This window comes from Pseudomonas sp. LARHCG127, from assembly GCF_052871455.1.
Genome location: NZ_JBIXJT010000005.1, coordinates 230686 through 287448, shown reverse-complemented (window position 1 = coordinate 287448; position 56763 = coordinate 230686). Strand labels below are relative to the sequence as shown.

The 56763-nt window shown below is 62.7% G+C and carries 52 protein-coding genes and 1 pseudogene (1 of these 53 only partly in view); 22 read left to right on the top strand and 31 right to left on the bottom strand.

All coding sequences use genetic code 11. From position 1 onward, the window contains the following. Positions 1-225 precede the first annotated feature (225 nt). The 8 genes from moaA to ACIPQ1_RS11365 all read right to left on the bottom strand — a co-directional run bounded on the left by moaA (position 226) and on the right by ACIPQ1_RS11365 (position 11694). Entirely contained in the window at positions 226-1218 is a 993-nt protein-coding gene (moaA, locus tag ACIPQ1_RS11400) for a GTP 3',8-cyclase MoaA (protein ID WP_250965387.1), read from the bottom strand. 25 nt (positions 1219-1243) lie between these two features. Next, positions 1244-2197, bottom strand: coding sequence for a peptidylprolyl isomerase (locus ACIPQ1_RS11395; RefSeq protein WP_446534119.1), 954 nt, complete (start codon positions 2195-2197; stop codon positions 1244-1246). Positions 2198-2207: 10 nt separating this feature from the next. Next, positions 2208-2888: a respiratory nitrate reductase subunit gamma gene (gene narI / locus ACIPQ1_RS11390; protein WP_446534118.1), complete on the bottom strand. Its 681-nt coding sequence runs from the start codon at positions 2886-2888 to the stop codon at positions 2208-2210. Beyond that, complete coding sequence (gene narJ, locus ACIPQ1_RS11385; RefSeq protein ID WP_186705786.1) at positions 2881-3636, bottom strand: nitrate reductase molybdenum cofactor assembly chaperone; 756 nt, start codon at positions 3634-3636, stop codon at positions 2881-2883. The genes narI and narJ overlap by 8 nt, the downstream gene beginning before the upstream one ends. 2 nt (positions 3637-3638) lie before the next feature. After that, positions 3639-5177: a nitrate reductase subunit beta gene (narH, locus tag ACIPQ1_RS11380; protein ID WP_045155823.1), complete on the bottom strand. Its 1539-nt coding sequence runs from the start codon at positions 5175-5177 to the stop codon at positions 3639-3641. Between the two features lies 1 nt (position 5178). Next, positions 5179-8952, bottom strand: coding sequence for a nitrate reductase subunit alpha (locus ACIPQ1_RS11375; RefSeq protein WP_446534117.1), 3774 nt, complete (start codon positions 8950-8952; stop codon positions 5179-5181). Positions 8953-9017: 65 nt separating this feature from the next. Beyond that, complete coding sequence (locus ACIPQ1_RS11370) at positions 9018-10415, bottom strand: NarK family nitrate/nitrite MFS transporter (protein WP_411384530.1); 1398 nt, start codon at positions 10413-10415, stop codon at positions 9018-9020. Continuing rightward, on the bottom strand, positions 10393-11694 hold the full coding sequence (locus ACIPQ1_RS11365; RefSeq protein WP_186705782.1) for an MFS transporter: 1302 nt from the start codon (positions 11692-11694) through the stop codon (positions 10393-10395). Before ACIPQ1_RS11365 ends, ACIPQ1_RS11370 begins: the two co-directional genes overlap by 23 nt. 308 nt (positions 11695-12002) lie before the next feature. On the opposite strand from ACIPQ1_RS11365, the gene ACIPQ1_RS11360 reads away from it, so the two are divergent. The 3 genes from ACIPQ1_RS11360 (at position 12003) to ACIPQ1_RS11350 (ending at position 15395) form a co-directional block, all read left to right on the top strand. Continuing rightward, on the top strand, positions 12003-13802 hold the full coding sequence (locus ACIPQ1_RS11360; RefSeq protein WP_250965381.1) for a HAMP domain-containing protein: 1800 nt from the start codon (positions 12003-12005) through the stop codon (positions 13800-13802). Further along, positions 13799-14446, top strand: coding sequence for a two-component system response regulator NarL (narL, locus tag ACIPQ1_RS11355; protein WP_060742094.1), 648 nt, complete (start codon positions 13799-13801; stop codon positions 14444-14446). The genes ACIPQ1_RS11360 and narL overlap by 4 nt, the downstream gene beginning before the upstream one ends. A 271-nt stretch (positions 14447-14717) precedes the next feature. After that, positions 14718-15395: a Crp/Fnr family transcriptional regulator gene (locus tag ACIPQ1_RS11350; RefSeq protein ID WP_186705779.1), complete on the top strand. Its 678-nt coding sequence runs from the start codon at positions 14718-14720 to the stop codon at positions 15393-15395. Positions 15396-15815: 420 nt separating this feature from the next. On the opposite strand, the gene ACIPQ1_RS11345 is transcribed toward ACIPQ1_RS11350, so the two are convergent. The 8 genes from ACIPQ1_RS11345 to norR all read right to left on the bottom strand — a co-directional run bounded on the left by ACIPQ1_RS11345 (position 15816) and on the right by norR (position 23007). Then, a complete protein-coding gene (locus tag ACIPQ1_RS11345; RefSeq protein WP_186705778.1) occupies positions 15816-16181 on the bottom strand; it encodes a putative zinc-binding protein in 366 nt (121 codons plus the stop codon). Continuing rightward, entirely contained in the window at positions 16181-16651 is a 471-nt protein-coding gene (ubiT, locus tag ACIPQ1_RS11340) for a ubiquinone anaerobic biosynthesis accessory factor UbiT (RefSeq protein ID WP_092347921.1), read from the bottom strand. The genes ACIPQ1_RS11345 and ubiT overlap by 1 nt, the downstream gene beginning before the upstream one ends. Next, positions 16645-17535, bottom strand: coding sequence for a U32 family peptidase (locus tag ACIPQ1_RS11335; RefSeq protein ID WP_446534116.1), 891 nt, complete (start codon positions 17533-17535; stop codon positions 16645-16647). Before ACIPQ1_RS11335 ends, ubiT begins: the two co-directional genes overlap by 7 nt. Positions 17536-17546: 11 nt before the next feature. Further along, positions 17547-18542: a ubiquinone anaerobic biosynthesis protein UbiU gene (ubiU, locus tag ACIPQ1_RS11330; protein ID WP_053119545.1), complete on the bottom strand. Its 996-nt coding sequence runs from the start codon at positions 18540-18542 to the stop codon at positions 17547-17549. A gap of 82 nt (positions 18543-18624) precedes the next feature. After that, entirely contained in the window at positions 18625-19860 is a 1236-nt protein-coding gene (locus tag ACIPQ1_RS11325) for a molybdopterin molybdotransferase MoeA (protein WP_446534115.1), read from the bottom strand. Then, on the bottom strand, positions 19857-20411 hold the full coding sequence (moaB, locus tag ACIPQ1_RS11320; protein ID WP_411387444.1) for a molybdenum cofactor biosynthesis protein B: 555 nt from the start codon (positions 20409-20411) through the stop codon (positions 19857-19859). Before moaB ends, ACIPQ1_RS11325 begins: the two co-directional genes overlap by 4 nt. 209 nt (positions 20412-20620) lie before the next feature. Next, entirely contained in the window at positions 20621-21268 is a 648-nt protein-coding gene (gene pdxH, locus ACIPQ1_RS11315) for a pyridoxamine 5'-phosphate oxidase (protein ID WP_411387443.1), read from the bottom strand. Between the two features lie 206 nt (positions 21269-21474). Then, on the bottom strand, positions 21475-23007 hold the full coding sequence (gene norR, locus ACIPQ1_RS11310; protein WP_411387442.1) for a nitric oxide reductase transcriptional regulator NorR: 1533 nt from the start codon (positions 23005-23007) through the stop codon (positions 21475-21477). 160 nt (positions 23008-23167) lie between these two features. On the opposite strand from norR, the gene ytfE reads away from it, so the two are divergent. After that, a complete protein-coding gene (gene ytfE / locus ACIPQ1_RS11305) occupies positions 23168-23842 on the top strand; it encodes an iron-sulfur cluster repair protein YtfE (RefSeq protein ID WP_411387441.1) in 675 nt (224 codons plus the stop codon). A gap of 178 nt (positions 23843-24020) precedes the next feature. Here the strand turns inward: ytfE and ACIPQ1_RS11300 are convergent, their stop codons facing one another. Both ACIPQ1_RS11300 and ACIPQ1_RS11295 read right to left on the bottom strand, forming a co-directional pair. Then, the gene (locus ACIPQ1_RS11300; RefSeq protein WP_411387503.1) at positions 24021-24458 is read right to left on the bottom strand and encodes a hypothetical protein; all 438 of its coding nucleotides are present in this window, start codon (positions 24456-24458) and stop codon (positions 24021-24023) included. A 25-nt stretch (positions 24459-24483) separates the two neighbouring features. Then, the gene (locus ACIPQ1_RS11295; RefSeq protein WP_446534114.1) at positions 24484-25674 is read right to left on the bottom strand and encodes an NnrS family protein; all 1191 of its coding nucleotides are present in this window, start codon (positions 25672-25674) and stop codon (positions 24484-24486) included. A 663-nt stretch (positions 25675-26337) separates the two neighbouring features. On the opposite strand from ACIPQ1_RS11295, the gene ACIPQ1_RS11290 reads away from it, so the two are divergent. Together ACIPQ1_RS11290 and ACIPQ1_RS11285 are read left to right on the top strand one after the other, a co-directional pair. Next, on the top strand, positions 26338-27021 hold the full coding sequence (locus tag ACIPQ1_RS11290; RefSeq protein WP_186705769.1) for a Crp/Fnr family transcriptional regulator: 684 nt from the start codon (positions 26338-26340) through the stop codon (positions 27019-27021). Further along, complete coding sequence (locus tag ACIPQ1_RS11285; RefSeq protein WP_250965786.1) at positions 27018-27218, top strand: protein DnrP; 201 nt, start codon at positions 27018-27020, stop codon at positions 27216-27218. The genes ACIPQ1_RS11290 and ACIPQ1_RS11285 overlap by 4 nt, the downstream gene beginning before the upstream one ends. Positions 27219-27222: 4 nt before the next feature. Here the strand turns inward: ACIPQ1_RS11285 and ACIPQ1_RS11280 are convergent, their stop codons facing one another. The 6 genes from ACIPQ1_RS11280 to ACIPQ1_RS11255 all read right to left on the bottom strand — a co-directional run bounded on the left by ACIPQ1_RS11280 (position 27223) and on the right by ACIPQ1_RS11255 (position 33003). Then, complete coding sequence (locus tag ACIPQ1_RS11280; protein WP_446534113.1) at positions 27223-29061, bottom strand: VWA domain-containing protein; 1839 nt, start codon at positions 29059-29061, stop codon at positions 27223-27225. Positions 29062-29242: 181 nt separating this feature from the next. Further along, positions 29243-30670: a cbb3-type cytochrome c oxidase subunit I gene (locus ACIPQ1_RS11275; protein ID WP_186705766.1), complete on the bottom strand. Its 1428-nt coding sequence runs from the start codon at positions 30668-30670 to the stop codon at positions 29243-29245. 3 nt (positions 30671-30673) lie between these two features. Further along, entirely contained in the window at positions 30674-31114 is a 441-nt protein-coding gene (locus ACIPQ1_RS11270) for a c-type cytochrome (protein WP_003202495.1), read from the bottom strand. A gap of 328 nt (positions 31115-31442) precedes the next feature. Continuing rightward, positions 31443-31688, bottom strand: coding sequence for a cytochrome C oxidase subunit IV family protein (locus ACIPQ1_RS11265; RefSeq protein WP_250963158.1), 246 nt, complete (start codon positions 31686-31688; stop codon positions 31443-31445). Between the two features lie 12 nt (positions 31689-31700). Further along, entirely contained in the window at positions 31701-32285 is a 585-nt protein-coding gene (locus tag ACIPQ1_RS11260; RefSeq protein ID WP_250963159.1) for a cytochrome c oxidase subunit 3 family protein, read from the bottom strand. Next, positions 32269-33003, bottom strand: coding sequence for a CbbQ/NirQ/NorQ/GpvN family protein (locus ACIPQ1_RS11255; protein ID WP_411387502.1), 735 nt, complete (start codon positions 33001-33003; stop codon positions 32269-32271). The genes ACIPQ1_RS11260 and ACIPQ1_RS11255 overlap by 17 nt, the downstream gene beginning before the upstream one ends. A gap of 268 nt (positions 33004-33271) precedes the next feature. Here ACIPQ1_RS11255 and nirS point away from each other — a divergent pair, with 268 nt between their 5' ends. The 11 genes from nirS (at position 33272) to ACIPQ1_RS11200 (ending at position 42523) form a co-directional block, all read left to right on the top strand. Continuing rightward, a complete protein-coding gene (gene nirS / locus ACIPQ1_RS11250; protein WP_186704968.1) occupies positions 33272-34951 on the top strand; it encodes a nitrite reductase in 1680 nt (559 codons plus the stop codon). Positions 34952-34975: 24 nt separating this feature from the next. After that, positions 34976-35284: a c-type cytochrome gene (locus ACIPQ1_RS11245; RefSeq protein ID WP_250963162.1), complete on the top strand. Its 309-nt coding sequence runs from the start codon at positions 34976-34978 to the stop codon at positions 35282-35284. 179 nt (positions 35285-35463) lie between these two features. Then, positions 35464-35793, top strand: a complete 330-nt coding sequence (locus ACIPQ1_RS11240) for a c-type cytochrome (protein ID WP_446534112.1) — start codon at positions 35464-35466, stop codon at positions 35791-35793. Then, the gene (locus ACIPQ1_RS11235; RefSeq protein ID WP_411387434.1) at positions 35790-36968 is read left to right on the top strand and encodes a cytochrome D1 domain-containing protein; all 1179 of its coding nucleotides are present in this window, start codon (positions 35790-35792) and stop codon (positions 36966-36968) included. The genes ACIPQ1_RS11240 and ACIPQ1_RS11235 overlap by 4 nt, the downstream gene beginning before the upstream one ends. Positions 36969-36970: 2 nt before the next feature. Then, on the top strand, positions 36971-37429 hold the full coding sequence (locus ACIPQ1_RS11230) for an Lrp/AsnC family transcriptional regulator (RefSeq protein WP_411387433.1): 459 nt from the start codon (positions 36971-36973) through the stop codon (positions 37427-37429). Continuing rightward, the gene (ahbB, locus tag ACIPQ1_RS11225) at positions 37426-37938 is read left to right on the top strand and encodes a siroheme decarboxylase subunit beta (protein WP_250963166.1); all 513 of its coding nucleotides are present in this window, start codon (positions 37426-37428) and stop codon (positions 37936-37938) included. Before ACIPQ1_RS11230 ends, ahbB (ACIPQ1_RS11225) begins: the two co-directional genes overlap by 4 nt. Further along, entirely contained in the window at positions 37931-38374 is a 444-nt protein-coding gene (locus ACIPQ1_RS11220) for an Lrp/AsnC family transcriptional regulator (protein ID WP_250963167.1), read from the top strand. The genes ahbB (ACIPQ1_RS11225) and ACIPQ1_RS11220 overlap by 8 nt, the downstream gene beginning before the upstream one ends. Next, entirely contained in the window at positions 38349-38975 is a 627-nt protein-coding gene (gene ahbB, locus ACIPQ1_RS11215) for a siroheme decarboxylase subunit beta (RefSeq protein WP_446534111.1), read from the top strand. The genes ACIPQ1_RS11220 and ahbB (ACIPQ1_RS11215) overlap by 26 nt, the downstream gene beginning before the upstream one ends. Continuing rightward, complete coding sequence (nirJ, locus tag ACIPQ1_RS11210) at positions 38969-40147, top strand: heme d1 biosynthesis radical SAM protein NirJ (protein WP_446534110.1); 1179 nt, start codon at positions 38969-38971, stop codon at positions 40145-40147. Before ahbB (ACIPQ1_RS11215) ends, nirJ begins: the two co-directional genes overlap by 7 nt. A gap of 40 nt (positions 40148-40187) precedes the next feature. Then, complete coding sequence (gene cobA / locus ACIPQ1_RS11205) at positions 40188-41030, top strand: uroporphyrinogen-III C-methyltransferase (protein ID WP_446534109.1); 843 nt, start codon at positions 40188-40190, stop codon at positions 41028-41030. Next, the gene (locus tag ACIPQ1_RS11200) at positions 41027-42523 is read left to right on the top strand and encodes a cytochrome D1 domain-containing protein (RefSeq protein ID WP_446534108.1); all 1497 of its coding nucleotides are present in this window, start codon (positions 41027-41029) and stop codon (positions 42521-42523) included. Before cobA ends, ACIPQ1_RS11200 begins: the two co-directional genes overlap by 4 nt. Positions 42524-42744: 221 nt before the next feature. Here the strand turns inward: ACIPQ1_RS11200 and ACIPQ1_RS11195 are convergent, their stop codons facing one another. The 3 genes from ACIPQ1_RS11195 to ACIPQ1_RS11185 form a co-directional block, all read right to left on the bottom strand. After that, positions 42745-43929, bottom strand: a complete 1185-nt coding sequence (locus tag ACIPQ1_RS11195; RefSeq protein WP_411387428.1) for a porin — start codon at positions 43927-43929, stop codon at positions 42745-42747. Positions 43930-44344: 415 nt separating this feature from the next. Next, positions 44345-45619, bottom strand: a complete 1275-nt coding sequence (locus ACIPQ1_RS11190; protein ID WP_446534107.1) for a glucarate dehydratase family protein — start codon at positions 45617-45619, stop codon at positions 44345-44347. Continuing rightward, a complete protein-coding gene (locus tag ACIPQ1_RS11185) occupies positions 45616-46986 on the bottom strand; it encodes an MFS transporter (protein WP_411387427.1) in 1371 nt (456 codons plus the stop codon). Before ACIPQ1_RS11185 ends, ACIPQ1_RS11190 begins: the two co-directional genes overlap by 4 nt. Positions 46987-47093: 107 nt before the next feature. On the opposite strand from ACIPQ1_RS11185, the gene ACIPQ1_RS11180 reads away from it, so the two are divergent. Next, positions 47094-47990, top strand: a complete 897-nt coding sequence (locus ACIPQ1_RS11180) for a LysR substrate-binding domain-containing protein (protein WP_446534106.1) — start codon at positions 47094-47096, stop codon at positions 47988-47990. A gap of 101 nt (positions 47991-48091) precedes the next feature. Here the strand turns inward: ACIPQ1_RS11180 and ACIPQ1_RS11175 are convergent, their stop codons facing one another. Further along, entirely contained in the window at positions 48092-48454 is a 363-nt protein-coding gene (locus tag ACIPQ1_RS11175) for a DUF6124 family protein (protein WP_003202533.1), read from the bottom strand. 965 nt (positions 48455-49419) lie between these two features. On the opposite strand from ACIPQ1_RS11175, the gene ACIPQ1_RS11170 reads away from it, so the two are divergent. Further along, the gene (locus ACIPQ1_RS11170) at positions 49420-49851 is read left to right on the top strand and encodes a nuclear transport factor 2 family protein (protein ID WP_250963176.1); all 432 of its coding nucleotides are present in this window, start codon (positions 49420-49422) and stop codon (positions 49849-49851) included. Between the two features lie 191 nt (positions 49852-50042). Here the strand turns inward: ACIPQ1_RS11170 and ACIPQ1_RS11165 are convergent. Further along, positions 50043-50960 (bottom strand): annotated as a pseudogene (locus tag ACIPQ1_RS11165) (LysR substrate-binding domain-containing protein); the annotation flags it as partial. Positions 50961-51088: 128 nt separating this feature from the next. Between ACIPQ1_RS11165 and ACIPQ1_RS11160 the strand changes: the two are divergent. Both ACIPQ1_RS11160 and ACIPQ1_RS11155 read left to right on the top strand, forming a co-directional pair. Next, entirely contained in the window at positions 51089-51295 is a 207-nt protein-coding gene (locus ACIPQ1_RS11160) for a tautomerase family protein (RefSeq protein WP_003202537.1), read from the top strand. A 369-nt stretch (positions 51296-51664) separates the two neighbouring features. Continuing rightward, positions 51665-52399, top strand: a complete 735-nt coding sequence (locus tag ACIPQ1_RS11155) for an SDR family NAD(P)-dependent oxidoreductase (protein WP_186728586.1) — start codon at positions 51665-51667, stop codon at positions 52397-52399. Between the two features lie 67 nt (positions 52400-52466). Here ACIPQ1_RS11155 and ACIPQ1_RS11150 read toward each other — a convergent pair whose 3' ends face one another. Next, positions 52467-54614: a TonB-dependent siderophore receptor gene (locus ACIPQ1_RS11150; protein WP_446534105.1), complete on the bottom strand. Its 2148-nt coding sequence runs from the start codon at positions 54612-54614 to the stop codon at positions 52467-52469. Between the two features lie 253 nt (positions 54615-54867). Further along, positions 54868-56259, bottom strand: coding sequence for an aminotransferase-like domain-containing protein (locus ACIPQ1_RS11145; protein WP_446534104.1), 1392 nt, complete (start codon positions 56257-56259; stop codon positions 54868-54870). Between the two features lie 137 nt (positions 56260-56396). Here ACIPQ1_RS11145 and ACIPQ1_RS11140 point away from each other — a divergent pair, with 137 nt between their 5' ends. Continuing rightward, positions 56397-56763, top strand: the start of a protein-coding gene (locus ACIPQ1_RS11140; RefSeq protein ID WP_411387422.1) for an MFS transporter. Its footprint extends 800 nt past the window's final position; only the first 367 of its 1167 coding nucleotides appear in the window; the start codon lies at positions 56397-56399; the stop codon falls past the right edge of the window.

The window sequence follows — 56763 nt, the reverse complement described above, 5'->3', positions numbered from 1 at the left end:
TCAGTTGACATCAATGTTGGCTGGACCGCCGTCATCGCGAGCAAGCTCGCTCCCACATTGGTTTCGGAGTGACTGCAAATCCCCCTGTGGGAGCGGGCTTGCTCGCGAAGAGGCCAGCACATTCAACATCCATGCAAGCTGACCCACCGCCTTCGCGAGCAAGCCCGCTCCCACAGGAGTTTCGGGGTAACTGTGGGATTTCTATTCATAACAGCCCCCCTTCTGCTAACCACCGCTCATATTCATGAACCGCACGATCTGTACTTCCCCGCCAGGGCTGAAGTCATGCTGCAAGGGCTTGCCCTTGAGTGCCTGTTTGATCGACTGAATGATCGGCTGATCCTCCAGCGGATAACGCCGCAGCAAGCCCCGCAGGTCCAAGGAATCCTCTTGCCCGAGGCACAGCAGCAAGCGCCCTTCGACGGTCATGCGCACGCGATTGCAACTGGCGCAGAAGTTATGGGTGTTGGGCGAAATGAAACCGATGCGGGTCTGCGGATGATGCGCCAGGCGCACATAGCGCGCCGGTCCGCCGCTGCTCTCGGCGCTGTCGAGCAAACGATGATGACGGGCTATCTCGGCCCGCACCTCATCGCTGGAACAGAACGACTCGCCTCGGGAACGGCCCACCTCGCCCAAGGGCATTTCTTCGATGAAACTGATGTCGATGCGTTGATCGATGGCGTACTGCACCAACGCCGGGACTTCATCGAAGTTGCGCCCCTTCATCACCACGCAGTTGAGCTTGATCCGCTCGAACCCGGCGACCTTCGCCGCGTCGATACCGGCCAGCACCCGGTCCAGGTCACCGTTACGGGTGATCGCCCGAAAGCGCTCACCGTCCAGGCTGTCGAGGCTGATGTTCATGCGCTTGACCCCAGCGTCCACCAGGGGCTGGGCCAATCGTCCCAGCTGCGAGCCGTTGCTGGTCATCACCAGTTCCCGCAGGCCGGGCAATGCCGCGATGTCGCGACACAGCCCGACAATGCCCGGACGGATCAGCGGCTCGCCACCGGTCAGGCGGATTTTCTTTACCCCCAGGCCGACGAACAGCCGCGCCAGGCGCTGCAATTCCTCCAGGGTCAACACTTGCTGACGCGGCAGGAAGGTCATGTTTTTCGCCATGCAATACACACAACGAAAATCACAACGATCGGTCACCGACATCCGCAAATAATCGATCTGGCGCCCAAACCCGTCCTGCAACACCGCGTTCATGAAGATCTCCCGATTGAGCCCGTGCTCACTGCACCAGCGGCGAGTCGGCGCCCTGAAGGTGAATGCCGCGAATATCCGCCGCACCGATCAGGGTTTGCAGGTACTGCACCAGCGCCTTTTGCCAAACGCCCTGCTGCAACTGGGTACGAATCGCCGTCGCCACCGCCTCATACGGCAATGGTTGGCCATCGATGCGCTGGTCGATGCTGACCACATGCCAGCCATAACGGCTTTCCAGCGGTTTGCTGGCCAGGCCCGCCGGCAGGGTGAACAACTGGCGCTCCAGCTCCGGCACGGTCTGGCCCTTGCTGATCTGCCCCAAGGAGCCGCCCTGCTCCTTGGACGGACACGCCGAATACTTCAGTGCCAGCTCGGCGAAGCTGCCCGGGAACTGGTCCAACCGCTCCAGCAGCAGCTCGGCCTGGACATGGGCCAGGCTGCGGGCCTCGGCATCGTCCGGCGCACATTCGAGCAGGATGTGCCGCACCGCCAGCAACGGCGCGCTGTGGAAACGCGCGCGGTTGCTTTCGTAATAGCGCAGGCAGGTGGCCTCGTCGCACTGCGGCACCTGCACCTCGCGTTCCAGCAACAGCCGCGTCGCCGCTTCTTCTTCGTTCTCACCGGCACCGACCTGCAACGCCAAACCCAGTTCAGCAATGCGCTGCTGGAGCAATTCGCGAATCACCAGCGCCCGAGCGGACTGGTAGACCGCCTCTTCACGGCTTTCGGCCGGGTGATATTGAAGTTCCTGGGCCATCGCCTGCGGGGCGATCGACACCCCGTTGACGCTGATGATCGGCCACTCCTGCTCACTGCTGGCGATCAGCTGTGGCGCTTCATCCTCCGCCACCGGCCCCACCTGGGCCGGCTCGAACTGCACCGCCCCAACCGGCTCCACATCCACCACCGGCGGCACTTTTGCCGAGGAACCGCAACCACCGCCCCCGCTACCACCGCCACATCCGCATCCACTCGCCATGATCTTCTCCTCAGAACTTCTGCCGAACGATTTGATAACGACGCCCCAGGTACCAGACCGGCGCACTGACGATGTGGACCAGACGGGTGAACGGGAACAACACGAACAGGGTCAGGCCCAGCACCACGTGGAGCTTGTAGACCAGACCCACCGGCGCGATCGAGGTCGCGGCTTCAACCGGGCGCAACAGCACGGTGTTCTGGGCCCAGTCGGCCAGCATCACCATCACCGAGCCGTCCATATGGGCGGTGGATGCGACGATGGTCATCAGCCCCAACACCAGCTGCACCAGCAGTACCACCAGCACCAAGATGTCCGACACATTGGAGATGGCGCGCACCCGTGGGTCGGTCAGGCGCCGGTTGAGCAGCATCAGCAAACCGATCAAGCCAAGCACGCCGAAGAAACCGCCGGAAACCATCGCCAGCAACTGCTTGTTTTCGGTGCTCAGGAAGTGGTGATACACCGCCGAAGGCGTCAGCAGGCCGACGAAATGCCCGGCCAGCACGAACAGCACACCGATGTGAAACAGGTTGCTGGCCACGCGCATGCCGCGCTTGTTCAGCATCTGGCTCGAACCGGCCTTCCAGGTGTACTGGGACAGATCAAAGCGAGCCCAACTGCCGAGCAGGCAAATCGCCAAAGCGACATAGGGGTAGACCCCGAACAACAACAGATCCCATTTAGACATTGCCCACCTCCCCGGCAGGCGCTGCGGCCCGCCCTTCATGCTGAAAATCCACCCAGTGCAGCGGCACTGCACTTTCGTCCCGGGCCTTGCCCGGCGCGCTTGGCATCGAACTGCAGCGGTCCTGCTGCTCGGCCTTCATGAAATCCACGGCCTCTTCCTCCCAGACTTTGTCCAGGGCTTCGAGGGAGTCATCCCGATGCTCGGCCTTCACTTGTTCGAGCATCTCGGCCACGGCCGCCTGGGGTTCTGTCCCGGCGATCTGCAGCAGCGCCCGAAAGCAACTGGCGTAGGCGCTTTCACGCTCCTCCAGGCGCGCCGCGAGCAAGGCCAGCAGGTGCGCCACATCGGCCAGGCCCTCGCGGGCCTCCAAGTCTTCGCGGGTGGAGAGAAACTCCAGGTACAGCGGGATGTAGTCGGGCAGTTCCTTGACGCCGATGGCGAACCCGGCTTCTTCGTACTGGGCCATCATGTCGACCATGGCCTGGCCCCGGTCACGGGACTCGCCATGGACGTGTTCGAACAGTAGCAGCGACAGTGAACGACCGCGGCCGAACAGCGCACCGTAGTGCTCCTGGCCATCCATCAGGTCCTGGCCGCAGACCAGCTCCAGCAACTCGAACAACCCGGCACGCTGGGCGGGACTGATTTCCCGCGCCTGCACGATCGCCTGCTCCAGCTCGTCGCGACCGGCCACCAGGGTCTCGGTCGGGTAATCGAGCAGCAACGAAATCACCTTGAGAATGCGCATGCTCACTCCTCCCACAACTGTACGGTCTTGATCACGTCGCGGCGGTTGGCTTTCTTGCCACCGAACATGTTGGTGTCGGAGCTGCCGCTGCAACCGCTGCCAAAGCTGAAACCACAACCGGAGCGCTCGGCGAACGCGTCGCTCATGGCGTCTTCGCGGTGGGCACTCGGCACCACGAAACGGTCTTCGTAGTTGGCGATGGCCAGGTAGCGGTACATCTCTTCCACCTGGTTCACGCTCAGGCCGACGTCAGCCAGCACTTGCAGGTCCTGCACGCCGTCGACCTGCTCGGCCCGTTTGTAGGCGCGCATCGCCAGCAAGCGTTTCAGCGCATGCTTGACCGGTTTCTCGTCGCCAGCGGTGAGCATGTTGGCCAGGTAGCGCAGCGGGATCCGCAGGCTGTCGACGTCCGGGATCACCCCGTTCATGCCCACGGTGCCGGCGGCGGCCGCGTTCTGGATCGGCGACAGTGGCGGCACGTACCAGACCATCGGCAAGGTGCGGTATTCCGGGTGCAGCGGCAGTGCGAGTTTCCAGTCCACGGCCATTTTGTAGACCGGCGAACGTTGGGCCGAATCGATCACCGACTGCGGCACGCCATCGGCCAGGGCCTGGCGAATCACCGCCGGGTCGTTCGGGTCGAGGAAGATCTCCAGTTGCTTCTCGTACAGGTCCTGCTCGTTGGCGGTGCTCGCCACTTCGCTGATGCGGTCGGCGTCATACAGCAGCACACCGAGGTAGCGAATCCGGCCGACGCAGGTTTCGGCGCAAACGGTCGGCATCCCAGCTTCGATGCGCGGGTAGCAGAAGATGCATTTTTCCGACTTGCCGCTCTTCCAGTTGAAGTAGATCTTCTTGTACGGGCAGCCGCTGATGCACATGCGCCAGCCGCGGCATTTCTCCTGGTCGATGAGGACGATGCCGTCCTCCTCGCGCTTGTAGATCGCACCGCTCGGGCACGATGCCGCACACGCCGGGTTCAGGCAGTGCTCACACAGGCGCGGCAGGTACATCATGAAGGTGTTTTCGTACTCGCCGTAGATGTCCGCCTGGATCTTGTCGAAGTTCTTGTCCTTGCGCCGCTTGGCGAACTCGGTGCCGAGGATTTCCTCCCAGTTCGGGCCCCACTCGATCTTCTCCATGCGTTTGCCGGACACCACCGAGCGTGGGCGCGCGGTGGGTTGGTGCTCGCCCAGCGGTGCGGTGTGCAGGTGCTGGTAGTCGAAGTCGAACGGTTCGTAGTAATCGTCCAGGCTCGGCAGGTCCGGGTTGGCAAAGATGTTTGCCAACACGCGGAACTTGCCGCCGATGCGCGGGTTGATCGAGCCGTCGGCGTTGCGCACCCAGCCGCCCTTCCACTTGTCCTGGTTCTCCCATTCCTTGGGATAGCCGATGCCCGGCTTGGATTCGACGTTGTTGAACCAGGCGTATTCCATGCCTTCACGGCTGGTCCAGACGTTCTTGCAGGTAATCGAGCAAGTGTGGCAGCCGATGCATTTGTCCAGGTTCAGGACCATGCCGATTTGTGAGCGAATCTTCATCTCAGTTCTCCTCGATATCAGTCGGCAGTGGACGCGGCAAATCATCGCCACTGGAACCGTCGAGCCAATCGACCTTGACCATCTTGCGCACCACGACGAATTCGTCGCGGTTGCAACCGACCGTGCCGTAATAGTTGAAGCCGTAGGCCTGTTGGGCGTAGCCGCCGATCATGTGGGTAGGCTTGAGCACCACGCGGGTCACCGAGTTGTGGTGGCCGCCACGGGTCTTGGTGGTTTCCGAACCCGGCACGTTCACGATCCGTTCCTGGGCGTGATACATCATCACCATCCCTTCCTTGACCCGTTGGCTGACCACCGCCCGGGCGGTCAGCGCGCCGTTGGCGTTGAAGCATTCGATCCAGTCGTTGTCCTCGATCCCGGCGCGCTTGGCGTCGATCTCCGAGAGCCAGACAATCGGTCCGCCACGGCTCAAGGTGAGCATCAACAGGTTGTCGCTGTAGGTGCTGTGGATGCCCCACTTCTGGTGCGGGGTAATCCAGTTCAGGACGATCTCGGTCTCGCCATTGCTGCGCTTGCCCTTCACGCCTTCGATGGTGCGGGTGTTGACCGGCGGCCGATAACTCATCAGTTGCTCGCCGAACGCCTGCATCCACGGGTGATCCTGGTAGAACTGCTGGCGACCGGTGATGGTGCGCCATGGGATCGACTCATGGACGTTGGTGTAGCCGGCGTTGTAGCTCACGTGGTCGTCTTCCAGGCCGGACCAGGTCGGGCTGGAAATGATCTTGCGTGGCTGGGCCTGGATGTCGCGGAAGCGAATCGCCTCATGCTCCTTCGACACCGCCAGGTGGCTGTGGTCGATGCCGGTGAATTCCGACAGCGCCGCCCAGGCTTTCACCGCGACATGGCCGTTGGTTTCCGGGGCCAGGGACAGGATCACTTCGGCGGCGTCGATGGCGCTGTCGATTTTTGGCCGGCCTTGGCTGATGCCGGCGTCGACTTCCTTGTGGTTCAACTCACCGAGGAATTTCACTTCGGTGTCGGTGTTCCAGTTGATGCCCTTGCCGCCGTTGCCGAGTTTTTCCAGCATCGGGCCCAGGGAGGTGAACTGCTTGTAGATGTTCGGGTAGTCGCGCTCGACCACGTGCAGGTTTGGCGCATTCTTGCCCGGTTGCGGGGCCACGCCGGCGCTCTTCCAGTCGGTGCCGCCAAACGGCTGGGCCAGTTCGCCGACGCTGTCGTGCATCAACGGTACGGTGACCAGGTCTTTCTCGACGCCGAGGTGACCGACCGACATGGCCGAGAACGCCTTGGCGATGCCTTTGTAGATTTCCCAGTCCGAACGTGATTCCCAGGCCGGATCGATGGCTGCGGACAGCGGATGGATGAACGGGTGCATGTCCGAGGTGTTCATGTCGTCTTTTTCGTACCAGGTGGCGGTCGGCAAGACGATGTCGGAATACACGCAGGTCGAGGACATGCGGAAGTCCAGGGTGGTCACCAGGTCGAGCTTGCCAATGGCGCCCTCGTCGACCCATTCGGCTTCGGTGGGCTTGCACTCGGTGCTATGGCCGATGTCTTCGTTCATCACGCCGTTCTTGGTACCGAGCAGGTACTTGAGCATGTACTCGTGGCCCTTGCCCGAAGACCCGAGCAGGTTGGAACGCCAGATGAACATGTTGCGCGGGAAGTTCACCGGGCTGTCCGGTTGCTCGCAGGCAAAACGCAGTGAACCGTCCTGCAGCGACTTGACCACGTAGTCCTTCGGATCAAGGCCCGCCGCCGCGGCATCACGGCAGATGTGCAGCGGGTTGGTGTTGAGCTGTGGCGCGCTGGGCAACCAACCGGCGCGTTCGGCGCGGATGTTGTAGTCCAGGGCATGCTCGGGGAACTGCGACTTGTCCGCCAAGGGCGAGAGCACATCGTGCATGCTCATCTTCTCGTGGCGCCATTGCGAACTGTGGCCGTAGAAGAAGCTGGTGCCGTTCATCTGCCGTGGCGGACGGTTCCAGTCCAGGCCAAAGGCCAGGGGCAGCCAGCCGCATTGCGGACGGAGTTTTTCCTGGCCAACGTAGTGGGCCCAGCCGCCGCCGGTCTGGCCGACGCAACCGCAGAGCATGAGCATGTTGATCAGCCCGCGGTAGTTCATGTCCATGTGGTACCAGTGGTTCATCGCCGCCCCGACGATGATCATCGAGCGTCCACGGGTCTTGTCGGCGTTATCGGCGAACTCACGGGCGATCTGGATCGCCTTCTCGCGGCTCACACCGGTGATCTGCTCCTGCCAGGCCGGGGTGCCGGGCACCGAGGCGTCGTCATAGTCCTTGGCAACGTTGGCGCCGCCCAGGCCACGGTCGATCGCCAGGTTGGCCGCCGACAGGTCGAACACCGTGGCGACTTTCGCCACGCTGCCATCGGCCAGCACCACGCTGTGCACCGGCACCCGCCGGAACTGCACCGCGTCGCCGGCCACGTGCTGGAAGTACTCCTGGGCTTCGCCAGCGAAGTACGGGAACGCCACCTCGGCGACATCGCCGCCGATCAAGCTCAGCTTGAGGTCGATCTCACGTCCCTCACCGCCTTCACGGGGCAGGATGTTCCACTTGCCCTTCTCACCCCAGCGATAACCGATGGAGCCTTGTGGCGACACCAGTTCGCCGGCGGCATCCAGGGCGATAGTTTTCCATTCCGGGTTGTTGTCCTGGCCGAGGTTGTCGGTCAGGTCGCTGGCCCGCAGGAAACGGTCCGGCTGGTAACCGGCGCCCGGCGCTGCGCCGAGCATCGGCTTGAGCATCACCAGCACCGGCAGGTCGGTGTAGCGCTTGGCGTATTCGGTGAAATAGGCGCTCGGCTTGTCCAGGTGGAATTCTTTGAAGATCACATGGTTAAAGGCCTGGGCCAGCGCGGCGTCGGTGCCCTGCTTGGGGTTGAGCCACAGGTCGGTGAGCTTGGCGACTTCCGAATAGTCCGGGGTGATCGCCACGGTCTTGGTGCCCTTGTAGCGCACCTCGGTGAAGAAGTGCGCGTCGGGGGTACGGGTCTGCGGGACGTTGGAGCCCCAGGCAATGATGTAGTTGGAGTTGTACCAGTCGGCCGATTCCGGCACGTCGGTCTGCTCGCCCCAGACCATCGGCGAGGCCGGTGGCAAGTCGCAGTACCAGTCGTAGAAGCTCAGGCACACGCCACCGATCAGCGACAGGTAGCGCGAGCCGGCGGCGTAGCTGACCATCGACATCGCCGGGATCGGCGAGAAGCCCACCACCCGGTCCGGGCCGTGTTCCTTGACGGTGTAGACGTTGGCCGCGGCAATGATCTCGTTGACTTCCTCCCAGTTGGAACGAATGAAGCCGCCCATGCCGCGCTTGCTCTTGTACGAGTCGGCCTTGGCCTTGTTCTCGACGATGCTGGCCCACGCCTCCACCGGCGGCAAGGTCTGCCGGGCTTCGCGCCACAGCTTGAGCAATGGCTTGCGGATCTTCGGGTACTTGAGCCGATTGGCACTGTAGATGTACCAGCTGTAGCTCGCGCCACGAGGGCAACCGCGTGGCTCGTGGTTAGGTAAGTCGTTGCGAGTGCGCGGGTAGTCGGTCTGCTGGGTTTCCCAGGTGATCAGGCCGTTCTTGACGTAGATTTTCCACGAGCACGAACCGGTGCAGTTCACCCCATGGGTGGAACGCACGATCTTGTCGTACTGCCAGCGGGAACGGTAGACGTTTTCCCAGTCGCGGGACTCCTTGCGGGTCTCGCCATGGCCGTCTGAAAACTCGCCTTGCTTGCGGTTGAAGAACCGCAGTTGATCCAGTAAATGACTCACAATGTCTTCCTCTCAGGCTTGCTCCGCGGGGTCTGCGCCCCGCCCACGCAATAGTTGAATTCGTCTTAGCAGGGAGTCGCCGCGCCTTTGCGGGCGTACCACCACCAGGTCACCACGATGCAGCTCAGGTAGAAGCCGACGAACATGTAGAAGGCCATCTCCGGGCCGCCGGTCAGGGCCATCGAAGTGCCGAAGGATTTGGGGATGAAGAAGGCTCCGAAGGCGCCCATGGCCGAGCTGAAGCCCAGCACCGCGGCCGATTCCTTGCCGGCATTCTTCAGGGCCTGCTCGCGCTGCTCGGGCTTTTTGCCCAGGGCGGCTTTCTCATGCAGGGTGCGGAAGATCACCGGGATCATGCGGAAGGTCGAACCGTTGCCCACGCCGGTGGTGATGAACAGCAACATGAACATGCCCAGGAAGCCGTAGAAGCTGCCGCCCTCGCCGCCCTCAGGCAGAAAGTGCAAGACGCCGAACACCATCACGATCATCAACACGAAGTTCCACAGGGTGACTTTCGCACCGCCGAGCTTGTCCGCCAGCCAGCCGCCCAGCGGCCGTACCAAGGCGCCTACCAGCGGGCCAAGGAAGGCGAATTTCAGGGCGATGACTTCCGGGAATGAGGTCTTGATCAGCAGCGGGAACGCGGCGGAGAAACCGATGAAGGAGCCGAAGGTCGCCAAGTACAGCCAGCACATCAGCCAGTTGTGCTTGCGCTTGAAGATCACCGCCTGTTCGCTGAACGAAGCCCGGGCGCTGGACAGGTCGTTCATGCCGAACCAGGCAATCAGGGTCACAGCGAGGATGAACGGCACCCAGATGAAACCGGCGTTCTGCAACCACAGCGAGCTGCCATCGGCCAGCACTTGGGGTTGGCCGCCCATGAAGCCGAACACACCGAAGGAAATCACCAGCGGCACGCTGAACTGCATCACCGACACACCCAGGTTACCCAGCCCGGCGTTCAGGCCCAGGGCGGTGCCCTGTTGGGATTTCGGGTAGAAGAAGCTGATGTTGGACATGCTCGAGGCGAAGTTGCCGCCACCAAAACCGCAGAGCAACGCGATCAGCACGAACACGCTATAAGGCGTGGCCGAATCCTGCACGGCGAAGCCCATCCACAAGGCCGGTATCAGCAACGACGCGGTGCTCAGCGCGGTCCAGCGACGGCCACCGAAGATCGGCACCATGAACGAGTAGAAGATGCGCAAGGTCGCGCCAGACAGCCCCGGCAGCGCCGCCAGCCAGAACAGCTGGTCGGTGCTGAAGCTGAAGCCGATGGCGTTCAGGCGCACGATCACCGTGCTCCAGACCATCCACACGGCGAAGGCCAACAGCAGCGCAGGAATGGAGATCCACAGGTTGCGCCGGGCGGTCTGTTTGCCGCTGCGGCCCCAGAAGGCCGGGTCTTCCGGGCGCCAGTCATGAATGACCGGGCCCTTTTCAGGCGTTTGCAGAACGGACATGTTCTTCTCCTTGGGCAATGCTGGAAAACGGGGATTGGCTGGCCGGGGGTTGTTTACCCAGCAGCGGGCGCTTGCGCACTTCGCTCAGGTACATCCAGATCAACGAGACCCAGACCACGCCGTACAGCAACATGAAGCAGGACGAGCGCACACCGGTGAGGTCCACCAGGGCGCCAAACATGATCGGCAGCACGAAACCACCCAGGCCGCCGGCCAGGCCGACGATGCCGGACACCGCGCCCATGTTCTGCGGGTAGTCGTTGGCGATGTACTTGAAGACCGAGGCCTTGCCGAACGCGAAGGCGATGCCCATCACGAACAGCAGCACGGTGAACAGCGTGGCATTGAGGCCGATGTGAAAATCAACGATGCCGTTGACGGTTTGCACTTGCAGCTGGGTTTGCGGATAGGACAGCAGGAACAGGCAGATCCAACTCACCCACAGCACCCACCAGGTCACGCTCTGGGCGCCCCAACGGTCGGACATCCAGCCGCCGACGGCCCGCAGCACGCCACCGGGCAGGGAGAAACACGCCGCCAGCAGCGCCGCGCTTTGCAGGCTGAAGCCGTATTCCTGCACGTAGTACTTGGTCATCCACAACGCCAGGGCCACGTAGCCGCCGAACACGATCGAGTAGTACTGGCAGTAGCGCCACACCGCAGGATCTTTCAGTGACTTGAGTTGCTCACGCAGCGTGGCGCCGCCGGCACTGCGATGTTCTTTCTTCTCGGCGGTGAGAAACCAGAACAGCAGCGCGGTGATGAACAGGATCGCGCTGAACACCTTCGGCACCAGGTGCCAGGTGCCGAAGGCGATCAGCGCCGGGGCGAGAAACTTGGTCACCGCCGCACCGGCATTGCCGGCGCCGAACACGCCCATGGCAAAACCCTGGTTCTGCTTATCGAACCATTTGGCGACGTAGGCGATGCCCACCGAGAACGAGCCGCCGGCCAGGCCGACGAACAGGCCCAGCACCAGGAACTGCCAATAGGCCGTGGCGAGGGTGATCAGGTACAGCGGCAACACGCAGGCGAGCATCAGCAGGAAGAACACGATCCGTCCGCCAAAGCGGTCGGTCAGAAGCCCCAGGGGCAAACGTACCAGAGAACCGGTGAGTACCGGCGTCGCAGCCAACAGGCCAAATTGGGTTTCGTTGAGGGCCAGCAATTCCTTGATCGGAACGCCGAGCACGGCAAACATCATCCAGACCATGAAGCACACGGTGAAGGCCAGGGTACTCATCCCTAGTACCAGCCCTTGTTGCACTTGTGCTCGCATTACGAGGCACTCCGTCAGTTCGATGAGCGCAGCCTAGTGATACGAACCCTGCGAAAACTTGACCTGGGTCAACGTGCCCCGGGGCGGTACAGGCCTATGCTTGGCCCGTCTACCTCCAAGGAGGTAGTCCTGGATATCGATGAAACCCTTTGTTTATCAATATCTTGATGACGTTGGCCGAAGCTTTTATGGAAACGGAACGGCCGACAACTCTTTAGAGGTAGTGCGCCCAGGATCGGCTGCTACACCCCCAGGTCCAGGGCGCCCGCTATGCTCGCTTCAACGTTTTTCCCCGCAGGCCCGCGTCAATGATGCGTTGGCTGCGCAGTTCCCTGCCCGCTCGCGCCGGGCTGGCGGTGATCCTGATCGCCATCCTGGCCCTGGCCAGTTCCCTGAGCGCCGGCTTGATCGCCTGGTTCAGCCAGGGCGACGCTGCCGCCATCAACACCGCCGGTTCCGTGCGCATGGAAACCTACCACCTGAGCTGGAAACTGGCGGCTGGGGCCAACGACGACATCCCGGCGATCATCGCCAGCCTGCAACAACGCCTCGACAGCCCGGCCCTGCGCGCCGTGTTGGAAGACGGGCCGGAAACCTCCCTGCACAAGAGCTATCGCGACCTCATGCAGCGTTGGAACCAGACCTTGCGTCCGGCCATCGAACGTGGCGATTCAGCGTTTTTCCAAAGCAGCGCCAGCGCTTTCGTTGAGCAGCTGGACCAGTTCGTCACCCTGCTGCAACGCCAGAGCGAACACAAACAAGGCTGGCAGCAGGCGATCCAGGGCATCGCACTGTTCAGCACCATGATCATCCTGCTGATCGGCCTGTATGAGTTGCAGTACGGCGTGGTCACGCCCTTGCAGGAACTGGTGGACGCCACCCAGCGCTTTCGTCGTGGCGAATTCCAGGTGCGGGTCAACCATCAGTCCGAGGATGAACTGGGCCAGTTGGCGACCAGTTTCAACACCATGGCCGAGACCATCGAGCAGTCCCACCGCACCCTCGAAGCCCAGGTGCAACAAAAGACTTTGAACCTGCAACAGGCCAACGCCGCCCTCGAATTGCTCTATCAGAGCAGTCGCAGCCTGGCGACGCGCCAGGCCAATGCCGAAGGCCTGGATGAGTTGATCCGGCGCTTCCAGCAGCGCCTGCCCGGCCTGCGCCTGACGTTGTGCCTGCAAGGGCAATTGCAGGCCCCGGCCAAGCACCTGCTGGCCTTGCACGGCGCCGCCAGCCGCCAGGTTTGCGCCAGCAGCGATTGCGCCAGTTGCCACAAACACAACGCCGCGCGCCCACAGGCCTTCAGCATCAGCAACCAGGGCACCGAACTGGGTGAGCTCAAGGCGCATTTCGTCGATGGCCACGCGGCGCAACCCTGGGAAACCGCGTTGGTCCAGGCCCTGGCCAACCTGATCGGCACCTCGCTGTCCCTCAAGCGCCAGCGCGAACAGGACCATCGCCTGCTGCTGCTCGACGAGCGCACGATCATCGCCCGGGAGCTGCACGACTCCCTGGCCCAGGCCTTGTCGTACATGAAGCTGCAAGTCAGCCGCATGCAGACCCTGATGCGTCGCGGCGAACCGGTGCAGACCCTGGAGACTGTCACCGGCGAGCTGCGCGAGGGGCTGAACAACGCTTATCGGCAATTACGTGAGCTGCTCACCACCTTCCGCCTGCAGATCCGTGATGACGGCCTGGTCCAGGAACTCAAGGACACCGCCGAGGAATTCTCCAACCGCGGGGATTTCCAGGTGCACCTGTTCATCGACACCCTGGCCTTCGAGCTGTCGGCCAGCGAACAGATCCACATCCTGCAGATCACCCGCGAGGCCCTGTCCAACTGCCTGCGCCATGCCCATGCCGAAAACGCCTGGCTCGAACTGCGCCAGGAAGGCGAGACCGTGCGGTTGTCGATCGAAGACGATGGCCGTGGTTTCAGTGGCGAGGTCGACCAGCGCGAGCACCATGGCCTGAACATCATGAACGAACGGGCCCGCAGCCTGCACGGCCAACTGCAGATTCATTCACGTACACCCCAGGGCACCCGTATCCAGGTGCATTTCCAACCGGAATTCCTGGGTCACCCCACCGAAGGCCTCGCAACATGAACGCCCCCCTGCGCCACACCCTGCTCCTGGTCGACGATCACCCGATGATGCGTCGCGGGATCCGCCAGATGCTTGAGCTCGAAGACGATTTGCAGATCGTCGGCGAAGCCAGCCACGGCGAAGAAGCCCTGAGCCTGATCGAACCGCTCCAGCCCGACCTGGTGTTGCTGGACAACAACATGCCGCAGATGAACGGCATCGAGACCCTGCGCCGCCTGCGCGCCATGCACTACACCGGCAAGGTGCTGCTGTTCACCGTGTCCGATGCCGAGGACGACATCCGCGATGCCCTGCGCCTGGACGCCAACGGCTACTTGCTCAAGGACATGGAACCGGAGTTGCTGATCCAGTACATCCGCGACGCCCTCAACGGAGCCCTGGTGATCAGCCCCGGCCTGACCCGCGTCATGGCCCAGGCCCTGCGCTCGCCACCGCGCCAGGCCGACGTGGAGCTGACCGAACGCGAACGCCAGGTCCTCAAGACCATCGCCGGCGGCTACAGCAACAAGGTCATCGGCCACAAGCTGGGCATCACCGAGGGCACGGTCAAGGTCCATGTGAAGAACCTGCTGCACAAGCTCGGCTTGCGTTCGCGGGTGGAAGCGGCGGTGTGGGCGATGGAGCATTTGCGCGGGGCCGGCTGAGCCCCCTGGAACCCATGAATTAACACACAACCCGTGGCGAGGGAGCTTGCTCCCGCTGGGCTGCGCAGCAGCCCCTGGTTCAGCCGCTGAGGTGGATCAGGTCGATCGCATTCAGTCTTTTTGGGGTTGCTACGCAACCCAGCGGGAGCAAGCTCCCTCGCCACGGGATTTGCGCCAGCAATCAAATCCCATCCCTCTTCCGAGGTAGGCCTGCCGAGGCATAGGCCGACTGCGAGTTGGGCTCTACCATGACGGCACGCGGAGGTACGCCATGCTGACCCACCCTTCCATCGTTTTACTGTTGCGTCGTCATCACCTGTTCAGCCAATTGCCGGAGCGGGTATTCGAGGACGTCTGCAACCTGGCCGTGCTCAAGCGCCTGGCCTGCAACAGCACACTCATGCACCAGGGCGATCCGGCCAAACGATTTTTCTTGCTGGTCAGTGGCCAGATCAAGCTGTTCCGGGTCACCGGCGAGGGCCAGGAAAACCTGGTGGAGATCATCCAGCCCGGGCAGACCTTCGCCGAGGCCCTGCTGTTCAGCCAGGCCCGTTGCTATCCGGTCAGTGCGTCAGCGATCAAGGACAGCGTGCTGGTGAGTATCGAGGGCACGCATTATCGCAAGGCCCTGGAGGACCAGCCCAAGGTCTGCCTGGCGATCCTGGCGAGCATGAGTATTCATTTACACCAGCGGCTCAAGGATATCGATAACTTGACCTTGGCCAGTGCCAGTCGGCGGGTGATCAATTTCCTGTTGCAGGAGCGGGATCCAAGGGATGGCCAGGTGGTGTTGCAAGTGTCCAAGCGGCTGGTGGCTTCGAAGCTGGGGATCCAGCCGGAGACGTTTTCGCGGATTCTTCATCGGTTGGTGGATGGGGGGTTGATTGCCATGGAGCGGCGGCAGATTCGTATCTTGTCCGAAGGTGATTTGGAGGCTTATCAGCAGTAAGCTCGGTGTGTATATCCGTTTCTTCCGGTCGTACACCCATCAACATCTGTGGGAGCAAAGCTTGCTCGCGATAGCGGTGGTTCAGTCAGTGAAGAGGTTGGATGCGCCGGCCTCTTCGCGAGCAAGCTCGCTCCCACAGGGGTTCTGTGTTGGATATAAATTTTGTGCTCACTGAAGACCGAATGTGGGAGCGAGCTTGCTCGCGATAGCGGTGGTTCAGTCAATGAAGATGTTGGATGTGCCGGCCCCTTCGCGAGCAAGCTCGCTCCCACAGGGGTTCTGTGTTGGATATAAATTCTGGGGCCACTGAAGACCGAATGTGGGAGCGAGCTTGCTCGCGATAGCGGTGGTTCAGTCAGTGAAGAGGTTGGATGCGCCGGCCTCTTCGCGAGCAAGCTCGCTCCCACAGGGGATCCATCTCTAACCCACATCAATCAAGGCAATCACCCGAGAAAATACCAGTTCCATCTCGGGCTCACCGCAGTCCACCCCAAACCGCTTCCGCAACCCCAGCTGACTCAGAATCACATGCACATCCGCCAGCAATTCATGCTGCCGCAAACACGCCCGGACGCACTGCAACGAACAACCATCCAACGCAATGATCCGCCGCCCTGAGCGCGCCTTGTCAACCAGCGGCGCCACACCCCCGCCCACCCCGACAATGCAGGACATCTCAGCCAGCCCCGCACGATCCAGCCGCAGCGCAACGGTATTGGCCAGTTGCGCCACATTGGAACAACCGGAACACGAATACACCAAGGGAAGCGCGTTCGAAGCTTTCATCAGACCGCCGCCAACCCCTTCCCCGCCCGCTCCAGATTGCGCCAAAGCCACGGCGGCAACACCTCCGGATCAAGACTGTCGATCAAGTTCTTCAACGCCAGCCCCAACTCGGTGTCCCCCTCGATCACCAACCGACGACGAAAGAACAACGTATCCGGATCCTCCTGACGGCTGGCCAGCAACAGGAACTCACGCCAGTTGCCGCTGATGGTGACCTGGGCCTCGGCCCGTTCGGCGATGCGCAATCCATCCCGGGCCAGGGTCAGGTACCAACACAACTTCAGGTCAGGCACCCGCAGGCACAACCAGCGCCCACGCAGTACATCGAAACCACCGTCGCGCAACGGCTCGGCCAGGCAGCGATTGAGCGCCTGCTGCAACGCCAGTCGCTGCACCACGAACGGCACCTTGCCCACCAGCGGCAGCAAGCGATCAGCACCTTTGAGCACCCACTTCTTCGGACTCAACACAGGCCCGCCTCCTCTACCTTCAACATGCCGGCATGGCCGTGCCAATAACCATTGCATCCTTCCACGAACAACGGCGGTGCTTCGCCCTGGCGAACCTTGTCGAAAGCCGTGACCACCTCGGCCATGCCTTGGGCGCGCGGGCTCAGGCGCAGGACGTCGGCACCACAGGCCTGCAGCGCGGTGTAATCGGCCAGCAGGTTCGTGACCTCGCCGGACATCGTCTGGATACCGTTGAGGGTGAACAACTGTTGGCCTTCCTGGCTGCTCAACGCCAGGCCGTCGGGGTAGTTGATGCAGCAGAACTGGCAGTCGTCCTTGGGCCGGTTCTCGGCCCGGGCGGTAAAGCAGCGCGCCGAGTAAGCCAAGGGCAGATGACCATAGGAAAAAATCTCCACTTCAGGCACTTCGCGGCCCATGTCCCGCACTTGCTCCAGCACGTCGCCGATCAGCGCCGCCGAGCACTCCACGGGCGGCACCCAGCGGATCATGCCGCTGTCGAGCAATTGCCCCAGGGCGTGGCCGTTGTACAAGTTCAGCGCCGGGCCGCCAACGAAAGGCAGCTTGCGTTCGGCCATGAACTGCACCGCGCCCATGTCGTTGGCTTCCACCAACAATTGGCCGTTGTCACACAGGCGTCGCAGCGAAGAAAGCTCCGAGGCCGCTTCGATCAGCGTCAGGCTCGACAACACAATCTGTGCCTGGCTGCACGCCTGCAGCTCGCGCGCCAACCCCAGCCACTGATCCAGGGAGAACGCCCGGCGTTTCGAACACACGGTTTCCCCCAGGTAAATCACGTCCAGCGGCAATGCCGACATCTCGGCATAGAAATTCCCCAGTTGCGCTTTGTCCCAGTAAAACAGGACCGGTCCTAGGCTGAGTTTCATCTGGCCTCCCCTCATTGCCATGATCGATGGTAGGCACCCAGGGTGGTCTGGCTGCCTTCGGACAAACCGGCCAACACCTGGCGCCATTCTTCCCGCACGCGGAACCGTTGCGGCGCGGCCTGGTGGGCATCCAGTGCGGCGCGCCAGACCCGGGTCACTTGCTCGACGTAGGCCGGGCTGCGTTGGCGGCCTTCGATCTTCACCGCTTCGACGCCGATGGCCGTCAGTTCCGGCAGCAGGTCGAGGGTGTCGAGGCTGGTGGGTTCTTCCAGGGCGTGGAAACGCTTGCCGCCGACCAGGAAGCGGCCTTTGCACAGGGTCGGATAACCGGCCGGTTCTTCAGGGGTGTAGCGGTCGATCAGCACTTCGCTCAAGCGTGCGCTCAAGCCTTGGGCGTCTTCGCTCCAGCGTACGGCCTTGGCGGGCGAACAGACGCCGCACAGGTTCGGCGATTCGCCGGTGATGTAGGAAGACAAATGACAACGGCCCTCGGCCATGATGCACAGGCTGCCGAAACCGAAGACTTCGATCGGCACTGGGCTGCCCGCCGCCACCTGCCGCACCTGGGCCAGGGACAGCACCCGCGGCAGTACCGCACGGCGGATGTCGTAGCGCTGGGCGTAAAAAGCCAGGGCGGCTGCGTGTGTGGCCGAGCCTTGTACGGAAAGGTGCAGCGCCAACCGAGGATGGCGCTGGCTGGCGTAGCTGAGCACGCCGGGATCGGCGGCGATCAGGGCATCCACGCCGAAATCGGCGGCACGGTCCACGGCCCGTTGCCAGCGCTCCCAGCCCTTGGGTTGCGGGTAGGTATTGACCGCCACGTAGAGCTTGCGTTGGTGCTGGCGGATATGCGCGACGGCCGCGTCGAACTGCTTGTCGTCCATGTTCAGCCCGGCGAAATGCCGGGCATTGGTGTCATCGCGAAAGCCGACATAGACGGCATCGGCGCCTTGGCGCACCGCCGCTTTGAGGGCAGGCAGATTCCCTGCCGGGCAAACCAGTTGCATGGGGGCAACCTCGTGAGAAAACTAAGGGCGCCGCCAGTCTAGCCAGCCAGCCGGCGGCGACCTTGACGGCAATCAATTGCCGTCAATGCATCAGGCTCGCGAACGGCAGATACAGCACCCGGTCGTGCTTGTGCACCAGCGCCTCACGCTCGACCACTGCCAGGCCATCGGCCCAACAGGCCGCGGTCAGCATCGCTGAACTTTGCTGGGGATGCAGTTCGACACACAACTGGCCGTCGATGCCTGCAACCAATCGGGCTCGCAGGTATTGCCGGCGCCGGTTGCGCTTGAGCCAGTCGAACCCGGCCGGCACCTGCAACGGCACAGGTAACACGTCGCTCATGCCCTGGGCCCGGAACAGGAACGGCCGCACGACGATCAGCGCGGTAATCAACGCCGCCGACGGGTTGCCCGGCAGCCCGATCCAAGGCTTGCCTTCCACATCGCCAAAGGCCAGGGGCTTGCCCGGCTGGATCGCCAGGCGCCAGAGGTCAATGCTGCCCAAGGTTTCGATAGCGTGCTTGAGGTGATCCTCTTCACCCACCGAGACACCGCCCGAGGTGATCAGCACATCGCATTCGGCAGCGCCCAGGCGCAATGCCTGTCGACTGGCCAAGAGCTGGTCAGGCATGACCCCGAAGTCGTGCACCTCGATCCCCCAACCGCGCAACAGGGCGGCGAGGCTGTGGCGATTGCTGTTGTAGATCTGTCCTGGCGCCAGTGGCTCGCCCGGTTCGCGCAGCTCATCGCCGCTGCTGAGCAAGCCCACTTGCAGGGGGCGATAAACGTCCACCTGGCCGACGCCGGCACCGGCGAGCAACCCCAACTCCTGGGCGCGCAAGCGCGTGCCGGCTTCAAGCAGCCGGTCGCCTCGACGCAGTTCCTCGCCTTCCTTGCGAACATGGTCGCCGCCATTGACCGACGGCAACCAGACCCGCTCGCCATCGACGCGACAGCTTTCCTGCGGCACCACCGTGTCGGCACCCGGTGGCAGCGGCGCACCAGTAAAAATCCGCACGGCCTGCCCGGCCTGCAACGCTTCGCCCGGCTGGTCACCGGCGGCGATGCGCCCGGCCAACAGCAGGTAGCCGCCCTCCACCGGCAGGTCGGCAGCCCGCAGGGCATAACCGTCCATCGCGCTGTTATCCCAGGCCGGCAGGTTCATCGGGCAGATAATGTCAGCGGCCAGCACACGCGCCAGGGCCTGGTCCAGGCCGACCCGTTGCACGGGCGGTGGCGGCGGCGCCTGGTCGAGCAGATGCCGGATCGCTTCATCCACCGGCATCAGCACGCCGCTGTCGCACACCCGGCCGCTCACGAGCGCGTCTCGCACGCCGTCGGGGCGATGCCGCCCTGGGGCTTGAGGTGCGGGGTGAAATTGCACGGGCCGGTGCGGCTGTCCAATTGCCCGGCGAGGATCTGCTCCCAACCGGTCCGGCACGCCCCCGGCGAACCCGGCAAGCAGCACACCAGCACCCCATTGCTCATGCCCGCCAAGGCGCGCGATTGCAGGGTGGACATGCCGATCTCCGCCAGCGACACCTGGCGGAACAACTCGCCAAAACCGTCCACCTGTTTGTCCAGCAACGGTGCCACCGCCTGGGGCGTGTTGTCCCGCGGGGTGAAACCGGTGCCGCCGGTCATCAACACCACCTGGACCTTGGGGTCGGCGATCCATTGGGAGACCTGGGCGCGGATCTGGTAGATATCGTCCTTCACCAGCCCCCGGTCAACGAGCGCGTGCCCAGCGGTTTGCAGCAGATCCGCCAGGGTCTGGCCCGAGGTGTCGGTGTCAAAGGTGCGGGTGTCGCTGATGGTGAGGACCGCGATGTTCAGCGGTTGAAAGTGGCGTTGCGTCAGATGGGCCATGATCAGCCGTCCTGTCAGAAAAGATGGCCCAGCCTGAACCGCAATCGTTGCCGGGCCTATTCCTCCTTGGAGGTACCTCCCTTGCTGTAGGAGCTGTCGAGCGAAGCGAGGCTGCGATCTTTCCCGGGCCACTTGAGTTTCAAGCGAAAGATAAAAAGATCAAAAGATCGCAGCCTCGCTACGCTCGGCAGCTCCTACAAGGCACCTATTCAGGGTGCCAGGCGGCTGCGCTGCCAGGCGCCATCCTGCCGGCGGTAGTCGAGGCGATCGTGCAAACGGTCGGCGCGGCCCTGCCAGAACTCCAGCCGCTGCGGTTGCAGGCAATAGCCGCCCCAATGCCCAGGTCGCCGCACAGGTTGCTCGGCGAAGCGTTGTTCGGTCTGGGCCAGCAAGGTTTCCAGCGCGGCCCGATCCGGCAATGGACGGCTTTGTGGCGACGCCCAGGCGCCCAGGCGACTGCCTACGGAACGGGATTCGAAATAGGCGTCCGACAGCGCCGGATCAAGCTTGTGGACCGGTCCTTCGATGCGTACTTGCCGTTCCAGCCCCGGCCAGAAAAACGTCATGGCGGCCCAGGGATTGGCCGCCAGGTCCTGGCCCTTGAGGCTGTCGTAGTTGCCGAAAAACGAAAAGCCCTGGGCGTCGAAACCCTTGAGCAACAACACCCGGCAGTGAGGCCGGCCCTGGGCGTCCACCGTCGCCAGGGCCATGGCGTTGGCTTCCACGGGCGGACGTTCGGTATCGCGGGCCTGTTGCATCCAGAGCGCGAACAGGGCCAGGGGATCGTCTGATGCCTGGGCTTCGTCCAGGCCATCACGGGTGTACTGGCGGCGCATGTTGGCCAGGGAAAGAGGCATGAGGGGATCTCCACTGTGGGTTTGGGGCCAGTGTGGAGTCGACTGCGGTGGTTGGCCTTGATCGTTGTCAATGGCGGTTCTTGTGGTGAGTTGAAGGGCGCTATCGCGAGCAAGCTCGCTCCCACAGGTGATCTGCTGTGTTCACAAGATCCCTGTGGGAGCGAGCTTGCTCGCGATGAAGGTAACCCGTTCTGACAGGTAAATGACTACTTAAGCCCCAACCGCCGCGCCAGTTTATGCAGGTTACTCGGGTCAACCTCCAACAACCGAGCCGCCCCCGCCCAGTTCTGCCCGCAGCGTTCCAGAGCCTTGAGGATCGCCTGGCGCTGGCAACCGTCAACCGCCTCACTCAAGGGCTGCACGGGCGCCTCCAATGCTTGCAGGGCCTGTTCCGGCAGCGCCTGTGCAGAGGCGCTACTGGCGTTGACATCCAGGTCCAGCACCTGCGGTTCCAAGGTCATGATCAGGCTGCGACTGGCGCCACGACTCAGTTGCTTCAACGCCGCGCGGCTGATGACATGCTCCAGCTCGCGCACATTGCCAGGCCAGCTGTACGCCAGCAACGCCTGTTCGGCCGCCGGTGACAGGCGCAAGCCGCGCAAGCCCAGGCGCGTGCGGTTCAGTTCGAGGAAGTGCCCGGCCAGCATCAACACATCGTGGCCGCGCTCGCGCAGCGGCGGGATCGGCACCGGGTAGACCGAAAGCCGGTGGTACAGGTCGGCGCGAAACAGCCCATCGCGAATGCTGTCGGGCAAATGCCGGTTGGTGGCGGCGATGATCCGCACATCGACGTGCAGCGGCTTGTCCGCACCCAGGCGCTGGATCTCGCCGTTCTGCAAGGTGCGCAGCAACTTGGCCTGCACGCTCAACGGCAACTCACCGACCTCATCGAGAAACAGCGTGCCGCCATTGGCCGCATCGAAGCGTCCGGCGCGGTCGGTGGTCGCCCCGGAAAACGCGCCTTTGACGTGGCCGAACAACTCGCTTTCGGCCAGGGACTCGGGCAGCGCCGCGCAGTTGACCTGCACCAATGGCTTATGACCGCGCCGGGACAGGCGATGCAGCCGCCGGGCGAACAACTCCTTGCCCACGCCAGTCTCGCCCAGCAACAGCACCGGCAGTTCGGAATCGGCCAGCACATCCAGCTCGTTGAGCAATTGCTGCAAGCCTTCGCTGCGCCCAAGGATCTCGCCCTCCTCGGCTGGCAGGCGCAGGTCGGCCGGGTCGCTGCGCGATGCCCGCAGGCTACGGTTTTCCTGTTCGAGACGGGTGACGCGCACCGCCGCCTCGATCTGCAACGTACAACGCTTGAGTTCCTCCCGGGCGCGGCTGTCGAAGGTGCCGGCGTGCAGCGCATCCAGGGTGATAGCGCCCCAGAGCCGGCCTTCCACGTACAGGCTCACGCCCATGCAGTCATGCACCGGCAGCGGCTCGCCGACGTGGTGGTCGAGCAAGCCGTCATACGGATCGGGCAAACGGCTGTCCGGCTCGAACCAGGTGGGTTCGCGGGAGGCCATGATCGCCGCCAGGCGCGGATGCTGGGCGATCACGAAACGCCGGCCCAGCGCTTCGTGGACCAGGCCCACGGTAGCCACGGGCCTGAGGCTGTCGTCGTCCAGGCGCAGCAGCCCCACGGCACCACTGTTGAAGTACTCCCGCAGGGTCTGCACCAGGCGCTGCAATCGCACCGCATTGGGCAGCTCGACGATCAGGTCGGCGGCCAGGCTTTCACGCAGCATGGTAGTGATGACCCTCCAGGGTTCGTTTGACCCTTCACAGTCAGGGTGACAATCACCCTGTCAATAATTTAGTGCTTTGTTTTCAATCAGTTGAATCTGGCATGCCGGCTGCAAAGAAGCGCTCATCTGTCCCTCCCGGGATTCAACCCAAGGAAACATGATGAACCTCGATCTGCTGGAACAAAGCCTCGGCCAACTGGCCTGCGACATTCCCGGTGCGACCCGTACCTTCCATCATTACAACCTCGACTTCTGTTGCGGTGGGCAAAAATCCTTGCGCGAAGCGGCGCTGGGCAAAGGCTTGAACCCGTTGCTGATCGCCGACGCCCTCAGCACCCTGCAAGCGGCCGGGGAGCTGGGCCATGACTGGCGCAGCGAGCCCCAGGCATTGTTGATCGCCCATATCCTGGAACGCTACCACGCGCGTCATCGCGAACAACTGCCGGAACTGATCCGCCTGGCCCGGCGCGTCGAGACGGTCCATGGCGCCCGGGCCAGTTGCCCCAACGGCCTGGCCGATCACTTGCAGGACATGTATCAGGAACTCGAAGGCCACATGCTCAAGGAGGAACAGGTGCTGTTCCCGATGCTGCAACAAGGCCTGGGCGAACGCGCCTCGGCGCCGATCCAGGTACTGCGCTACGAACACGACCAGCACGGTGAGGCCCTGGAAACCATGCTGGCCCTGACCGACCAGATCACCCCGCCCGCCGACGCCTGCAACACCTGGCGCGCCCTGTACCGCGGGCTGGTGGAGTTTCGTGATGACCTGATGCAGCACATCCACCTGGAAAACAATGTGTTGTTCGTCAATGCGATGAAGCCCGTTCGCTAACGCTAAAACCACACACTACCCCCTGTGGGAGCGAGCTTGCTCGCGATGGCGTCGGATCAGTCAGTATTGAATCGCCTGACCCACCGCCATCGCGAGCAAGCTCGCTCCCATAGGGAATTGGTGGTGTTCAGCCTATTTCACAAACCCCTTGAATCAACTGCGGGCTTTCACTCTCCGCTCAAAACTGCCAATAGAACATCGCCTTCGCCAACACCACGATCAGCACCATATGCCCCAGGATACTGCGCCGCAGCCAGCAGGCGCGGCTGGGTGTCAGGCGTCCGCTCTTGAGCCAGTACGCCAGCCACAGGTAATGCCCGATGATGCTCAGCGCCAGCAGGATCTTCAGGCTCAGCAACAGACCGAAGCTGTTGCCCAGCGGCTGGATCAATGCGCCGCGATGCTGCCAGGCCAGGGCCATGCCGGCGCCGTACAACACCAGCACCACGCCATGCAGCACATGCCGCGAGCGCTGGGCGATCGCCTGGTCAGCGCCGTCCCTGACGATCTGCGTCAAAGGCCCGCGCGCGGCATGCCAGATGAACACCTCGAAAAACAGCGTGCCAATGAAAGCGATGGCCGCCAACAGGTGCGTGACCAGCAAGACCCCGTACATCATCGACCCCCTCGTCCCAATCGGCTCATCCCGGATGCCCATCCACCCGAGCCTTCAACAGCATCGGCCCATAGCGCCAGGCGTAGAGACCGAACGCCAACGTCCAGCACAGCGCCGCCAGCCACAGCCCGGCCAACGGCAACAGCAACACCAACAGCACCCGGCTCAGGCACGCCAGGTTCAGCAGGATGAATGCCAAGGTCATGCCCGCCGGTGGCTCCAGTGGGCGCCCGGTATGGCCCAGGCTGACACGGGCAATCATCGCCAGGATCAAACCGGCCATGGCGCCGATGGTCAGGCTGTGCACTGCCAGGCTCGGGCTCACCGGCACACCGAAATGCCACAGCGCCATGCCCAGGCAGGCCACCGCCAGCCAAGCGTAGGCCAGGTGCAACGACCACAGCAGTGGTACCCGCCACAAATCCCGATCATGCCAACGCACCAGTCGAATCCCGTGCCCCACCGCCAACGCGGCGAACAACAGGCCAACCCAGACGCTGGCCGTCAGCGCCGGGCCGAAGGCATACAACAACGCCACCAGCGCCGCACCCGCCAGTAACAGGCGATCGAGCCATGGCCAAGGGGCCACGCCCTCGACCCGACCGAGGCCGCGCTGGGTAAAGAATGGAATCACGCGGCCGCCAATCAAGCCCATCATGGCCGCCACCAGCCACAGGCCGGTGAGCACGCTTTGGCGCTGCAAGCCCTCGTTGTGCTGCACCAGGCCGTACACGGATAACCCGTCGGCGGCGGCCAACAGCAGCAACACCAGCACAATCGGGTAATTGCGCTTCTGCCGCACGCGCCACAACATCACGCCCATCAACACCGCGACCACCAGGGCAAAACCCAACTCCAGCAGCGCCAGCAACGGCCAAGGCGCATCGACCAGCCAGGCCAGCCGCGCGCCCAGCCACAACAACGCCAGCGTTGCCAGGCGCTTGCCGCTGAGCCCCGGGGTGCCGGTCCAGGTTTGCACCGCGGTCAGCAGGAACCCGGCGATGATCGCCAAGCCGAAACCGAATAACAGTTCATGCCGGTGCCAGGCCAACCAGCCGCCGGCCGGCTGCCAGGCCGACAACCGCCCGGTAAACGCCGCGAGCCAGAAAGGAACGGCCAACAACGCCAACACACAACCGGCCAGAAAAAACGGCCGAAACGCCAGGCGCCACAACGGCGCGATGGCCATGGCCTTGCGACGGTCAAGCACTTGCATACACCACTCCTTTGCCTCGCCAGACAGCCAGCGAGGGACGACAAACCAGGGTTCGAATGATCGGCTATCGACGCCGGCCGGCCTTGTCTCAGATCAAGCCAGCGCATCGGCGACCTCCCGTCTCGAACAGGCACTTGCAAGGGGCTTGCCGAAGTGGGTCAGTGTTGGAGTTCAGTAATGCTGTTCAATAAACCCGTGGCGAGGGAGCTTGCTCCCGCTGGGCCGCGAAGCGGCCCTTAAAGCCGCCAAATGCAGGGCATCAGACACTCCGCACCCGCCGATTTACGACTGCTTCGCAGCCGAGCGGGAGCAAGCTCCCTCGCCACAGGTCCATCATTTTCTTGTGTACCGCATTGTGCTCCCACAGGGACTGTAGCTGAACGGGGTATTTAAGACCCTTTCATGGTTGTTTTAACCCTGTCAGACCAGGGTCATTTATACCCACCCCAACCTCAACACCCCAGGAATCAACGCCCCCAAGCCTGGCCCGGCTCTTGCTCAGGCACGGCATCACCTTTCTTTGCCGGGGTCCTCCATGAAATCCGTCGTCCTGCCGCTCACCTGGTTCGTCGTGCTCACCTGCGTCGTGGCGCTTGCCAGCGGCCTGTCCCTGAGCCTGGTCTGACCCCGCCCTTCTCTTTAGCCATTCCAAGGATCCACGCCATGGTGCTCCACCGCGTCCATCACCAGATTCTGCGCAGCCATCATCTGTTCGAGCCCTTGAACGAAGAACAGCTCGACGAATTGATGAGCAACAGCCAACTGCTGAGCATCGACAGGGGCGACCCGCTGTTCCGCCAGGGAGAGCCGGCGCAGGCGTTTTACTTCGTGATTTCCGGCGCGGTGAAAATCTACCGGCTGACCCCGGACGGCCAGGAAAAAGTCTTCGAAGTGATTGGCGAGCGCCAGACCTTCGCCGAAGCCATGATGTTGATGGACACGCCCAACTACGTCGCGTCCGCCGAAGCCGTCGGCCCGACCCAGTTGTATCGGCTGTCCAACGCCACCTACATGCGTCTGCTGCAAAGCAACAGCCGGCTGACCTTCGCCCTGCTCGGCAAGCTCTGCGTGCGTTTGCACCAACGGGTCAACGAGATTGAAACCCTGTCGCTGAAAAACGCCACGCACCGCGTGGTGCGCTATCTGTTGACGCAACTCGTACGCCTGCAAACCGTGGACAGTCAGTTCGAACTGCCGATGGCCAAACAGTTGATCGCCGGGCATTTGTCCATCCAGCCGGAAACCTTTTCGCGGATCATCCGACGCCTGATCGATGAAAAGATCATCACCCAGGACGGTCGCCAGATCGCCATTCTCGATCGCCTGCGCCTGGAACAATTCGAATGAGCACGCAGCCCACTTGCCTGTATTGCCAACAGGTCCATCCCGCCCATGCAAGCGAATGTCGCCAGTGCGGCATGCCCCTGCCCGCCGAAGCAGCGATGGCCGGCGAGCGCAGGCTTCGGCGCTTCACCTGGTTTTGCATCGCCTTGACGATCTTCTGCATCGTCATGTTCTTCTGGCTGCCTCGCAGCATCGCCTGAACCCTCAATCCTGAGTCAATTGCCGGTACAACTGCGGTAGCCGCAGCGGCAGTTGCTCGGGCTGGCGAATCAAGGTATAGCCGTTGGCTCCGAACATGTATGGCAGGTAATCCCCCGCTTCGCGGTCGATGGTGATGCAGAACGGCGTCAACCCTTGGCGCTGGGCTTCCAGCACTGCCTGGCGGGTGTCTTCCACACCGTAGCGTCCTTCGTAAAGGTCCAGGTCGTTGGGCTTGCCGTCACTGAGCAGCAACAACAATTTGCGCCGGCGCTTGCAGCCCGCCAGCCGTTGCGTGGCCTGGCGAATCGCTGCGCCCATGCGCGTGTAGTAACCGGGCTTGAGGCCCTGGATCCGTCCGCGGGTGTGATCGTCGTAACGCTGGTTGAAGGCCTTGAGTTCATGCAGGCGCACCTGCTGGCGACGCAGGGACGAGAACCCGTACAACGCGAAGTCATCACCCAGCACCGACAGGGTTTCACCGAACAGCAACAGGCTGTCGCGGATCACGTCGATCACCCGGTGCTCGTCGTTGAGGTGGGCATCGGTGGACATCGACAGGTCGGCCAGCAGCAGGCAGGCCAGGTCGCGGCGGGTCTGGCGCTGGTCCATGAACAGTCCGCGTTCGCTGCATTGGCCATGCTGGCGCTCGACGTGAAAATCCAGCCAGGCTTGCAGGTCCAGTTCCGAGCCTTGGGTTTGCTGGCGCAGCCATTGGCGGTCGTTACGCAAGTGTTCGAACTGGCGACGCAGGCGCTGGGCCGAGTTTCGCAGGCGTGTGGGCAACGGCTGGGGCTGGCCATCGCGAGGAATGAAGGTTTGCAGGCTGACGAAGTCGTCCTGCAGGCGTTGCTTGCGGTAATCCCATTCCGGCAACAGGATGCCCGCACCCAACGGGATGTCGTCCACATCGGCCGGCGGCAGGTCCAGGTGCAGTTTCAAGCCCCCGCCCTTGCGCACGCGGGTGCGGGACAGGGTCAATTGGTCCAGGTCTTCGGCGACACGAGCGGCGTCCGGGTCTTCGCGGTCATCCGCCCAACGATCCAGGTCCACGTGTTCGGTCCAACTGAACAGGTTTTCCAGGCGCACGATCAGCAGCCCACCGTCACGGCTGCTGTCATCTATTCGTTCGGCGCGCTTGCGACCGCCCTGTTGTTCGCCGGGCGGTGTCGCCAGGTATTGCTCGGACTCCTCGAGGTTGGCGGCCTGGGGATTGGCCAGGTGTTGGGGTGGGTAGAGCCACAGTGGCAACGGCCAGGCGGCCCGCTCGCTGCGGGGAAAATGTTCGACACTGCCCGGTTCGCGCAAGGCTTGGCACAACGCCCGTTCCAAAGCGGCTTCGGCCGGGTTGAGCGTGGCCGGATCGGGGCGCAGGGACAGGTGCGCGTCCACCAGTCGCCGGTAGCGCGGGCGCAGCGCCGGGTAGCGCTTCAACACCGCCAGGGTCCAGCGCTGATTGTCCCGGCCCCAATGCTTCATCGGTCCCGACTGCGCGGCCAGCAAGGCCAGCCAGCGATACAACTCTTGGTTGAGCTCGACATCGGGGAACGCCGCCAGGCTCGCCGGCAAGCGCAGATTGTCGCCGTCGCACCAGGCCAGGGGCACTTGCTTGCAGGTGCCGGCGATCTGCTGCATCAGGTTGCGCCGCAGCAGCAGGTCGCGGTCACTGACCGCTTCCAGCCCCAGGTGCGGCGCACCGCCGGTGGCGCGAAACAGCACCTGCAGCGAGCGTTGCCGTGGGATTAGCTCGACCCGTGCTTCAGGAAAATCGGCACTGGCCCGGCGGGTGATGAAACGGTGCCAGACACTGCCGACCCATTCTTCCAGCTCTAGCGTGAATGCCATGTTTTACTCTCCTATCGACCCGAGTGATTCGCACTGCTCTTGTGGCGAGGGAGCTTGCTCCCGCTTGGCCGGGCTGGCGCTCCAGTGCGAAGCGCCCATCAAAAAGGGTCTGCTGAGCAGCCCAGCGGGTGCCAGCACCCACGCCACAAAAACTCTCTCGCGCGAGTTCAGCGGTGGCCTTTCAAGAAGGCACCACCGCCGCCGGTGCGCGCAGGGCCGCGCGGCCACGTTGACGGAAGCTGAACAGGTAGCAGAGCAGCCCGGCCAGGAACCCGACGCCGCTGACCAGTCGCGCCCAGAACAGCGGCTTCAAATGATCCATCGTCGCCATGAACGGCAAGGCACTGCCATCCTCCATCCAACGTTGCAACCAGACCTGGACGACACCGGCCGCGGTGAGGAACAAGGTGATCATCACCATCGACAGGGTCATCAACCAGAAGCCCCAGATTTCCAGGCGCTGGGAACGTTCGTCCGCCGCTTCGCCCAAGCCGCGCAAGCGTGGCATGGCGTAGCTGATCAGCGTCATCACGATCATCGCGTAGGCACCGTAGAAGGCCAGGTGGCCGTGGGCCGCGGTCAGTTGCGAACCGTGGGTGTAGTAGTTGACCGGCGCCAGGGTGTGCAGGAAACCCCAGACCCCCGCGCCGAAGAACGCGGTGACCGTGGTGCCCTTGGCCCACAACGTCGCGGCGCGGTTCGGGTGATGCCGACGGCGGTTTTTCACCATGCTGAAGGCGAAGACCACCATCGCCAGGAACGGCAGCGGTTCCATCGCCGAGAAGATCGAACCGACCCACAGCCAGACCTCGGGCGCGCCGATCCAGAAGAAGTGGTGACCGGTGCCGATGATGCCGGTGATCAGTGCCATGGCGATGATCACGTAGAGCCATTTCTCCACCACTTCCCGGTCCACGCCGGTGATCTTGATCAGGACGAAGGCCAGCATCGAACCCATGATCAATTCCCAGACGCCTTCCACCCAAAGATGCACCACCCACCACCAGTAGAACTTGTCGCGGGCGAGGTTTTCCGGGTTGTAGAAGGAGAACAGGAAGAACACCGCCAGGCCGATCAGGCCGGTCATCATCACCATGCTGACGGTGGTCTTGCGACCTTTGAGCAAGGTCATGCCGATGTTGTAGAGGAACCCCAGGCACACCACGACGATGCCCATCTTGGTGATCGTCGGCTGCTCCAGGAACTCCCGCCCCATGGTCGGCAACAAGTCGTTGCCGGTGAACTTCGCCAGCGTCGCATAAGGTACCGAGAGGTAGCCCAGGATCGTCGCCACGCCTGCGGCGGCGAATACCCAGAACAGCAACAGTGCCAGTTTCGGGCTGTGCAGTTCGCGGTCGGCCTCCTCCGGTATCAGGTAATACGCCGCGCCCATGAAGCCGAACAGCAGCCAGACGATCAGCAGGTTGGTGTGGACCATGCGGGCCACGTTGAAAGGAATCAGCGGGAACAGGAAGTCGCCGACCACGTATTGCAAGCCCATGATCAAACCGAACAGCACCTGCCCGAGGAACAACATCAGGGCAAACACGAAGTAGGGTTTGGCGACGGCCTGCGAGGCGAATTTCAGATGCGGATTAGCCATGCTCATCTCTCAGCCCTCCTTGTTTGGCGGCCAGCCATTGGTGTTGATTTTCGAGCTCCACTTGAGGAACTCGGCGATGTCGTCGACCTCCTGCTCGCTCAGGTTGAACTGCGGCATGGCCCGACGACCCGGAACGTTCAGCGGCTGCATTTTCATCCAGGCCTGCAGGAACGGCTTGAAAGCCTCGTCGCCACCGCGCCGGTTCACCACGTTGCCCAGCTCCGGCGCGAAATACGCGCCCTCGCCCAGCAAGGTATGGCAGCCGATGCAGTTGTTGCGCTCCCAGACGCCCTTGCCGCGTATCACCGATTCCGTCAATTGCGCCTGGTTGCTGCGTTCGGGAAAGGTCTGTTCCGTGTGGTAGGTCAGGGCCAGGAATATCAGGAAGAAGAAGATGCTTCCCCCGAAGTAAATATTCCTGGCCATGCCTTTGGTGAAGGTATCTGACATGGTCACTTCCTCATTGCTTGGCGTGACCATTCTAGGAAGCCAGGGGTCCGGAACCGCTTGATGGCGATCAAGAATCTCCGATGGTTTTGGTGGGTTGTTCCAGCACCGCTCGAAAAGACGGGTGAGCTTTTGTGTTTTGCTGGGGTGTTCCAACACTGCCAGAAAGGCAGGTGAGCTTTTGTGGCGAGGGAGCTTGCTCCCGCTGGGTTGCGCAGCGACCCTAAAACCTGCTGGCGCGGTGTGTCAGATGGATTGAGTTGTTGCTGGTGGGGCCGCTTCGCAGCCCAGCGGGAGCAAGCTCCCTCGCCACGGGGGGGAATGTCGGGCGTCAGAGCGCGAACGAGATCGCAATCGCCAGCACCACCGCCCAGCTCAACACCAACCGCCGCCACAACCGCGGCGCATGGCGCAGCTCCATGAAACCGTCGGCGATCAGCCAGGCCTTGGTCACCGCGACCGCCAGGATGGCGATGGACACCAGCCCGCTGGTGGCGACCTGGCCCAGGGCGACGGTGCCGCTGCTCAGCACAGTCAGCGCCATCCAGCAGGCGATCAAGACACGGGAAGCCGACATGAGCACCTCCGCTCAATCAAGGATGTAGACCACCGGGAACAGCAACACCCAGACCAGATCCACCATGTGCCAATACAGCACACCGGACTCCAGCCCACTGTTGCGCTGCGCCCCATAGCGACCTCGCCGACACCCCTCGGCCAGCCAGGCAAGGATCACCATGCCCAGCAGCACATGGAGGAAATGAAACGCGGTGAGGATCCAGTACAAGGTGAAGAACGTGTCGTGCTCCATCCCCAGCCCGTTCGCCAAGAGATGGGCATACTCCGTGAGTTTGATCGCCACATAACCGCAGGCGAGCAACAACGCCCCGCACAACAACAGCGCGGCTCGACGCGGCCGGTCCTGCCTGGCTTGCTCCTGGGCCAGGGCGGCGAACAGGCCGGCGGTGAGCAGGCTGAGGGTCATCGCCAGGCCCGTGGACCGGTCCAGCAACTGCCGGCCCTCGCTGAACATCTGCGGGTACAACGCCTGGGCGACGGTGAACGCCAGGATCAACAGCGCGAACACCGACAACTCGGCGAGGATGAAAAACCACATCGCCAGGTCCCCGGGCAATCGCCGGGACACGCCAGCGGCTTCAGCCGAAGTGGACATCGACCACATCCATCAACGCGGCAACGGTCTGCGGGTCGTCACTCAACGGCTCGGCCAGGCAGGCCAGGCAGGCTTGGCGCGGGTCCATGCCCGAGCCGATCATGCGCGCGGCGAAAATCAGCAAGCGCGTCGACGCCACTTCTTCCAGATCATGCTGGTCGAGCCGGCGCAGGGCCTGCCCGAGCCGCACCACTTGGGCGGCCAGTGCCAGGTCCACACCCGCCTCGCGGGCGACGATGCGTTCTTCATCGACCACTGCCGGATAACCAAAGCGCATCGCCACGAAACGCTGGCGCGTACTGGGTTTCATGCCCTTGAGCAGGTTCTGGTAACCGGGGTTGTACGACACCACCAGCATGAACGACGGCGGCGCCTGCAGCACTTCGCCGGTGCGCTCCAGGTACAACTGCCGCCGATCATCGGCCAAGGGATGCAGCACCACCGCCGTGTCCTGGCGCGCCTCGACCACCTCATCCAGATAACAAATGCCGCCCTCGCGCACGGCCCGGGTCAAGGGCCCGTCCTGCCACCAGGTGCCTTGGGCGCCGATCAGGTGACGGCCCACCAGGTCGGCCGCGCTCAAGTCATCGTGGCAAGCGACGGTGTACAGCGGCAGTTTCAGGCGGTGGGCCATGTGCTGGACGAAACGGGTCTTGCCGCAGCCGGTGGGGCCTTTGATCAGCACCGGCATGCCGTGATGCCAGGCTTGTTCGAACATCGCCTGTTCGTTGTCCTGGGGTTGATAAAAGGGTTCGTCGGGGTGCTGCAAAGTGTGGATAGCGTTCATGGCGAGGGCCTGGTCAGACAACACGATTGCCGGCCACGCTACGGTGCCCTGCGACAACCTGGCAAGGGCGGCGGCCGGCAAACTTGATCGCCGTCAAGCGGCTCACCACCGCCCTGGGCATAGCCTTGCATCGCACCAAGAACCTGCGCGCCGAACGTCATTTACAGCGCAGCGCGGGTCATGCCTGAGGAGAAATGGAATGCTGATCAGCCACAAAAAAACGTGGGCCCTGAGGGTGACGGCGCTGTGTACAGCGCTGGTTGCTCCCTACGCCTTCGCCGACCAACCCACCACGCCGGAGTCACCCCGGGTGGTCAAGACCGAAGGCGCACCGGACCTGAGCCAGGCCGACTTCGACTCGGCCAAGGAAATCTATTTCCAGCGCTGCGCCGGCTGCCACGGGGTCCTGCGCAAAGGCGCCACCGGCAAGCCGCTGACACCCGACATCACCCAGTCCCGCGGCCAGGCTTACCTGGAAGCGCTGATCACCTATGGCTCGCCCGCCGGGATGCCGAACTGGGGCACCTCCAACGCCCTGACCAAAGACCAGATCACGGTGATGGCCAAGTTCATCCAGCACACCCCGCCGACACCGCCGGAATGGGGCATGGCCGAAACCCTCAAGACCTGGAAGGTCCTGGTCAAACCCGAGGACCGCCCGACCAAGCAGCTGAACAACCTCAACCTGCAGAACCTGTTCTCGGTGACCCTGCGCGACGACGGCAAGATTGCCTTGATCGACGGTGACAGCAAGAAAATCGTCAAGCTGATCGACACCGGCTACGCGGTGCACATCTCGCGCATCTCGGCGTCGGGGCGCTACCTGCTGGTGATCGGCCGGGACGCCAAGATCGACATGATCGACCTGTGGCCGAAAGAGCCGACCAAGGTCGCGGAAATCAAGGTCGGTATCGAAGCCCGTTCGGTGGAAACCTCCAAATTCAAGGGCTACGAGGACAAGTACACCGTCGCCGGTTCGTACTGGCCGCCGCAGTTCACCATCATGGACGGCGAGACCCTGGAGCCCAAGCAGATCGTCTCGACCCGGGGCATGACCGTCGACACCCAGCAATACCATCCCGAACCGCGTGTCGCGGCGATCATCGCCTCCCACGAGTGGCCGGAGTTCATCGTCAACGTCAAGGAAACCGGCAAGGTGATGCTGGTCAACTACCAGGACATCAAGAACCTCACCATCACCAGCATCGACGCCGCACCGTTCCTTCATGACGGCGGTTGGGACAGCAGCCATCGCTACTTCATGACGGCCGCCAACAACTCCAACAAGGTCGCGGTGATCGACTCCAAGGAACGCAAGCTCACCGCCCTGGTGGATGTCGGCAAGACCCCGCACCCAGGCCGCGGCGCCAACTTCAACCATCCGCTCTACGGACCGGTGTGGGCCACCAGCCACTTGGGCGATGCCGGGGTTTCGTTGATCGGTACCGACCCGGTCAAGCATCCGCAATACGCCTGGAAACAGGTCGCTTCGCTCCAGGGCCAAGGCGGCGGTTCGCTGTTCATCAAGACCCACCCCGCGTCGCGCCACCTGTATGTCGACACCACCCTCAGCCCCGACGCCAAGCTCAGCCAGTCGGTGGCGGTGTTCAACATCGACAAGCTCGACGCCGGCTACACCGTGCTGCCGATTGCCGAATACGCCGGCATCAAGAAAGGCGCATTACGCGTGGTGCAACCGGAATACAACAAGGCCGGCGACGAGGTCTGGTTTTCGGTCTGGAGCGGCCAGGAAGACGAGTCGGCACTGGTGGTGATCGACGACAAGACCCTCAAGGTCAAGAACGTGATCAAGGACAAGCGCCTGATCACTCCCACCGGGAAATTCAACGTCTACAACACCCAACACGACATCTATTGAGCCCCATCAATAAGAGGAAAAATCATGAAGCCTATTCTGATCGCACTGGCCTTGACCGCCGCCTACAGCCTGCCGGCGTTGGCGCAAGACGGCCCGACACTGTTCAAGAGCAAGCCCTGCGCGGCCTGTCACGCCATCGACACCAAAGTGGTGGGCCCGGCGCTCAAGGAAGTCGCGGCGAAAAACGCCGGTGTCGCAGGGGCCGAGGCGGTACTGGCCAAACACATCAAGGAAGGCACGCAAGGCAACTGGGGACCGATGCCGATGCCGGCCAACCCGGTGACTGAGGAAGAAGCCAAGATCCTCGCGGCGTGGGTCTTGACCCTTAAATAACTGGGCAGGATCTGCCTGATACCTGTGGCGAGGGAGCTTGCTCCCGCTGGGCTGCGAAGCGGCCCCAAATAGCACCCTGACGACTCGGTGTGTCAGGCAAACCCAAGGGGCTGCTGCGCAGCCCAGCGGGAGCAAGCTCCCTCGCCACAAAAGCGGTGCAATTTTTTCAGGAGGACGTCATGGAACGACACCGCATCACCACCTCGATAACCGCCCTCCTCTTCGTTTTCTCCGCCTGCGTGCTGGCCGCTCCCGACAGCCAGCGCCAGGCCCAACTGCAACACCTGCTGGACCAGGATTGCGGCGCCTGCCACGGCCTGTACCTGACCGGTGGCCTCGGCCCGCCCCTGACCCACGAAGCCCTGGCCGGAAAATCCCGCGACAGCCTCATCGCCACCGTCACCCTCGGCCGGCCCGGCAGCGCCATGCCCGGTTGGGCCGCGCTGCTCGAACCCGACGACATCCGCTGGCTGGTGGACCGGCTCCTTCAAGGAAAACCCGCCCCATGATCCGTTCTCTCCTGTCCTCCTCGGCCATCGCCCTGCTGCTCTGCGGTTGCGCCCAGACACCGTTGCGCGGCACCGGCGATTTGGGCGTGGTGGTGGAACGCGCCAGCGGCAGCCTGCAAATCATCGAAAGCGACACCCGCACCGCCCTGGGCCGTGTCGAAGGCCTGGGCGACCTGTCCCACGCCTCGGTGGTGTTCTCCCGCGACCAGCGCTACGCCTATGTGTTCGGTCGCGACGGTGGCCTGAGCAAAGTCGACCTGCTGGGCGCACAAATCGAGCGCCGGATCATCCAGGGCGGCAACAGCATCGGCGGTGCGATCAGCCAGGACGGCAAGCTGATCGCCGTCTCCAACTACGAGCCCGGCGGCGTCAAGGTATTCGATGCCCGGACCCTGGAACAGGTCGCCGACATCCCGGCCACGCCGTTGCCCGGCGGCCAGAAACGTTCACGCGTGGTCGGCTTGGTGGATGCACCGGGACAACGCTTCGTGTTCAGCCTGTTCGACACCGGCGAGATCTGGACCGCCGACTTCAGCCAGGGCCTTACCCCGCGCATCGAGCGTTTCACCGCCATCGGCCAGCAACCCTACGACGCCCTGATCACCCCCGACGGGCGTTATTACATGGCCGGGCTGTTCGGCGAGGACGGCATGGCCCAGCTCGACCTCTGGCACCCGGAGCGCGGCGTGAAACGGCTGCTCGGGCACTACGGACGCGGCCAGGACAAGTTGCCGGTGTACAAGATGCCGCATCTGGAAGGCTGGGCCATCGCCGACCAACAAGCCTTCGTACCCGCCGTCGGGCATCACCAGGTGTTGGTGATGAATGCCCAGGACTGGCAGCAGACCGACGCCATCGCCGTGGCCGGCCAACCGGTGTTCGTCACGGCGCGACCGGATGGCCGGCAACTGTGGGTCAACTTCGCTTATCCGGACAACGACCGCGTCCAGGTCATCGACACCCAGACCCACGCCATCGTCGCCGACCTACGGCCAGGCCCGGCGGTGCTGCACATGGAATTCACCGCACGGGGTGACCAGTTGTGGCTGTCCGCCCGGGACGGTGGCGAGGTCCAGGTCTGGAACCCGTATCGGCTCGAACGCCTGGGCAGCCTACCGGCCCTGAGCCCGAGCGGCATTTTCTTCAGCAGTCGCGCACACAAGTCGGGGTACTGACCATGACACCCAGCTCACTGGCCCGGCGCCTGATCGATCGATTCCAGCATGGCCTGCCATTGTGCGCCGAACCCTATCGGGCCATGGCCGAGACCTTGGGCTGCAGCGAAGCCCAGGTCATCGATTGCCTTCAACACCTGCACGTGGCCGGGACCTTATCGCGGGTCGGCCCGGTGTTCGAACACACCCGCGCCGGGGCCAGCACCCTCGCCGCCCTGGCCGTGCCCGAAGACCGCCTGCACCAAGTGGCGGCACGCGTCAGTCAATACCCGGAAGTCAATCACAACTATGCCCGGGAACATCGCTACAACCTCTGGTTCGTGCTGACCGGCCCCAACCGGGCGCACCTGGACAACATCCTCCAGGAACTGGAACACGACACCGGTCTCACGCCCCTGGACCTGCCCATGCTCACCGCCTACCGCATCGACCTGGGCTTTGCCCTGGAGGCCACCCCATGAACATCACCCTGAGCGAACAACAGTCACTGGCCTTGCGCCGTCTGCTGGAAACCGGCCTGCCCCTGACATCCCGTCCCTTCCAGGCCTTGGCCGAACAGATCGAGGCCAGCGAGCCACAGGTGCTCGAACAGGTGCAGCGCTGGCATGAACAGGGCCTGTTCCGTCGTGTCGGCTTGGTGGTCAACCATCGCGCCTTGGGGTTTGCCGCTAACGCCATGCTGGTGCTGGATGTGCCGGACGCCCTGGTCGATGAAGTCGGCCGGCGCCTCGGCCAGGCCCCGGGCATCAGCCTTTGCTACCAGCGTCCACGGCGCCTGCCCCAGTGGCAATACAACCTGTTCTGCATGATCCACGGGCGCCAGCGTGACCGCGTCGAGGCCCAGGTCCAGGCGCTGCTGGAAGAACACCTGCTGGACGACCTGCCCCACCAGCTACTGTTCAGCACGCACCTGTTCAAGCAATGCGGCGGACGTTTCGCCGCACCGGTCGGAGCCCGCAGCGATGGATGACCTCGACCGGCGCCTGATCAATCGCCTGCAATTGGGCCTGCCACTGGTCCGTCATCCTTGGCAGGCCCTGGCCGAGGAACTGGACAGCAATGCGACCGAACTGCTCGACCGCCTGCATGAACTGCTCAACGACGGCGTGCTGACCCGCTTCGGCCCGATGTTCGACATCGATCGCCTGGGCGGTGCGTTCACCCTGGCGGCACTGGCGGTGCCCGAATCGCGCTTCGAAACCATCGCCGAGCTGCTCGCGGACATGCCCGAAGTCGCCCACAACTACCGCCGCGAACACACCTGGAACATGTGGTTCGTGCTCGCCTGCCCCAGCGAACAGGCGATCAACGACACCCTGCTGCGCATCGAGCACCTGACCGGCCTGGTGCCGCTGAACCTGCCCAAAGAGGAGACCTACCATGTCGGCCTGTACTTCCCCGTCTGAGTCGTTGTGGCAAGCGCCGCCATGGCTGGATGAAACGCCCTTGGCCCTGCGTTTGGTGGAACTGACCCAGGCCGGCCTGCCCTTGCTCGAAGACCCCTGGGCCTGGCTGGCCGAACAACTGGGCTTGAGCGTGGAATCCACCCTCGACCTGCTCAAGCGCCTGCAGGCCGAAGGCGCGATCCGGCGCATCGCCGCCGTGCCCAATCACTATCGCCTGGGTTATCGCCACAACGGCATGACGGTGTGGGACGTGGCCGATGCCGATATCGCACGCCTCGGCGCCCTGCTGGGAGCACAGCCCTTTGTCAGCCACTGCTATCGGCGCCCGCGCCGACCCGGTTGGCGCTACAACCTGTTCGCCATGGTCCACGGCCGCAGCCGCGAAGAAATCGACCGCTACCGCGAACACCTGCGCTATTTGCTGGGGGACGCCTGCGCCGCCGACGACATGCTGGTGAGCAGCCGCATCCTGAAAAAAACCGGCCTGCGGCTGACACCTGTGGGAGCAAAGCTTGCTCGCGAAACAGGGGCGTCGGTTTCTGAAGAGCGGCATCAGCTTCATCGCGGGCAAGCCTTGCTCCCACGGAGCGACTTATGTTGAGGATCAGCCACTACCTGCGAGCCCTGGCCGGGCACTGCCCCGCCCCACGTGTCGCGCCACCGGGCAGCCAGCGCCCGCCGGTGGTGATCTGGAACTTGCTCAGGCGTTGCAACCTGACCTGCAAGCACTGTTACGCAACATCCGCCGACAGCGTGTTTCGCGATGAACTGGACACAGCGGCGGCACTCCGGGTCATCGACGACCTGCATGATGCCGGCGTGCGCGTGCTGATCCTGTCCGGCGGCGAACCCTTGCTGCGCGACGATCTGTTCCAGCTCAGTGCCTATGCTCGCGACAAAGGCTTTTTCCTGGCCCTGTCCACCAACGGCACATTGATCGACGCCGCCAACATCGAACTGATTGCCGCGGCGAATTTCGACTACGTCGGCATCAGCATCGATGGCCTGGAAGCGACCCACGATGAATTCCGCCAGCTCAAGGGTAGCTTCGCCAGCTCCATGGCGGCCATCCGGCTCTGCCGCGAGCAAGGGATCCGGGTCGGGTTGCGCACCACCCTCACCCAGCAAAACCATGCCCAGCTGCCACGCTTGCTGGACTTGATGGATGAATACGACGTACAGAAATTCTACCTGTCGCACCTCAACTACAGCGGCCGCGGCAAGCGCAGTCGCAAGCTCGATGCCCAGCAGCAGATGAGCCGCGAGGCCATGGACTTGATCTTCGACAGGGCCTGGCGCGACATCGAACAGGGACGCGACAGTGACTTCGTCAGCGGCAACAACGATGCCGATGCGATCCTCTTGCTGCACTGGGTATCCCGGCACTTGCCCCAGCACTACACCGCACTGGAGCAGATGCTGCGGGCCTGGGGCGGCAATGCCTCGGGCAGCGGCATTGCCAACATCGACAATACCGGCGAAGTCCACCCCGATACCTACTGGTGGCAGCACTCGGTGGGCAACGTGCGCCAGACACCGTTCAAGATCCTCTGGCTCGATCGCCCCGATGCCCTGCTGCTGAAGCTGCGCGAACACCCCCGGGCCGTGGGCGGCCGCTGCGGGCAATGCCGATGGCTGGACATCTGCAACGGCAATACCCGTACCCGCGCCTGGGCCGACGGCGACCTGTGGGGCCAGGACCCCGGCTGCCACCTCAGCGATGACGAAATTGGCTTGCACCCGATCCCCAGCGTTGCGCTGCCCTGCGCCTGATGAACCGACGGCGAACCTGATACCGAACCAAGGAAGTCCCATGCCTGCCTCCATCGTTTTGCCCGCTGCCCTGCAATCGCCCTTCAGACCGGGCGAGGTCGCCCTGGTCGGCGCCGGCCCCGGTGACCCGGGCCTGCTGACCTTGCGCGCATGGAGCCTGTTGCTGCAGGCCGACGCGGTGGTCTACGACCGCTTGATCAGCGCGCAATTGCTCACCCTGATTCCACTCACCTGCGCCCGGCATTACGTCGGCAAGGCCGCCGGCTGCCACAGCCTGCCCCAGCCACAGATCAACGAACTGCTGGCCGACCTGGCCGACCAGGGACAACGGGTGGTGCGGCTCAAGGGCGGCGATCCGTTCATCTTCGGTCGCGGCGCCGAGGAACTGGAGTATCTGCTGGCGCGGGGTATCGATTGCCAAATCGTGCCCGGTATCACCGCCGCGGCCGGTTGCAGCACTTACGCCGGCATTCCCTTGACCCATCGCGACCTGGTCAATTCCTGCCGTTTCATCACCGGTCATTTGCAACGCGAAGGCGACTTGAACTTGCCTTGGCAAAGCCTGGCGGATGACAGCCAGACCCTGGTGTTCTACATGGGCTTGTCGAACCTCGGCACCATTGCCACGCAGTTGATCGCGGCGGGCCTGACGGCTGATACGCCGGCGGCGTTGATCAGCAACGGCACGCGCCCCGACCAGCAGGTCCTGCGCGGCACGCTCCAGCAACTGCCGGAGCTGGCGCAGGCGTGCGCCGAGGGCCTGCCAACCTTGACGGTGATCGGCAAGGTGGTCGGCTTGTTTGCCCATCAGTTGCTGGAACATCCAGCCCGTCTGCACCCGGTCCTCCCGCACCAGCCAGGTATGGCGAGGGTGGCGTCATGAGGATCGGCTGGCTTGCCCCGCTACTGTGGATCGGTGCCGTCCACGGCGCCTCGGTGCCTGAACCGGACCTGGCATGGGCCGAACAGACCTACCAGCAACACTGCCAGCAGTGCCACGGGGTCAATCGCATCGGCGCTGCCGGGCCGGCACTGCTGCCGCAAAGCCTGAGCCGGATCAAGCCCGACGAAATCCGCCAGGTGATCACCCATGGACGCCCGGCCAGCCAGATGGCGGCGTTCGGCGCAGTGCTGACTTCTGCGCAGATCGATGGCCTGACCCACTACCTTCAACGTCCGCCTGCCGTCGAGCCGACCTGGAGCGAGGCCGATACGCGCCGCAGTCATCGCCTGCTGGCGGATGTCGCCAGCCTGCCCGACAAACCCCAGCACCACGCCGACCCGCTGAACCTGTTCGTGGTGGTGGAAGCTGGCGATCATCACGTCGATATTGTCGACGGCGATCGCTTCGAGGTCCTGGCGCGCTTCGCTTCACACTTTGCGCTGCATGGCGGACCGAAATTTTCCCCGGACGGACGCTTCGTCTATTTCGCCTCCCGGGACGGCTGGATCAGCCTGTATGACCTGCACAACCTCACGCTGATCGCCGAGGTGCGGGCCGGGCTCAATACCCGCAACCTGGCGGTGAGCAAGGACGGGCGCTGGGTGCTGGTGGGCAACACCCTGCCGGGCAATGTGGTGGTGCTGGATGCCCGCGACCTGTCACTGGTCAAGACCGTTGCAACGGTGGGGCTGGACGGCCAGCCGTCGCGGGTCAGTGCGGTGTATACCGCGCCGCCGCGCAACAGCTTCATCGTGGCCTTGAAAGATGTGAAAGAGGTCTGGGAACTGTCCACCGGACCGAACCCGGACTTCGTGCCCCGGCGGATCGAGGCCGAGGATTACCTCGATGATTTTTCCTTCTCGCCTGATTACCGGCAGTTGCTCGCCACCTCCCGCAAGGCCCAGGGCGGCCAGGTGATCGACCTCGACACCGGGCGGATCGTCACTGACATCGCGCTGCCGGGCATGCCACACCTGGGCTCGGGGACCTATTGGAAACGCGATGGACACTGGGTGTTCGCCACGCCCAACATCAGCAAGGGATTGATCTCGGTGATCGATTTCGACACCTGGAAAGTCATCAAGCAGATCCCCACGCTGGGGCCGGGTTTCTTCCTGCGCAGTCACGCCAACTCCCGCTACGCCTGGACCGATGTGTTCTTCGGCCCGGACAACGATGCCATCCACCTGATCGACAAACAGACCCTGGAAATCGCCCACACCCTGCGGCCCATGCCCGGCAAGACCGCCGCCCATGTCGAGTTCACCCGCGATGGCCGCTACCTGCTGTTGAGCATCTGGGATAGCGATGGCGCGCTGATCGTCTACGACAGCGACACCCTTGAGGAAATCAAGCGACTGCCCATGAACAAGCCTTCGGGCAAGTACAACGTCGGCAACAAGATCGAGTTTGCCGAGGGGACGTCGCATTGAAAAAAAGGGGCTGATGCGCAGCCCCCAATATCAACCGCTCTGAGACACCTGGGTGTCAGGTCTCAGGACTGCTTCGCAGCCCAGCGGGAGCAAGCTCCCTCGCCACAAAAGCAGTGGTCGACTTCATTTTTGAGTACGAGCGCACCCCTGTGGCGAGGGAGCTTGCTCCCGCTGGGCTGCGAAGCGGCCCCAAAGTAGGCCTGACACACCACGTTTCACCCTTACCAGGTAAGCACCGCCCCCACCGCAAACGTGTCGGTATCTTCGTTCTGGGCGCTCGTATCGTGGCCATTGATTTCGAACTGGTTGTACTCGGCCACGAGCTTGAGGTTGTCGTTGATGTCATGGAACAGCGCAATGCCACGGGTTTCGTAATCGGCACCACTGCCCACCACGCCGTTGCCGTCGTCATCGGTCTTGCCGTAGGACAGCGCCAAGCGGTTCTTGCCCAGCTTGTACGAGCCCTGTAACAGATAGCCCTTGCTGTCGACATTGCGCAGGGTCGCTTCACCGGCGTTGTTGGTGAAAAACGGATTGATGCCCTTGGCCTGGAACCCCGAACCGGTGAGCGACAGGCCGCCCATCTTGGCCTGCACGCCGTAGCCCAGGCCCTTGGAGGTCACTGACTCGACCGTGGAATCGGTGTTGTCCGAAGTCTGGTAGCTGCCGTTGAGCCAGCTGTAGATCTTCGCCCCGCCCAGGTCGAACTGGTAGGTGATCTCGCTCTCGGTACGCGGGTTTTCCTGGTAGGCCTTGCCGGTGGCGCTGTTGTCGTTGGTGTCCACCGGGTCCATGATCCCCACCGCCACGCGCAAGCCCTCCATCACTGGCGTGCGGTAGGTGATCTGCGAGGTCGGGAACGGGTACGGATAGCCGCTGCCGATGTTGCCGAACGAGACGCCACCGCCGTCCACCAGCCCCAGGGTATCGCTGACCTGGCCATAACCGGCGAGCAGCTCGTCCAGCAGGATGTTGGAGCGGGCAAACAGGCCGAAGTCCTTGCCGACCAGCACCTCGCCCCACTCCGGATTGGCCACGGTGCCGTAGAACTGGCGCACGTCGATGGCGGTGTCGGTGCCGTTGGTTTCGCTGTCGTTGATGGTCACCCAGAACGAGGCCCGGGCGCCGAGCTTGAGGTCATCGACCTGCTTGCCCATGTTGAAACCCAGGTAGTTGGGCAAAAAGCCCATCTTGACCCGCGCCTGCCGACGGTCGTACTGCTCACCGGCGCGGTCCACGTCGCTGTTGACGTAGAAGGCGTTGATGTAGCCGTCGGTGGAAAAGGTGGTCTGGTCCTTGTCGTACAGCATGATTTCAGCGTGGGCCCAAGGCGTCAGGCCCAGGCTGGAAAGACCGGCGATGACCGCAGGCAAAAAACGCAGGCAGGTATTTTTATTGTTGTGCATGGCGCGCTCCGCAACAGGGGACGGGATGTCGGAGGCGATTATCGAAAGGCGCCAGGGCACGTCATACGCTGCCTTGGGAGCGATTGGCGGATGCTTTGGCAGCGCCGGCCCGGCGCGGCAGTTTGGGTGTAAGACGGCGAGGCTGGCGGGTGCGGTACTTTGGGTGTGGGCCGCAAGGTGGCTTGGGAGGACCAACCCATTGGGCAGTCATAGTGAGTTGGCTGGTTTGGGGCTGCTGCGCAGCCCAGCGGGAGCAAGCTCCCTCGCCACAGGGGTCGCACCCCACACTCAAAATTGAAGTCAGATCCAGCTTTTGTGATGAAGAAACTTGCTCCTACAGGGTTTGCACCGTGTTGCTTTTGTGGCGAGGGAGCTTGCTCCCGCTGGCCTGCGCAGCAGGCCCCTCGCCTTCGGCTCAGAACCGCGGCTTGACGGTCTTCCAATCCGGCCGGTAACGCTGCATCTGCCGCACATCGTCGCGCTGGCGAATGCCGCAACTGAGGAACTGTTCATGCAGCTTGCCCAGTTGATCCCGGTCCAGCTCCAAGCCAAGCCCAGGCGCCCGGGTGATCTTCACGCAGCCGTCGACAATCGGCAGCTTGCCGCCCTTGATCACTTCTTCATCCGGCTCCTGCCACGGGTAATGGGTGTCGCAGGCATAGTCGAGGTTAGGCACCGCAGCCGCGACGTGGGCCATGGCCATGAGGCTGATGCCCAGGTGCGAGTTGGAATGCATCGACACGCCCAGGCCGAAAGTGCTGCACATTTTCGCCAACACCTGGGTGTCCCGCAGGCCGCCCCAGTAATGGTGGTCGGCCAACACGATCTGCACGCTGTCCAGGGCCACGCTGCGGCGGAACTCATCGAAATCGGTGACCACCATATTGGTCGCCAGCGGCAGCCCCGTGCGCTTGTGCAGCTCGGCCATGCCATCCAGCCCGGGCGTCGGGTCTTCGTAATACTGCAAGTCATCCCCCAGCAACTCGGCCATGCGAATCGAGGTTTCCATGGACCAGTTGCCATTGGGGTCGATGCGCAACGGGTAGCCGGGAAACGCCTGTTTCAGCGCCTTGATGCAGGCGACTTCATGCTCCGGATCGAGGGCGCCAGCCTTGAGCTTGATGCTCTTGAAGCCATAGTCCTGGATCATCCGCCGGGCCTGGGCGACGATCTGCTCTTCGTTGAGCGCCTCGCCCCAATTGTCGGCCGGGTACGGCGAATCGATGTGCTCGGCGTACTTGAAAAACAGGTAGGCGCTGAACGGAATCTCGTCGCGGATCGCGCCGCCCAGCAGGTCCACCAACGGCACGTTCAGGTAATGGGCCTGCAAATCCAGGCACGCCACTTCGAACGCCGAATAGGCATTGCTCACCGCCTTGCTCGCGTGGGAACCCGGCGCCAGTTCGGCACCGGCAACGCTGGCGGGCTTCTGCGCGGCGACGGTCGCCTGGACGATGGCCCGCAACTGGTTGAGGTTGAACGGGTCCAGGCCGATCAACTGGCTCTGCAACTGCTGCTGGATCGCCAGGGCCGGGGCATCGCCGTAGCTCTCCCCCAGGCCGATGTAACCGTTGTCGCTCTCGATCTCGATGATCGAGCGCAGCGCGAACGGTTCATGGATACCGCTGGCGTTGAGCAAGGGTGGGTCGCGAAAAGCGATGGGGGTGACGGTGACGCGTTTGATCTTCATACAGCGGCTCCCGATGGGCCAGGGTTCAAGGCTTGGTTTTTTTCCGGTCGGCCGGACAGTGAATTCGGCTTATCGCGGCCCGGCTTGGTACGGGCGAAGAAAATCACCACGGCGGCCACCAGGGAAGTGATCGCCAGCCCATACAGTCCGCCCTCGATGGACCCGGTGGTCTGCTCCAGGAAACCGAAGGCCGTCGGTGCCACGAAGCCGCCAAGATTGCCGATGGAATTGATCAGGGCGATCACCGCCGCCGCGATGCGCGCATCCAGGTAGCCCTGGGGAATCGGCCAGAACAGCGCCGAGGCCGCCTTGAAACCGATGGCCGCGAAACAGATCGCCACGAAGGCAAAGATCGGCCCGCCGGTGGTGGACATGAACATGCCGAACGCGGCGATCACCAGCGTCACCGCGACCCAGGCCTGCTGGAATTTCCACTTGCCGGCCAGGGCGGCAAAACCGTACATCGCGACGATGGAAATGATCCACGGAATGGAATTGAGCAGACCGACCTGGAAGTCCCCCAGGTTGCCCATTTTCTTGATCATGCTCGGCAGCCAGAACGTGGCGCCGTAGATGGTCAGGGCGATGGAAAAGTAGATGAAGCAGAACAGCGCGATCTGTCGGTCGGCCAGCAACTTGAACATCGACGGCTTGATCACTTGCGTGGCTTCCCTAGCCCGCTGTTCTTCGGCAATCGCGGCGATCAGGACAGTCTTCTCTTCGGCCGTCAGCCATTTGGCCTGGCTGGGGTGCGATTGCAGCCAGAACCAGACGAACCCGCACAGCACGATGGAGGCAAAACCTTCGATCAGGAACATCCACTGCCAGCCATGCAGGCCCATCCCGCTGATGTGCAGCAAGGCGCCGGAGACCGGGCCGGAAATCACCGAGGCGATGGCCGAGCCGCTGAGGAAGATCGCCATCGCCTTGCCGCGCTCGTTGGCGGGCAGCCATTGGGTGAAGTAATAGATGATGCCGGGAAAGAACCCTGCCTCCGCCGCGCCGAGGATGAAGCGCAGCACATAAAAACTGGTCTCGCCGCGCACAAAGGCCATGGCCATGGCGGCCGCGCCCCAGGTGAACATGATGCGCGTCAACCAGGCCCGCGCGCCGTAGCGTTGCAACAGCATGTTGGACGGGACTTCGAACAGCGCGTAGCCGATGAAGAACAGCCCGGCGCCGAGCCCGTAGGCCGCCGCGCCGATGCCCAGGTCGGTTTCCAGGTGGCTGCGCACGAAGCCGATGTTGACCCGGTCGATGTAGTTGACGATGAACATCACCACCACCAACGGCAGCACATGACGTTTGACCTTGGCCGCCGCGAGCGCCAGGGTGTTGTCATGGGTGGAGTCCGTTACGTTATTCAAGGGTGCCTCCCGATCGTTGTTTTTGTGGGGAACGGGACGATGATGGACGCGGCGGATTGTTCCCGTCTAATCTAACTTGGCACTTGATTGATACCTGGATTGAATCAATGTTTGAACTGGCCCAGTTGCGCTGCTTCACCACCGTGGCGACCGAACTCAACTTCCGGCGTGCCGCCGAACGCCTGAACATGACCCAGCCACCGCTGAGCCGGCAGATCCAATTGCTGGAGCATCACCTGGGCGTCGAACTGTTCACCCGCAGCACCCGTAGCGTGGCGCTCACCGCCGCCGGCCGGGCGTTTTTCATCGAAGCGCAGAACCTGTTGGAACAGGCGCAACAGGCCGCCGAGGCCGCCAAACGTTTTGCCAAGGGTGACATCGGCTCGGTCACCATCAGCTTCGTCGGCAGCGCGGTGTACGAGTTCTTGCCCAAGGTGATTGCCGAGGCCCGGCTGAAACAGCCCCAGGTCAAAATCGTCCTGGCGGAAATGAACACCTACCAACAGCACGAAGCCCTGCGCGCCCGGCGCATCGACCTGGGCATCGTCCGCTCGCCGCTGCTGGAAACCAGCTACGCCACCGAATGCCTGGTGCGCGAACCCTTCGTGCTGGCGGTGCCTGCGGGTCATCCGCTGGCCAGCGCTGAAACCGTCAGCGTCCAGGACCTGGACGGACAACCGTTCCTGATGTACTCCCACGCCGCCTACCCGCCCTTCAACGAACTGCTCACCGGCATGCTGCGCTCGGCCCGGGTCGCACCGCAATTCGTGCAATGGCTGGGGTCGTCGCTGACGATCCTGGCCCTGGTCAACGCCGGCATGGGCCTGGCCCTGGTACCGCGTTGCGCCAGCAGCGTGGTGTTCAAGCACGTGGTGTTTCGCGAGATCGATTTGGGCGAAGGGGTGCAGAGTGAGTTGCACCTGGTGTGGCGGGAGGACAATGACAACCCGGCGTTTACCATGTTGCTGGAAGGGATTCGGGGGGCGGTTCGGGAAGGCTTGTGAAGGCGGAGCAACAAGGCCCATGGGGTTGGCAGTGGCTGACCGAGCGTCGTGGACTTAGGTTGTGAGGGCGCTTGCAGCGCCCCCACAACACTACCTGGTGACTACCCAGGCTTGTGGTTATCCAGTACTCGATTGACCGCTAACTCACCCAACATGATGACCCGTTGCAGCACCAGCATCGTTTGGCGTCTTGGGCCGTCCGTCAAATCGGTGAGGTCGCTGACCATCACGCTGGCGGATGCCAAGGATTCGCACGCCTCAACGAGTAACGTTTCGTCATCCACCGCTGCGTCGATGGTGAAGATCGTGCTGGGCTTGCGGGGCTGTATCTGCGTTTTCGTTGCCCCGGGGTTCAGGTAGTGCTTGAGCGCGCGGTCTGCCGCCTCTTTCAATTTTTCAGGGTCGAGAGAGTCGCCGTAGAGTACCGAGTCGATATCCGGGGGGTTGGGAGTTACTTTGAACATAATTGACAATCCTATATTGGAGCTGCAACCGTTCTCTACTAAAAGAAGGGTGGCGGCTGTACGCAGGTTAGTAGACCGGCAGGATTGGCAAAACCCGGCGCGCCCGAGGACGCCCTGCGCACAACCACCATTTAGTTCAGGCATATAAATGACCTGACTGAACAGTGCTCAAGCACTTCACCAAACCTGATGGGCTACTAAACCCGACCACTGATGGGCAGTGGCAGGTAAACGATAGAGGCCAGGGGCAAAGCGCACAAGCCAGCGGATTCTGACGCATGCGTAAGTAAGGACGCAAGGTCTCGTAGCCTTTCAGGCGTAATGTGGAGTGTATTTAAACGTGTCGCGCTGGATATGTTTACGACAATTAAACGGGTCGATTTTTTCTTCGTTATTTATTGGGGCTGTATTGGTGTAAATACAGTGTCTTATGGGAGGCTCCGGGGTCATCGATATTAAACGAGCTCATGCCGTAGATAATACGTTGGCGGATGCTTTGGGGAATGTTCCTACAGTTGGCCGGCTACAACTTGTTGCGTTATCAAATGGCACCTTGCCCGATATTGACCTGCGGTTCCTCATAGACCGATTGGACTTTGATCGTTTGATCGTTCCCACGCTCTGCGTCACCTTCCAGAAGCGGAACGCCGAGCGTCCCTGGCGACATTCCCACGCTGGAGCGTGGGAACGATCGAACTGTGGCCTGTGAAACCCGTGGCGAGGGAGCTTGCTCCCGCTGGGCTGCGAAGCAGCCCCTGGTACTGACACCGAGGTGTGCCAGGTTTATGGGGAGCAGTTTTTCGGGCTGCTGCGCAGCCCAGCGGGAGCAAGCTCCCTCGCCACATTATCAGCGCTCTTGAGCCATGCGCCCGGCTGGTTTGCCAACGCCTCACTTCAGGTTGTACGATGACCGACGAGCATGCTTCGCTCGCGTTCCTGATACCTACAACAACAAGGAAATCCCCATGAAAAAAGCGACATTGGTCATCGGCTTCTTGTGCCTGTTCGGCGGCTACGCTACGGCCGCTACATCGCCCGAGCAGGAAGTGGCCCAGGCGGTCGATCATTTGACCCAAGCCATGCTGCACAAAGACATCCCCCAGCTCCAGGCACTGGCCGCCGAGAACCTGACCTATGGACACTCCAGCGGCAACATCCAGGACAAGAAAGCCTTCATCGCCGACATCGAAACGGGCAAGAGTGCGTTCAAGACCCTGGAAATGAAAAATCAGAAAATCACCCTGTCCGGTGATGTGGCGCTGGTGCGCAATCACTTCTCGGCCCAGGCGCTCAAGGGCACTGAAGTGGTGCCGACGGAGATCGAGAACTTCCAGATCTGGCAGAAGCAGAAGAATGGCAAGTGGCTGCTGATCGGGCGTCAGGCGTTTCGGTTCTGATAGCGGGTTGACCGGGAAGACCTCTGTGGCAAGCGGAATTCTGTTCACTTGAGGCTGCTGTGATTCCTGTGGCGAGGGAGCTTGCTCCCGCTGGGCTGCGTAGCGGCCCTTTCTGTGAGCGCTTCGCACTCAAGCGGGAGCCCCCACCCTCGCCACGGAATGCGGCCCGCGCCGGGGGGATTACCACAAGTCGCGGCCCACTGCTCCCGGTACTGCAGCAGAAAATCCACAAAAGCACGCACCCGCTGCGGTACGTACCGCCCATGGGGATACAGCAACGTGAACGGACGCGAACGTCCCGCGTACGGCGCTAGCACCTCCAGCAACTGCCCGTTGGCCAGCTCCTGTTCCACGATGAATTTGTAGGTCTGGAACAATCCTGCGCCATGCTTGGCCAACGTCACCCCGCCCAGTACATCATCCGAGCAGCAATACCCGCCCTGTCCGAACACTTCCTTCTCCTTGCCCTCGACATTGAACAGCCAGGAAATCCGTCGCCCGCTGCTGGGCAGTTCGAACTGGATGCACTCGTGGTCATCCAGGTCTTCAAGCACCTGCGGCGTGCCGGCCTTGCGCAGATACTCCGGGGAGGCGACCACCACCAGCTTCGCGTCTTCCAGCAGCCGGGCGATCATCGACGAATCGGGTTGGGCCCGCACCCGGATGGCAAGGTCATACCCTTCGGCAACGAAATCGATGTTTCGATTGCTCAGGTGCAGGTCCACCGTCACTTGCGGGTACAGCGCCCGAAAAGCCGGGAGCAAGGGCAGGATGCGATAGTGGCCGTAAGTGGTGGGCAGGCTGATGCGCAGTTGCCCGGACGGCACCGATTGCGCGCCCATCATTTCCTGTTGCGCCTCGACCAGTTGCGTCAGCGCTTGCCGGCATTGCTCGAAATAGATCCTGCCGGCTTCGGTCAGTCGGATGCTGCGGGTGGTGCGCACGAAAAGCCGAGAGCCCAGGCGCTCTTCCAAGCGAAAGATCGAGCGGCTCACTGCCGCAGGCGTAACGCCTGCCAACTGCGCCGCCGCGGTGAAACTGCCCGCCTCTGCCGCGAGGCAGAACAGTTCTATGCTGCCCAACTGCAGGTCTTCGAAATGACGCTTCATGATTCGTTACACCGCGTATCAACTGAAGTTTCCAAATGCCTGTTTATCAGTACGTGGCGTATAAATACAGTGGCCTTGCAACACGCGGGCGTTGGCCTGCGTCCATTTCCCATCAGTTGGAGTGCACCATGCCTTTCGTCAATGTGCGAATTACCCGAGACGGCGTTACCCGTGAACAGAAAGCCCAGGTGATTTCCGAAATCACCGAAACCCTCCAGCGCGTGCTGGGCAAGGACCCGCATTTGACCCATATCGTGATCGAAGAAGTCGACACGGATAATTGGGGATATGCGGGGATGACGACGACGCAGTATCGAAGTCTTCCGAAGGAATAAGGCTTGCCCCTCCCGAGCCCGGTCCAACTGACCGGGCTTTTTTCTGCCTGCCAACCCGCCGACCCTGTGGGAGCGAGCCTGCTCGCGATAGCGGTGTGTCAGTCAATATCAGTACTGACTGGCCTGACGCTATCGCGAGCAGGCTTGCTCGCGAAGACAGAGTTTCAGTCAGAACTCTGTAGCTGACACACCGCCTTCGCGAGCAAGCCCGCTCCCACAGGGATTTATGGGTGTTCGAAATTGATTACATGACGTATCAACTCAAGTACCGGAAGCCTTATTTATCAAACCCTGGCGCATCAATACCCTGAGCTCAACCACCGCCAACACAGGCGCACCGGTTCAACTCAATGTGATCAGGAGTCAATCATGAGCCTCAACAAAACCGTCATCATCACCGGCGCTTCCAGCGGTATCGGCCTGGGCTTGGTCAAGGCATTCCTCGCTCGAGGCTACAACGTGGTGGGCAACGCCCGCTCCCCGTCCGGCCTGGACGCCGCCGCCGCCGAGCTTGGTCACCCGGCCGGTTTCCTCGGCGTGGCTGGCGACATCTCCGACCCGGCCACCTCAACCGCCCTCATTAGCCAAGCCGTCGAGGCGTTCGGCGCCGTTGACGGGTTGGTGAACAATGCCGGGTTCTTCCTGCCTAAACCCTTCGTCGAATACAGCCCCCAGGACCTGGACGCGCTGCTGGACACCAACCTCAAGGGGCTCGTCTTTGCCAGCCAGGCCGCTGCCGCGCACATGATCGGGCGCCAGCAAGGCTTCATCATCAACATCTCAGCTGCCGTGGCCCTGCAACCGAACATCCAGGTGCCGGCCGCGCTGCCGGTGCTGATCAAGGGCGGTGTCAACCAGATGACCCGCGCCCTGGCCCTGGAACTGTCGCCCCACAACATCAAGGTCAACGCGGTTGCTCCTGGCATTATTGACACGCCGATGCACGACCCGGCGCACCGCGACTTCCTCAACCACCTGGCCCCGGCCGGTCGTGTGGGCACCATCGAGGAAATTGCCGAGGCCGTGTTGTACCTGGCGGGTGCTGATTTCACGACCGGCGCGATACTGCCGGTGGACGGCGGGATGAGCACAGGCAAGTGGTAAATAGGCAAGTGGCAAAAAACAAAAACCCCGGAGGCCAGGCCTTCGGGGTTTTCGTGACGCAACGGATTCAGAGCGTGTAGGAGATACCAGCCTGCACGGTTCGCGGTGCGCCTGGGTACGCGTAGACGCCACCGAATGCACCTTCTTCGTAGTCGGCGTCAAACAGGTTCTTCAGGTCCAGGTTGAGGCGGATCCGCTCATTGACCTTGTAGTAGCCGAGCAGGTCGACGACGGTGTAGTTGTCCATGGTAAAGGTGCTGGCCGCCGTATTGCCGGCCCGCTCATCGACGTACTTGGCGCCCAGGCCCAGGCCGAGGCCCTTGAGGCCGCCGTTCTGGAACTCGTAGACGTTCAACAGGCTGAAGGAGTTCTTGGGCACGTTGAGCAAGCGGGTGCCGGACGGGATATTGATGTCCTTGGTCACTTCGGCATCCACATACGCATAACCGCCGATCACGCGCCATTCCGGCGTCAGGTTGCCCGCCACGTTCAAGTCAAAGCCACGGCTGCGCACTTCCCCGGCGGCCACGTTGAAGGTGGGATCCAACGGGTCGGGCGTGAGCACATTGCGCTTTTCAATCTGGTAGATCGCCGCGTCGACGCTCAACTGACGATCCAGGGCTTCCCACTTGACGCCCATTTCATAGGACTTGCCCTCTTCCGGCTTGAATCCCTCACCCTGACCCTGGCGACTCGCTCCGGTGTTGGGTTTGAACGAGCGGGCGGTATTGGCATAGACAGCCACGGTATCGGTCAGATCGTAGATCACTCCCAGGCGTGGGGTGACGGCATTTTCAGTCTTGTCCCAGTTACGGCTACCGGGCCGAGCCTGAGGGACGAAGGATTCGTACTCATGCTCGAAATGCTCGAAACGCGCCCCTGCCAACACCTTCAAACGCTCAGTCAACGCCACCTGATCCTGGACGAACAGACCAAACGTCTTGAGATTTTCCTGGTCATTGGTAGGCGTGCGCGTCAATGCCGGGCGTGGCTGGCCATGCACCGGATCGAAGATATCGATCGGGTAGGTACCGGCGGCACCAGAGGAGCGCTGAATGATCGACTGGTAATCGTAGTCTTCGTACTCAATGCCCGTCAGCAACGTGTGCTCGAACCCACCGGTGGAAAAATGCCCGGTGAGGTTGAGCTGGGTGTCCCGGTCGGTCCATTCCAGCTTGCGGTAGTTGAAGTTGCGACTGAGGGTACGCCCATCGGCGCCGATGCTGTTGCCCTCCACGGCATTGCCCTGCAAGGTGCCGTCGAGCCACTGGGTGCCGCCGGCCAGGGTCCAGTCGTCGTTGAGCATGTGCTCGAAACGCACCTGTAGCATGTTGTTGTCGTTGTGCAGCTTGCCCACGTCTTTCTCGCCGAAGAACGTATCCCGCGACGCGGTGCCGCGCTGGCCGGCGTAATGGGTCAGGCCACGGTCCAGCGGCGCATTGTTGCGCATGAAATCGCCTTCGAAGGTCAAGCGCGTGGTGTCGTTGACCTGCCAGCTCACCACCGGCGCGATGCCGTAACGCTCGGTCTCGACGTGGTCGCGGAACGTATCGCCGCCCTCACCCACCACGTTCAAGCGATAAGCCAGGCGCCCTTCTTCGTCCAACGGACCGGACGCATCGAGCGTGCCGCGACGCATCCCCTGGTCGCTGACCTGGCTGCCCAGGGTCACCGTGCGCTCGGCCAACGGCTGCTTGGACACCACGTTGAAGGTACCGCCCGGGTCGCCACGGCCATAGAGCATGGTGGCCGGGCCACGCAGGACTTCCAGGCGTTCGATGGTGTTGGCGTCCGGCATGTTCGGGTAGCCACGGTTGATCGGGAAACCGTTGCGGTAGAACTCGCCGGTGGTGAAACCGCGGACGGTGAAGGTGGTCAGGCCCTGGCCGCCGAAGTTGTTCGCCCGGCCTACGCCGCCGGCGTAATCGAGGGCGTCTTGCAGGCGCGTGGCACTGAGGTCTTCAACGACATCGCGGGAAACGACGGAAATGGATTGCGGGGTTTCATGGATCGCCGTGTCGGTACGGGTCGCACTGGCCGAACGGGTGGCGTGATAGCCCTTCACCGGGCCCTGCGCCGTTTCATAGTCTGGATTGCCGACGATATCGGTGGCTTGCAACTCCAGGGAGGCCGGCTTGGCAGGGATCGGCTCTTCGGCCCAGGTGGGAATGGAATAAGCTTGGAGCACACACAGTGAAACGAGAATCCGACGCATCGATGCACAATCCTAATGGAAAAAAGCCTCCACATCGGGAGGCTGACAAGAATGTGTCGCGAAAGATACAGTAACTCATTGTTGTTTGATATCTATTCCCATTAACACCCATGTTTTTTGTGACCGGTCAGTCCGTCATCGCGAGCAAGCTCGCTCCCACAGGGGGTTGTGGTGCACATGAGCTCCGTGTCACCGAAAATCCACTGTGGGAGCGAGCTTGCTCGCGATGGCGCCGGATCAATCTGCCCAAACCCTACTGCCCCACCGCAATCGACTCCTCCTCGACACGCTGGAAAAACCTCTGCGCACGTACATCCTGGGTATAAGCCACATTCAACCGCAGCCAATCACACACCTCCCCTTGCGGCAGGAACGTCGAGCCTTGGGACAGTTGGATCTGCAGCTCCCGGGCGATCTGCTGCACCCGCTGCGCCGCCAGGCAGCGCGGCCTGGCCCAGATGAACAGGCCCCCCATCGGCTCGGCAAAGATCTCCCAGTGGGCCGGGTCCAGTTGGCGCAGCGTACTTGCCATCTGCTTGTTCAGGCGCTGGCGCAAGCGCTGGATCAGCTTGCGGTAGGCACCGTTGGCCAGCAACGTCGCCACTACGTTTTCCGCCAGCAATGAACAACCAATGCCGGTCACCATCTTGACCTCGGCCAGGCGCTGGATGATGTCGGGCTGGGCCACCACGTAACCGATGCGCAGCGAGCTGGACAGCGTCTTGGAAAAGCTCGCCAGGTAGATCACCCGCTCCAGTGCGTCCAGGGAAGCCAGGCGCGACGTCGGGCCATTCTGGAAGTCGGCGTAGATGTCGTCCTCGATGAGGCGAAAGTCATGGGCCGTCGCCAGTTGCAGCAAGCGGTAGGCCACGCTCGGCGCCAGGCTGGTGCCGGTGGGGTTCTGGTACATGCTGTTGATGAAGAAGTACGAAGGTTTGTGCTCGCCGAGTAGCTCTTCCAGGCGGGCGATGTCCGGGCCTTGGGCGGTTCTCGGCACGGCCACGGTCTTCACTCCGTGCAATTTCAGCAAATTGAACAGGTTGTAGTAGCCGGGGCTTTCCACCAGCACCAGGTCACCGGGCTTGAGCAGGGTTCGCACCAGCAGGTCGAGGCCCTGGCTGGCGCCTTGGGTGGTGATGATCTGTGTCGGGGCGACGTGGATGTCGATCAGACCCAGGCGTTTTTGCAGGTGCAGGCGCAGATGAGGCGAACCCAACGGGGTGCTGTAGTTGAACAATGCGTGGTTGTCGCTGCGCACCACTTGGCGGATCGCCTGGCCCAGGTCGGCGTCGTCGCGCCAGGCGTCAGGCAGCCAACCGCAACCGAGCTTGAGCTGGGTCGATTCATTGTCGAACAACTGCCACGACGGGTTATCTGTATCAGGTGGCGGTTGCACCGGCCGGGCCAACTGTTGCGCGACAAAAAAGCCCGCGCCATGCCGGGACTCCAGCACCCCGCTGGCCACCAGTTGGTCATAGGCCTTGATCACGCTCGACAGGCTCAGGCTATTTTCCCGAGCCAGTTGGCGAATCGACGGCATTCGTGCGCCGGGGCGAATGCCATGGGCGTCGATCCAACCCGTGAGGTGCGTCACGAGCTGGCGGATCACCGGCTCGGCAACGTTGCGATCAATCTTCAGGTCCACGGTGGGCACTCTTGGTCAAGTGTTCTCGATTTTCCGGAAAACAGTTAAACACAAATGGCTGGCGGCTGTTCCTTGTTTGCGTTGTGCCCGGCAGTGATAGTCCCCGGGACTTCATGCACACCCTTTAAGGAACACCTTTGAACCCATCGCATCGACATTCCTGGGGACTGGCCTTCGGTCTTTGCCTGATCACCCTCGCGGTCAACCTGCAGGCGCCGCTGTACACCACCTATGCGCAGTTGTCCGGCTACGGCGCCGGGGCCACGGCGGTGGCGTTTTCCGGTTATGTGCTGGGCGTGCTCCCGGTGCTGCTGGCGTTCGGTGGGCTGGCGGACCGGGTGGGCCGCAAACCGTTGATCCTGGTCGCCCTCGGGCTGTCGATGCTGGCGACGCTGGTGACCATCCTCTGGCCGAACCTGGTGGCGCTGGGCGTGGCGCGCCTGATGATGGGGGTCGGCACCGGGCTGGCTTCGGCCACGTCGACCGCCTATATGGCCGAGCTCA

What these genes read in the sequence shown, in the direction of transcription:
- ACIPQ1_RS11350 (WP_186705779.1), top strand. Translation starts at nt 14,718, where the DNA reads ATGCTGACCCACCCTTCCATCGTTTTACTGTTGCGTCGTCATCACCTG.
- ACIPQ1_RS11280 (WP_446534113.1), bottom strand. Translation starts at nt 29,061, where the DNA reads ATGGCATTCACGCTAGAGCTGGAAGAATGGGTCGGCAGTGTCTGGCAC.
- moaB (WP_411387444.1), bottom strand. Translation starts at nt 20,411, where the DNA reads ATGGCCCATCTGACGCAACGCCACTTTCAACCGCTGAACATCGCGGTC.
- ACIPQ1_RS11150 (WP_446534105.1), bottom strand. Translation starts at nt 54,614, where the DNA reads ATGCGTCGGATTCTCGTTTCACTGTGTGTGCTCCAAGCTTATTCCATT.
- nirS (WP_186704968.1), top strand. Translation starts at nt 33,272, where the DNA reads ATGCTGATCAGCCACAAAAAAACGTGGGCCCTGAGGGTGACGGCGCTG.
- ACIPQ1_RS11295 (WP_446534114.1), bottom strand. Translation starts at nt 25,674, where the DNA reads ATGCAAGTGCTTGACCGTCGCAAGGCCATGGCCATCGCGCCGTTGTGG.
- ACIPQ1_RS11175 (WP_003202533.1), bottom strand. Translation starts at nt 48,454, where the DNA reads ATGTTCAAAGTAACTCCCAACCCCCCGGATATCGACTCGGTACTCTAC.
- ACIPQ1_RS11270 (WP_003202495.1), bottom strand. Translation starts at nt 31,114, where the DNA reads ATGTCAGATACCTTCACCAAAGGCATGGCCAGGAATATTTACTTCGGG.
- ACIPQ1_RS11335 (WP_446534116.1), bottom strand. Translation starts at nt 17,535, where the DNA reads ATGAAACTCAGCCTAGGACCGGTCCTGTTTTACTGGGACAAAGCGCAA.
- ACIPQ1_RS11345 (WP_186705778.1), bottom strand. Translation starts at nt 16,181, where the DNA reads ATGAAAGCTTCGAACGCGCTTCCCTTGGTGTATTCGTGTTCCGGTTGT.
- ACIPQ1_RS11160 (WP_003202537.1), top strand. Translation starts at nt 51,089, where the DNA reads ATGCCTTTCGTCAATGTGCGAATTACCCGAGACGGCGTTACCCGTGAA.
- ACIPQ1_RS11240 (WP_446534112.1), top strand. Translation starts at nt 35,464, where the DNA reads ATGGAACGACACCGCATCACCACCTCGATAACCGCCCTCCTCTTCGTT.
- ACIPQ1_RS11260 (WP_250963159.1), bottom strand. Translation starts at nt 32,285, where the DNA reads ATGTCCACTTCGGCTGAAGCCGCTGGCGTGTCCCGGCGATTGCCCGGG.
- ACIPQ1_RS11230 (WP_411387433.1), top strand. Translation starts at nt 36,971, where the DNA reads ATGACACCCAGCTCACTGGCCCGGCGCCTGATCGATCGATTCCAGCAT.
- ytfE (WP_411387441.1), top strand. Translation starts at nt 23,168, where the DNA reads ATGAACCTCGATCTGCTGGAACAAAGCCTCGGCCAACTGGCCTGCGAC.
- cobA (WP_446534109.1), top strand. Translation starts at nt 40,188, where the DNA reads ATGCCTGCCTCCATCGTTTTGCCCGCTGCCCTGCAATCGCCCTTCAGA.
- ACIPQ1_RS11365 (WP_186705782.1), bottom strand. Translation starts at nt 11,694, where the DNA reads ATGCGAGCACAAGTGCAACAAGGGCTGGTACTAGGGATGAGTACCCTG.
- norR (WP_411387442.1), bottom strand. Translation starts at nt 23,007, where the DNA reads ATGCTGCGTGAAAGCCTGGCCGCCGACCTGATCGTCGAGCTGCCCAAT.
- ACIPQ1_RS11235 (WP_411387434.1), top strand. Translation starts at nt 35,790, where the DNA reads ATGATCCGTTCTCTCCTGTCCTCCTCGGCCATCGCCCTGCTGCTCTGC.
- pdxH (WP_411387443.1), bottom strand. Translation starts at nt 21,268, where the DNA reads ATGCCTCTTTCCCTGGCCAACATGCGCCGCCAGTACACCCGTGATGGC.
- ahbB (WP_250963166.1), top strand. Translation starts at nt 37,426, where the DNA reads ATGAACATCACCCTGAGCGAACAACAGTCACTGGCCTTGCGCCGTCTG.
- ACIPQ1_RS11285 (WP_250965786.1), top strand. Translation starts at nt 27,018, where the DNA reads ATGAGCACGCAGCCCACTTGCCTGTATTGCCAACAGGTCCATCCCGCC.
- ACIPQ1_RS11360 (WP_250965381.1), top strand. Translation starts at nt 12,003, where the DNA reads ATGATGCGTTGGCTGCGCAGTTCCCTGCCCGCTCGCGCCGGGCTGGCG.
- ACIPQ1_RS11195 (WP_411387428.1), bottom strand. Translation starts at nt 43,929, where the DNA reads ATGCACAACAATAAAAATACCTGCCTGCGTTTTTTGCCTGCGGTCATC.
- ACIPQ1_RS11290 (WP_186705769.1), top strand. Translation starts at nt 26,338, where the DNA reads ATGGTGCTCCACCGCGTCCATCACCAGATTCTGCGCAGCCATCATCTG.
- ACIPQ1_RS11220 (WP_250963167.1), top strand. Translation starts at nt 37,931, where the DNA reads ATGGATGACCTCGACCGGCGCCTGATCAATCGCCTGCAATTGGGCCTG.
- moaA (WP_250965387.1), bottom strand. Translation starts at nt 1,218, where the DNA reads ATGAACGCGGTGTTGCAGGACGGGTTTGGGCGCCAGATCGATTATTTG.
- narH (WP_045155823.1), bottom strand. Translation starts at nt 5,177, where the DNA reads ATGAAGATTCGCTCACAAATCGGCATGGTCCTGAACCTGGACAAATGC.
- ACIPQ1_RS11370 (WP_411384530.1), bottom strand. Translation starts at nt 10,415, where the DNA reads ATGTCCGTTCTGCAAACGCCTGAAAAGGGCCCGGTCATTCATGACTGG.
- narJ (WP_186705786.1), bottom strand. Translation starts at nt 3,636, where the DNA reads ATGCGCATTCTCAAGGTGATTTCGTTGCTGCTCGATTACCCGACCGAG.
- ACIPQ1_RS11180 (WP_446534106.1), top strand. Translation starts at nt 47,094, where the DNA reads ATGTTTGAACTGGCCCAGTTGCGCTGCTTCACCACCGTGGCGACCGAA.
- narL (WP_060742094.1), top strand. Translation starts at nt 13,799, where the DNA reads ATGAACGCCCCCCTGCGCCACACCCTGCTCCTGGTCGACGATCACCCG.
- nirJ (WP_446534110.1), top strand. Translation starts at nt 38,969, where the DNA reads ATGTTGAGGATCAGCCACTACCTGCGAGCCCTGGCCGGGCACTGCCCC.
- ACIPQ1_RS11395 (WP_446534119.1), bottom strand. Translation starts at nt 2,197, where the DNA reads ATGGCGAGTGGATGCGGATGTGGCGGTGGTAGCGGGGGCGGTGGTTGC.
- ACIPQ1_RS11275 (WP_186705766.1), bottom strand. Translation starts at nt 30,670, where the DNA reads ATGAGCATGGCTAATCCGCATCTGAAATTCGCCTCGCAGGCCGTCGCC.
- ACIPQ1_RS11265 (WP_250963158.1), bottom strand. Translation starts at nt 31,688, where the DNA reads ATGTCGGCTTCCCGTGTCTTGATCGCCTGCTGGATGGCGCTGACTGTG.
- ACIPQ1_RS11245 (WP_250963162.1), top strand. Translation starts at nt 34,976, where the DNA reads ATGAAGCCTATTCTGATCGCACTGGCCTTGACCGCCGCCTACAGCCTG.
- ACIPQ1_RS11190 (WP_446534107.1), bottom strand. Translation starts at nt 45,619, where the DNA reads ATGAAGATCAAACGCGTCACCGTCACCCCCATCGCTTTTCGCGACCCA.
- narI (WP_446534118.1), bottom strand. Translation starts at nt 2,888, where the DNA reads ATGTCTAAATGGGATCTGTTGTTGTTCGGGGTCTACCCCTATGTCGCT.
- ACIPQ1_RS11300 (WP_411387503.1), bottom strand. Translation starts at nt 24,458, where the DNA reads ATGTACGGGGTCTTGCTGGTCACGCACCTGTTGGCGGCCATCGCTTTC.
- ACIPQ1_RS11170 (WP_250963176.1), top strand. Translation starts at nt 49,420, where the DNA reads ATGAAAAAAGCGACATTGGTCATCGGCTTCTTGTGCCTGTTCGGCGGC.
- ACIPQ1_RS11155 (WP_186728586.1), top strand. Translation starts at nt 51,665, where the DNA reads ATGAGCCTCAACAAAACCGTCATCATCACCGGCGCTTCCAGCGGTATC.
- ubiU (WP_053119545.1), bottom strand. Translation starts at nt 18,542, where the DNA reads ATGCAACTGGTTTGCCCGGCAGGGAATCTGCCTGCCCTCAAAGCGGCG.
- ahbB (WP_446534111.1), top strand. Translation starts at nt 38,349, where the DNA reads ATGTCGGCCTGTACTTCCCCGTCTGAGTCGTTGTGGCAAGCGCCGCCA.
- ACIPQ1_RS11255 (WP_411387502.1), bottom strand. Translation starts at nt 33,003, where the DNA reads ATGTTCGAACAAGCCTGGCATCACGGCATGCCGGTGCTGATCAAAGGC.
- ACIPQ1_RS11200 (WP_446534108.1), top strand. Translation starts at nt 41,027, where the DNA reads ATGAGGATCGGCTGGCTTGCCCCGCTACTGTGGATCGGTGCCGTCCAC.